Raw genomic sequence first — 57,285 nt, 5'->3', positions numbered from 1 at the left:
CTCGCGGAATGCCCATTCCCACTTGCGCGCCTCGACAGAAACCCCGTCAACCCCGCCGAGCCGGAATGACAAGAGAACCGCGGTCGGCATGCTCATGGCGTCGTTGTCCGACGCCGAGTTCAGCTGGCCCCGCGCTCCGGCGCGAGCGTGGGCAACCGCCGATTCAGGCCGTCGAGCACGGCTCGCACGGTTGCGTCGTCGGGATGTTGCCGCACGAGTGCGGACCCACAGAGGCGAAGCTCGTATGGCGGGTTGACGCAGATGAGTGTGACGACAGCGACGTCGTCGGTGCCGACGCGCACCGTCTCGGCTGCGCCGACGTCGACGCCGCGCAGCGTGCCGAGCTGCGCGAGCGCGTCGATGGTGGCGGCGGCGACGAGGCGGGGACGAGTGGCCACAGCAGCCGAACCCTCGGAATAGCCGGTGGCTTCGTCATCGCCGGTGCGCAGCGACACGTGGACCGTGATCCGCGCACCGGAGATGTGCGAGTCCACAGCCATGATCCGTGGTCGAACGGTCGCGCTCGGCGCGAATCCGACGGCGGCCTCGTCGTCGGGTTGGAGCTGTACTACCGACACGATGCGCCGGTCGATGTCGAGGCCGAATGACGCAAGTGCAACGGATTGGACGTCGCGGACGACCTGTTTGGCGTGCTTGCCAGTGTGCGCGAGGACGTGGACCTCGACCGGGCGGTGCGCGTCGTCGGACACGATTCGCACCGCGACGACATCGGGGAGGCGGCAGAGCTCCGCCTCCACGTCACTCAAGTTCGGCTCAGCCGTCTGCTGTTCGTCGATAATCATCCCCAAGTCCCCCCGAGTCCCCGTGAGGGCTGCACTGAGGATACGGAGAGCGGGTTGCTGTGACAGGGATAGGGCTTCGCGCGGAGAGTGGTTACGCCAGCACATTACCTCTTGCGCCGCAGCCGAGGAGGCACGAAACTTCTGTGACTCATGTGGTTCATGCGGCCCACGGCTGGGCCGACGCGCGCGAGGAGGTGATCACCAGGACGAACGGAGCGGGCAGGGCCTCGGCGAAACGGTTGGGCTGAAGAGCCCTTAGCGAAGCGTCGCCTCATCCGGCACATCAGCGAAGCCGGCGAGAGTTCCCTCAAGAGAGGGGGGATTCACGTGAAGAGGGTGATGACCCGTCTTGCCATCATCGGTTCAAGCATCGCCGCGCTGGTACTTGCCGGCGGTGCCAGCCGCATCTGGCGGTAACCAATGAAGAGAGTTAACCGGGGTCCTGCCCGATCCGTTTGTCCTCTTTTCGCATGCGTAGGTTGCAGCGAAGCGAGAGTCTCGGATTGGCCGCCCTGTGCGCAGGAGTGGCGATTCTTGCATTGTTGGCTTGTGCCTATTTGTCGGTCGAAAGCCCTTCGCCGAACGTAGCCGCGCTCGTCATCCTCGGCGTGTTGTGCGCGTTCGCTGCAAATACAAGCGTCGTCCTTCCAAACGATTCCGCGATGAGCGCGAGCTTCATGCTCGCAGTGTCGTCAATCGTCGTGTTTCATGAGGACGCTCGTTTTCTGGGGCCGCTTCTCGTCGGGATTGCGGGGGGTATGTACTTCCCGCACATTCGCGAACGCCAATGGCGCAAGGTTTTCTTCAATGCAGGAAGCCTTGGACTTGCCGCATTGGCAGCGGCAGGCGTTTATTCAATTTTTCCGGACAATGTTCTGCGATCTATTCCTGGGCAGCTTGCGGTTGCGATTCCCACCGCACTCACTTACTCACTTGTGAACTTCGTTCTCCTTACGCTTGCGCTGGCACTGCACGAGAATCGCCCAATCAACGAAGTTGCAAAAGAGCTGTGGCTCGGCGATCTTCAGATCTATCCGTTCGCCTTAATGGGGGTCTTGCTCGGTCGTCTGTATGTCGACGTCGGTGCATGGATCATTCCCCTGTTTGTTGCACCGATCCTGATCGCCCGACAGGCGTTCGCCTCGTACCTCGCGCTCCGGGAAGCGCAGGAAGCGACACTGTCCACGCTCATTCGAGTGCTCGAAGCCAAGGACAAGTACACGGCGGGCCACGTTGAACGGGTGGCGCGATTCGCACACCTGGTTGGCCTCGAGCTCGGACTCCGCTCCACGACGCTCGAACGTCTCCGCTACAGCTCGCTGATGCACGACATCGGGAAGCTCATCGTGCCGAACCAGATCCTCAACAAGCCCGGTCTCCTCACCGAAGCAGAATTCGCTCGGATGCGCGATCACGAACGGGTCTCGATCGAGCTCCTCCGGCAGATCGACTTCCTCGCTCCCGTCGTTCTGAGCCTCGAGGCCGAAGGCCAGAAGAACGAGGCGCTGAAGCTCGCGCCCATCGAGACGCGGATCGTCGCGGTTGCGGATGCCTTCGACGCGATGACATCAACGCGTGCCTATCGACGGGCCCTTCCCCAGGAAGTTGCGTTCGCAGAGCTTCGAGACAAGGCGGGCTCACAGTTCGAGCCCACGTGTGTGGACGCGCTCATCAGTGTTCTCGAACGTCGCGGCGAGCGGTACGGCGCCGGGCACGAGACCGATGTCGCCTCCTTCGCCATTCCGCCTCCGGTCGTTGGCACGGGCTCGGCAGGGTTGGGAGACCTGGAAGCCGAGGATCGGCGGGTGCGGCCGTGAGTCGACTTCGGCGGGTGGCGCTGGTCGCGGCTGCCGGCGCGATTGCGGCTGGAGCCTTGGAGGCGTTCTCGTGGGGGAGCCCGGATCTTGCGATCTTGGGTGCGGCGCTGGTGGCGGGCGAGCTGTTCGAGCTCCGTCCCATTGGTCGCGCTCCACTCCCGCTCTCGCTCGCGGTCGCGGTCGTGCTCGTTCCTGCCTCCACGCCATCGCAATATGCGATTGTCGTTGGCGTCGGCTATCTCGTTGCGGTCGCGATCCGGATGGAACCGTCAGGGTGGTGGGACCGCACGCTGCTGCTCGCCGAACGGATCGCAGAGGGGTACGTGATCCGGGCTGCGTATCGGCTGGTCGTCGATGCCACGGAGCATGCAGAGCAACGAGCACTCGTGCTCGGAGCGCTCGCAGCTGCCGCAATCGCACCCGTGGTCGTCGCCGATCTCGTGACGGCGGTCCGGGAGCACCGTGTTGCACCGGCCCGCGCCCGCGGCGCTGACCTCGCCCTGGTGACGAGCGCCATGTTGATGGCATTGGGTTATGCAGGGATTGACGGCGAGGGTCGTCTTGGTCTGTGGGGCCCGTTGTTGTTCTGCATTCCGCTCCTCGCAGCCTGGTACTCGTTCGAGCTGCTGGCTACAACGCGACGCGGATTCCGCCAAACCGTGTCTGCACTCGGAACTGCACCGGAGCTGGGAGGCCTGGTCCGCGCTGGCCATGTGGAGCGGGTAGCCGAGCTCGCGGTGGAGCTCGGCCGGGAGCTCGAGCTTCCGCCGACGGATCTCGAGCATCTCGAGACCGCAGCGCTTCTTCATCACCTTGGCGCGGTATGTCTCGATGAGCCGCCGCCCGGTACGCCACACGATCCGATCGAGGTCGCGCGTTCGGGGGCAGCGATGTTGCGCGCCAGCCCCGCACTCGCGCCTGCCGGTGACATCGTGGCCTCAGAACCATCGTTGCATCGCCCGCCCGGCGTCGCCGCCGCGCTGCCCGCGGCGCTCGAGGGTCAGGTACTCAAGGTGGCAAGCGCGTTCGACGAGCTCACCGAAGGCCAGGACGAGCACGCGTCCTGGGCGGTCGAAGCGCTCTACACGGGACCCGGCTACGTCTACGACGGGCGGGTGCTCGGCGCGCTGGAGCGCGTGCTCACGCGCCGCGGGTTGCTGACAGTGGACGACTGACGCCTCCCCGGCGACTGCGTCGACGCCGGCTCGCAAAGTACGCGAGCTCACAGATCCCGACCGTGACGACTAGGTCTCCGAACGACACGACCGCGTCGAACGGCTCGGGGAACAGGATCCTGTCGTCGAGGATCCGCAAGAGATCGTCGGGCTGCTCCGGCCGGTGCTTGACGGAGACGGCGATCGGCTTCTGGATTCGGTTGCCCTCAGCGTCGTTGCCGATGTCGATGGTCGGCATTCCCTGATTGAGACCGATCACCAGCGCGTTCATCGCCACGCCGATCGCAATCACACCGAAACCTGCTGTTCGGAAGTTGGCCAGACAGAAAGCAAGGATGAACGCGAACGAAGCCATGAGCAGGCCGTAGCCAACAGTCTCGAGTTGATCAGCTGGAACGTCGACAACATCCAGGAGGATCTGGATGCCGAGCCCGACAGCCAACATCCAGCCGCCAGTTACAGCGAGACGTGAGAGCTGCGAGATGCTCCCGAGCGTGACCACAACGACGAGCGCGGCGCTCACGATGGTCAGCACCAAAAGCCACACGCCGGTCAACGCTAGCGAGGTCCTTCGTTCCCGAATCGGATTGCCTACGATGCGAGGGTGAGCGAGCTCGAGTACGAGGTTGTCGGAGCGATGGCGCGTGTCACCATCAACCGGCCCGAACTGCGTAATGCGATGTCATTCGCCGTGATGAAGGGACTGCGCGACGCGGTGGAGCGCGCGCGATCCGACGACGCCGTGCGGGTTGTGGTGCTGACGGGTGCAGGAGATCGGGCGTTCTGTGCCGGTGCCGACCTCTCGGGGATGGCCGGCAGCGATGTTGCTTCGACCCACGAAGGACGAGGGGAGCTCGCGGAGCTGTTTCGTGACCTGTGGCGACTCGGGAAGCCAACCATTGCCCGCGTGCGCGGCTACGCACTGGCCGGAGGCTTCGGACTCGCGTTGGCCTGCGACTTCGTCGTGGCGGCCGACGACGCCCAGTTCGGGACGCCGGAGGTCGATGTCGGCCTGTGGCCGTACATGGTCACCGTCCCGATGCTGCGCGTGCTTCCACCGCGAGTTGCGTATGAGCTCATGGCGACCGGACGCCGAGTAGATGCTGCGGAAGCACTTCGTTTGGGCATCGTGAATCGGGTTGTGCCCGTCGGTCAGCTCGATGCCGAAGTCGAATCATTGGCGGCCGAGCTCGCGTCGAAGTCGCCTCTGGTGCTGCGCTGGGGCCGACAATCGTTCTACCGGGCGCTCGAGATGAGATCCGATGATGCGCTCGACTACCTCCAGTCGATGTTGAGTCTCACAGCCGTCACCGAGGACGCCGCCGAGGGCATCGCTGCGTTCATCGAGAAGCGACCAGCCTCATGGAAGGGTCGCTGAAGGCGATTCGCTGCGACAGCAACTGCCGCAAGCGGTGACGTTGTTTTCCTGTCGTTGTTGGCCGCAAGATTCTGTATTGGAGGGGTCGACAGTCACCGCGCCCGTCAGTACGTTCCGAGCGGGCCGAGGACCAAGCCTCGGGGCGGACAGTGGGACGGCGGCATGGCGGGTCGGGGCGACGCAGCTCAGCAACCCGGGGAGATCCACCTCCTCATCGCTCGATACCGAGAGGATGCCTATCGCTTGGCAAGGCATCTCGTGCGGAGCCAGGCCGAAGCCGAAGACCTCGCGCACACGGCGATCCTCAACGTGTTGCGAAGAGCGGAGAACATCTCCGACGCAGAGCACGTTCGCCCCTATTTACTGACTGCGGTACGAAATGCGTGGCGCAACCAGCTGCGTGCACGGGGTGGACGACGGTTCATTGGCGCCGGCTACGCGGAAGGCATGCCGTCTACAGATGTTCCGCCTGACGATCAGGTGGTGATCGGCATCGATCTCACCATTGCTCGAGCCGCGTTCGAAATGCTGTCGCCAACGAGCAAGGAGATCATCCGGCTGCGTTACATCGACGGCATGAGCTTTCCCGACGTGGCCGAGCTGCTGACCATCACGTCGGTCGCGGCTCGCCAGAGAGCCCATCGCGCGCGCGAGGAGCTCGTGGGCGCGTGCATGGACAGTGCCGCACAGGCAGGCTTAGGGGAATGCAAGCCGATCCGCACCAGGCTCGGACGGTTTCACCGCGGACTCCTGAGTCAGAAGACGCGGGCCGACGTTGGTGCGCACCTGGCGGCATGCGCAGCGTGCCAATCGTGCTACGAGCAGCTCATCGAGCTGTACGGGCATCGGATTGGGAGAGGGTCCTCCGAATGACCGATCCAGTCGCAGATCTGCAAGCAGTCCGATCACACGCTCAACCAGCGCACACGCTCGGATACCGAATGTTGGTTGCACTGCTCCTGCTCATGCTCGTTGCTGCAGCCGGGGTCTTGTCGACGTCTGAGAGCATGCCTCCTCTCGGCCTGCTCCTCTTCTTCGTTGTCCTGGTAGTCGCAACGGAGAACCGCGATCGTCTCTTCGGAGACGAAACCTCAATGAGTAGCAGCATCATCGTGGCGATCGGCTCAGTCGTGGCATTCCGCGACTCATCGCCCCTCTTTGGCCCTCTCCTCTGCGCTATGTGCGCTGGGATCTACTGGCCACACCTCAGAGAACGAAGTTACGCCAAGATTGTCGTGAACGCATCGGCAATTGGTCTATCCGCGCTAGCCGCCGCGGGGACATTCACACTTGCCTACGACGGCGAACGCATGTCGATCGCTCAGCTTGCGATCCTGGTAGCACCAGTCGCTGTCATGTATTGGGTTGTAAACACTTGCGCCTTGGCGGCAGCCCTTTCGCTGCTACGCGGTGCGGCCTTCGGCGACAACGTGCGCCTGCTGATCAGATCTGAGGTCCCGATGCTCGGCCTCGCGATCTTGGGTGGTTTGTGTGGGTTCGTGCTTCTGAACCACGGATTCGTGGTGGGCTCGGTTTCGATCGTGTCGTTGCTCGTCCTTGTTGATGTGTTGATGATCGCATCAAGACCTCGGGACACGAGGCTTGCGTCGTTCCAACGAGCTATTTGGCACAGCATCCTCGTGTTCAGCTCCGCAGCTCTTGGCGTCTTGATTGCTGCGCGACTTGGCGTCGTGGGTGCCGTCTGTGCGGTCTTGGCCAGCGTCCTGTTGATCACCTTTGTGGTTGCGTTGGTTCGGGTTCATCGCGCCACGGGAATCTGGGATCGACACCTCGCATTCGGAATGGCGGTCGTCGACGCTCCTCTGCCGGCCGTGTTCGCCCTGGCAGGAGTGCTCGCCGAGGTTGCGGGGATCTGGGTTGGCGCGGCGGGCCTGGGCATTGCGCTGGCACTCACACATGTCGTGTCGAGGCGTCTCCGACGTCACCAGATCCGTGTCAGCGCCGATGATCATCGGATTGCCGCGGCACTCGAGCGGGCCGTCGTCGAGGGCCGCAGCCTGCCGACCTCGTCGCACTGACGCTCACCGCGCAGCCCCTCGCGCGCCGTGCGAGGATTGCGCCATGAGCAACCGCCCGCGCGATGAAGCCGGCACGACCGGTGGTGGCGACGTGCACGATTGGGCGCCGCTCGTGGACGACCTTCGGGATCGCCGGGAGCAGGGCCTCGCGATGGGCGGCGATGACCTCGTAAAGCGGCAACATTCTCTCGGCAAGCTGACCGTGCGGGAACGGCTGGACCTCTTGCTCGATCCTGGAACCTGGGTCGAGTACGGGTTGCTCGCAGACAGCATGGATCTGGCCTACAAGGGCCGCTTCCTCGCGGCCGACGGCGCAGTCACCGGAGTCGGTGAGATCGACGCGAGGCGTGTCGCGATCGCGGCGTATGACTTCACGGTGCTCGCGGGATCGATGGGGCGGATCGGCGAGCAGAAGATCAAGCGGATGCGCGAGCTCGCGCTGCGCCAGCGGATCCCGATGGTGTGGTTGCTCGACTCCGCCGGCGCTCGTATTCAATCAGCGTCTGGGTCGGTGTTTGCAGGCGCAGGTGACCTCTTCCGCGAGCAGGTAGCGATGAGCGGTGTCGTGCCGATGGTCACGGCGATGCTCGGACACTGCGCCGCGGGCACTGCGTACATCCCCGGTCTGGCCGACTTCGTTCCGATGGTGAAGGGAACGTCTTCGATGGCACTCGGTGGACGTCACCTGGTGAAGGCGGCCGTGGGCGAAGACGTCACCGAAGAGGAGATGGGCGGCTCCGCGGTGCACACGAAGGTCTCGGGCTGCGCTGACTTGGAGGTGGCTGACGACGCGGAATGCCTCGCGGTTGTGCGCTCGTATCTCTCCTTCTTTCCTTCGCATAATCGGCAAGCTCCGCCGATCAAGCCGACCAACGACCCGGTCGACCGACGTGTCCCGGAGCTCTACGACATCGTTCCGACCGCACCCCGACGTGCGTACGACGTGCGCAAGGTCGTGCACGCCGTCGTCGACGACGGGGATGTGCTCTGGATCAAGCCCGATTGGGCGAAGAACCTCGTGACGGGTCTCGCGCGAGTGGGGGGTCGACCTGTTGGCATCGTCGGGAACCAGCCGATGGTCCTCGGAGGTGCACTCGACGTGAATGCGGCAGACAAAGCCGCGCGCTTCGTGTGGCTCTGCGACGCCTTCAACATCCCGCTCGTGTTCCTTCACGATGTGCCCGGCTTCATCGTCGGATCAGCCGTCGAGAAGCAGGGCATCATCCGCCATGGCGCCAAGATGCTGTTCGCCGTGTCCGAGGCCACGGTGCCGAAGATCAGCGTGGTGATGCGCAAGAGCTACGGCGCCGGATACTTCGTGATGAACGGGTATGCCTACGAGCCCGACTACCTCGTGGCGTGGCCAACCGCGGAGATCGCCGTCATGGGACCCGACGGCGCGGTGAACATCATCCACCGCAAGACGCTCGAGGCCGTTCCCGAGGAGGAGAGAGCGGAACGCCGCTTGGAGCTCGCGGAGGAGATCAGGGCGAACATCACCCCGTACGTGGCCGCGGGACATGCCCTCGTGGACGACGTGATCGATCCGGCCGAGACCCGGCTCGCGATCTGGCGTGGGCTGGAGCTCTCCGCCGACAAGCAGGTCGAGCGGCCGTGGCGAAAGCACGGTGTCCTTCCTGTCTGACTCGACCGCGAACGGCTCACCGGTGACGCCCGATCCGTCGGTTCTGCCCGAGCGCAGACAACGTCCTGGCCGGCGACCTGGGGTTGGCAGTCGCTACTGGCGTATCTGGTGCGCGACGGCGGCGTCGAACCTCGGTGACGGGCTCACGCTTGTCGCGATGCCGCTGCTCGCCGCGGCGTTCACGCGCGACCCGCTCACGATCGCAGGCATCGGTGTGTTCACCCCGCTCGCCAAGATCGTGGTTTCACTCGCCGGTGGTGTGCTGGTGGACCGTGGTGATCGACGCCGCGTGATGATCGCGGCTGATCTCGTGCGCCTCATCGCAATGGGTGCCTTCGCCGCGCTCGTGGCCTCAGACGACGTGAGCTTTCCGATCGTCTACCTCGTCGTCTTCCTACTCGGTGTCGGAGAGTTCCTCTACGACACGTCGGCGATCGCGTTGGTGCGCGACGTCGTCCCGCCGCGAAGACTGACCACTGCAAACGGCTGGCTGTACGCCGTGGAGGACGGAGCGCAAGACCTCGCAGCCCCGCCGATCGGTGCTGCCTTGTTCGGAGCGGCGGTCTGGTTGCCGTTCGCCGTCGACGCCGGAACCTTCGCGCTCTCGGTTCTGCTGTTGCTCTCCCTCCGGGGGCGCTACCGGGCTGAGCGAGTCGGGACGCGGACCACGGTTCGCAGCGAGTTGCGCGAAGGCTTCCGTTTCGCGTTCGGCGTTCCATTCTTCCGCTCTGCGGCAGTGATGTGGGTAACGCTCGGGTTCACACTGGGAGCGACACTTTCGACATTGGTGCTCTTCGTCGTGGACACCCTGGACGCCGGTGAGCTCGGTTATGCCGCGATCATCACCGCGGGGGCCGTGGGCATCGTGATGGGCAACCTCTTCATCGCGCGTCTGGAACGAAAGCTCAGCACGGGCGGTGTCCTGGTCGGCGCGATCTCGCTCAGCGGCATCGCCTTGATCGCGACCGGCGCAGCTCCTGTGCTGGCGGTCGCAGCGGTCGCCCAAACCGCGTGGGGGATCGGTTTCGCACTCGCGAACACACAGATGGTCAGCGTGCGCCAACGCCTCGTCCCCGATGCGCTGCTGGGGCGGGTGACCGGGGTGTTCGGGTTGTTGAGCGCCGCGGGAATGGTTGCTGGCGTCGTCGTGGGTGGGGTCTTGACGGAGAGCGGCGGCCCGAGAGTTCCCATCTTGTTCGCAGGCGTCGTAACAATCGCCGCGGGACTGCTCTGGTTCGTGCTGTTGCGTTCGTTCGGTGGCGTGGAGCAAGCGGCCGCGGCGCCCAGCCGACCCGTGGGTAGCTGACGCTACGCTCCCGTCCATGCATGAGATCCGCGCCGAGATCACCGCCAATGTCTGGCAAGTGCGGGTCGACGAGGGTCAGATGGTCGCCGAAGGTGACGAGATCGTGGTCCTCGAGTCAATGAAGATGGAGATCCCGGTCATCACTGAGGTCCCCGGCGTCGTGCGGGAGCTCCATGTGGAACCCGACGGCGTCGTCCAAGAAGGCGACCTCATCGCGCTCATCGACGAGTCGTAACGCTGATCAGTAGTTCGACGGCAAGACGCGCTCCAACAACGCGTAGAGCGCGAAGAGCGCGATGCCGAACGGAACAACACCGATCAGCCAGTTCGACAGACTCGGGTGGCGGTGGAAGATGAGCCACCACAGCCCGCCGATCACTGCCGCGATCAGACCGGCGATCAGAGTGGGAAGCTTCGAGCTGGACTCGCCCGAGAGCCCCGCCTTGGTCGGCTTCGCCTGCGACTGTGTGGCTGCGGGGAGCGGTTCCTCCTGCAGCGCCGCTTTGACCACCAGACGTTGTGCCGCCGAGTACTTCGGGGTGCAGGTGGTCAGCGTGAGGATCGCAGGACGGACGCGATCGGGTTCGAGCACCTGGACATCGGTTGGCTTCACCACGAGGTTCGCTTGGAAGATCTCGTACGTGAAGTCGCCTTGCGCGGTGCGGATGAAGATTCGATCACCTTTCTCGAGCTGCTCCAGGCTCCCGAAGGGTGCTCCGTACGTGGTGCGATGTCCGGCGATCGCAGCGTTGCCTTCCTGTCCGGGCAACGGGGAATCGGGGTAATGCCCGGGACCCTTGCGCAAGTTGTCGCGGCTCACGCCTTGCACGACGATCGAGTCGATCGCGATGCGCGGGATGCGGATCTGAGCGATCGGTTCCCCATCGTGCGCGAGCGGCGTCAACCGCGCTGGCGGCGACGTCGTCGTCGTAACGGCCGGCGCCGTGACTCCCGTGGTGGACGTGCTCGGAGTTGGCTCATTGCTGCGTCGGTCGAGCGAGCTCGTGAACTCATCGCGGAGTCGGTCCTGTTCGCGCGAGGCGTAGAGGCCGGTGCCCCACAGCTGGTAGGTCACGAACAGCAGGATGAGCACGCCGACGGTCACGAACGACCGTCCGATGGCTCCGATCACACGCCGCACCCTGCGATCCTACGGGTGACGGGCCTCGGTTTCGTTACATGGTGATCTCTCACGGCGGTTCGCCCGAAGGCGGTAAGGCTTCGTACACTTGGCGACCCTCCCTCGGAGGCGCTGTGCAGCCCGTTGTCCGTCTCCGCTCCGCCGTATGCCTCCTCGGCCGGTTTCCGGCGCTGGCAGGCGTGGATCTCGACGTCGCTCCCGGCGACGTCGTTCTCTTCTCCGGTGGCAATGGCGCGGGCAAGACAACGTTGCTCAGGCTCATCGCCGGCCTGGTGCGCTTGCACGAGGGGCAGGCAGAAGTGCTCGGGCACGATCTCTCCCGCGATCGAGGGTCACATCGCCGAGAGCTCGCCTTCGTCGGCCATGAGACCTTCTGTTACGACGATCTCACCGTGCGCGAGAACCTGCTGTTTGCGGCCCGCGCTTCCGGTTCGGCGACATCGGCCGCAGATGCGGCGCTCGAGCGCGTCGGCCTCGAGCGCTCCGCCGGAGTAACGCATTCCAGGCTCTCGGCCGGGCAGCGGCGGCGCCTCGCGCTGGCCGTCGCACTCTCGCGAGAACCGCGACTCCTCCTGCTCGACGAGCCCCATGCCGGGCTCGACGCCGAGGGCCGCGCGGTCCTCGATGCCCTGTTGACGGCAGCAGCGGCAGAGAATCGGACGGTGTTGGTGGCGTCACACGAGCTCGATCGAACCCGCGCACTCGCCAGTCGCGAAGTGGTGCTGACCGCCGGACAGGCCAACGGGACGTTCGCGGCGGCGACCGAACGAAGCAAGGGAGCTCGCAGGAGCGACGAGCGGCCCGAAGGGCGACGGCCGGGTACCCCGGCCGGCGAGCGAGTGCGACCAGAGAGGTGAACCTGGTGCAAGAGGCGTCGCTGATCGCAGGCAAGGACCTGCGGATCGAACGTCGTTCGCGCGTCACCGCCGAGCAGATCTTGCCGTTCGGGTTGGTGGTGCTGTTGCTCTTCGCGTTCGCGCTCGATCCTGACCGCGGCGTGCTCCGCGACGTCGCGCCGGGCCTCTTCTGGGTGACCGTGCTGCTTGCCGCCCTCCTGGCTGTGTCGCGCTCGTTTGCACTCGAAGCTGAGAATGGCGCCCGCGATGGCTTGCGTCTCTCGGGTCTCGATCCGGCCGCGATCTTCCTGGGCAAGGCCGCCGCGGTCGCCGTGGAGCTCTTGGCGCTGGAAGCAGTGCTCAGCGTGGGGGTGATCGTGCTCTTCGATGTCGCGCTCGGGTCGGTCGCCCCGATCGTGCTCACCGCCTTGCTCGCGACCGTGGGCGTGGCATCCACCGGTACCCTCTACGGCGTGCTCGCGGCGTCATCGGGCGCGCGCGAGACGTTGGTGCCGGTGCTGCTGTTCCCGGTGGTGTCACCGGTGTTGCTCGCGGCGACGCGAGCGTGGGAAGCGGCGATCGACGGCGTCCCGTCCGAAGCGTGGCCTTGGATCGGACTCCTCGCGGTCTTCGCGGTGCTGTACACGTCAATCGGGACGTTGGCCTTCGGGTCGCTCCTGGAGGAAGCATGACCCTGCTGAAGCCGGTGGTCGCACGGGCCCTGGGTTGGGTCACGCTCGCCTCGTTGGTCGTGCTCGCGCTCTTCGGCCTCTGGGGTGCGCCAGCCGATGAGGTGCAGAGCGATGCGCAGCGGCTGATGTACCTCCATGTTCCGGCGGCGTGGATCGCCTACCTCGCGTTCGGCGTCACCGCGCTCGCGTCGGGATTGTGGTTGTGGCCACGCACCCGCTCGATTGTGTGGGACCGCATCGCGGGAGCGTCGGCTGAGCTCGGTGTGCTGTTCACCGGGATCACCCTCTTGATGGGGTCGTTGTGGGGACGGCCCGTGTGGGGCGTGTGGTGGGCGTGGGACGCGCGGCTCGTGACTACCGCGGTCCTCTTCTTCTTGTATCTCGGGTATCTCGCGTTGCGTCGCGTTCCTGGCAACCCCGAAGCTCGAGCGCGGCGTTGCGCCATTGCTGCGCTGATCGCGTTCGTCGACGTGCCGATCGTGCACTTCTCGGTCACGTGGTGGCGAACGCTCCATCAGGAGGCGACGGTCTTCGACCCGGAGCTCAAGGCCCACATCCACGGCGTGATGGCGTTCACTCTCTGGTTCGGCGTCCTGGCATTCACCTTGCTGTACGTGTACCTGCTCGACCGGCGCTACCGGCTCGAATGCCTGCAAGAAGGCTTGGATGACCGTGAGCTGCAACAGGCGATCGAGGAACGCGTGCGTGGCGCGCGACCCACCGATCCGGCTGAGGTAGGGGCCGGTCGATGAGGTTCGCGGAGTACGTGATCACGGGCTGGGTGATTACCGCGGCGACCTTGCTCATCTACTGGCTGCGCCTCGGCCGCAGGATCCGGCGCGCCGAGAAGCTCGACGCCGACACATGACCGAAGTCCGCAGTACTACGGCGGAGACCCGCCGGCGTCGTGCCCTTGTCGCGATCGCGTGTTGCGCCGCAGCCTTGGTCGCGATTGTTGTGCTCGGCGTGGTCCTCTCGGAGAACGTCGTCTACTTCCGCACGGTTTCCGAGGCCGTGCGCGATCGATCTGAACAAGGGACGGACCGCTTCCGGCTTGCCGGCGAAGTCGTGCCAGGTTCGGTCTCGGAGACCGCGAATGGCGTTCGGTTCGAGATCACGGACGGAAAGGGCACCGCCGTCGTGGTGCACCGCGGTGATCCTCCCGACTTGTTCAAGAACGGCGTGCCGGTCGTCTGTGAAGGCAACTGGAGCCGCGGTGAGGCCTTCGACTCCGATCGCATCCTGATCCGCCATGGGAACGAGTACACGCCGCCGAAGGTGAAGACGGGCGGAGCGGACGACACCAAATGAAGGCGTATCTCGGAGTCTTCGCAATCGCGCTCGGCGCGGCAGGGTCCGGGCTCGGCGTCGCCACACTCGCACGCGGCCTCGCGCAGCGTGACCCCAATCTGCTTCGACTCGGTCGCCGTTTCGCGTTTGCAGTGCTGGCGGCCGCCGTGATTGCGGTTGTCGCGATGGAATGGGCGTTGCTCACGCACGACTTCTCGCTCCGCTACGTGTTCGAGAACAACGCGCGCTCGACGCCGTTGCTCTACACGATCGCAGGAATGTGGGCGAACCTCGAAGGATCCATCCTCCTGTGGGCTCTCGTGCTCGGTGGATACCTCGCGTTCGCCGCGCACCGCTTCCGTGATCGCTCGACCGACCCGCTTGTCGCGTGGGCGTTGCTCGTCGGACTGTGCGTCGCCTTGTTCTTCTTCGCGTTGATGCTCGGACCGGCCAACCCGTTCCAACGGCTCCCGAACACGCCGGCTGACGGACTCGGACCGAATCCACTCCTTCAGAACCACCCGTTGATGGCAATTCACCCGCCGATGCTGTACCTCGGCTACGTCGGGTTCACGCTGCCGTTCGCGTTCGCGATCGCCGCGCTGGCGACCGGGCGCTTCGGCGAGGGATGGCTGGCCGACATCCGGCGCGCCACCCTCATCGCGTGGGGCTTCCTCACCGTCGGCATCATCCTCGGCGGTTGGTGGAGCTACGAGGTGCTCGGCTGGGGTGGCTACTGGGCGTGGGACCCGGTCGAGAACGCATCGCTGCTCCCGTGGCTCACGGGCACCGCGTTCATCCATTCGGTGATCGTGCAGGAGCGTCGCGGGATGCTGCGGGTCTGGAACCTGTCGCTGGTAATCGCGACGTTCTGCCTCACCATCCTGGGCACGTTCTTGACACGATCAGGCGTCCTCAACTCGGTGCACTCGTTCACGGAGTCGCCGATCGGGCCGTGGCTCCTCGGCTTTCTCGCGCTGGTCGCCGCGGCTGGCATTGGTCTGATCGCTTGGCGAGGCGACCGACTTCGGGCGCCTGGTCGGATCGACTCGCCCGTGTCACGCGAGTCGGCGTTCCTCGGCAACAACCTGCTGTTTGCGGGATTGGCGTTCGTCGTGCTGCTCGGCACCGTGTACCCGCTGCTCGCCGAGGCGCTCCAGGGACGGCGCCTGTCTGTGGGCGAGCCGTACTTCAACCGCATGACCACGCCGCTCGGCTTGGCGCTCCTGTTCTTGATGGCTGTGGCGCCCGCGCTGCCATGGCGGGCGGCGGGTGGCGACGTCCTCCAGCGGCGCTTGTTGGTTCCTGCATGGATCGGCGCGGTGACGATGGTGCTCGCCATCGCGATCGGCACGAACGGCATCACCGACACCGTGACGTTCGGGCTCGCTGCATTCGCACTGGCGGGAATCGTCCGCCAATTCACGGTTGGTGCTCGCGCTCGCCGTCAAGCCAATGGCGAAGCGTGGCCGACGGCGACCATCCGTGCGATCCGCTCCAACCCGCGGTTGTACGGCGGGCTGATCGTGCACACGGGGATCGTTCTCATCGCGGTTGCCCTTGTCGCTTCGAGCAGCTACTCCACGCGCCGAGAGGTCCGACTCACGCGCGGGGAGTCGGCGACGGTGGCCGGTTACACCGTCACCTACCTCGGGTCGCGCCAGACTGCGTCGGACCAGAAGACGACCGTAGAAGCACGGGTTCGCATCGAGCGCGGTGATGACGACTTCGGCGCGTACACGCCGGCGATCTCGAGCTTCCCTGGTCGCACGTCGGGGATCGGTACACCGGACGTAAAGGAGGGTCTGATTCGCGACGTGTACCTCACGTTGGTGTCGTCACCGAGCGAGCGGGGACGGGTGACGATCGGCGTCGCGGTGAATCCGATGATCGTGTGGCTGTGGTTCGGCGGCGGCGTCGTGGCGTTCGGCACGCTCGTGGCCCTTGTTCCGTCGCTTCTCCGTCGGCCGCGCGGCGACATGCCAACTCCGCCTCCCGCCGAGAGTCCCCATGAGGCGCGTTCGCTCGAGGAAGTGCCGGTGTGAGGCACCCCACACGCTGGGTTGCTCTGAGCATCGCCGCGATCGTGCTGGCGTTTGCCGTGGTCCTCGCCACGCAGATCGGTGCGGACCCACAGGCTGAATCGAAGAAGAGCGCGCTCGTGGGCGATGCCGTGCCGGCGTTCTCGGTTCGCACGCTGGAGGGTGACGTGATGACGGAGGCGGACCTGACAGGGCGCGCCGTGATCGTGAACTTCTGGAACAGCTGGTGCATCCCGTGCCATCAGGAGCTGCCCGCGCTGAAGGCGTTCTACGTTGCCCACGCCGACGACGCCGACTTCGTCATGCTCGGAATCGTCCGTGACGACACGGAGGATGCAATACGCGAGTACGTGGACGCGGAGAACCTCGGCTGGACGATCGGACTCGATCCTGGATCAGAAACGACATTGGCGTTCGGCACGCGCGGCCAGCCCGAGACATTCGCGATCAGTCCGGACGGACGGGTCGTCGGGTTCCAATACGGACCTTCGACCAAGGGAACCCTCGAAAAGCTCCTTGCCGAGGCCCGGCGGTGACCCTTCGGCGAGGGGCCTGGGTCCTGCTCGGTGTGCTCGTTGCCGGTGCGGTCGTGTTCGCGGCGTCGCAGGGCGGCAAAGTCACGCCGCAGGCTCGTGCGCGGGACTTGGCCGCGGAGATCCAATGCCCCGAATGTGACGGCGTGTCGGTGGCGCAGTCACTAGCCCCCACGTCGCGCGCGATCCGAGCCGATCTGCGACGGCGCATCGCGGCCGGCGAGTCCGACGACGAGATCCGGCAGGCGTATGCCGAGCGCTACGGGGAGTCGATCCTGCTCAGACCGGAGAGCAGCGGGCTTGGCGTACTGCTGTGGGGTCTGCCGATCGTGTTGGTCATCGCGGGCGCGGCGACCTTGGTGCTCGCGTCCCGGCGCTGGCGGCGAGAGCCATTGCTTCACGCGACCGATGCCGACGAAGCCCTCGTCGACAAGGCTCGCCGAACGTGAGTGTCAATGGCCCTGATGTCGAATCTCGCGCGCACCTGGAGGACGAGCGCGACTTCTTGCTCCGCTCGCTCGACGATCTCGAGGCAGAGCGTGCGGCAGGCGGGATCGACGAGGAGTCGTACGCCGCGTTGCACGATGACTACACCGCGCGCGCGGCGGCTGTCATCCGCGCGTTGCGAGACGGCATCGACGCCCGTCCGAACGCGCCGTCGATCCCTTGGGGGCGCCGCGCCGCTGTGATCGGAGCGATCGCGGTGTTCGCGATCGGGTCGGCGGTAGCGCTCGCCACCGCGCTGGGAGGAAGGGGCGCGGGTGAGACCTCGTCAGGAAATACCGGCACGTCGTCGACACGACCCGAGCGCGGGAACCCCCGCCAAGAGCTCGAGGCCGCGCTGGAGCGTGACCCGACCAACGTCAACAACCGTCTGCTGCTCGCGAGCTACCTGGAGGAGGACGACGACCTCGCAGGCGCCCTCGAGCAGTACGACGAGGTGATCCGTCTCGATCCCGCCAACGCCGAGGCGTTCGCACAGTCGGGCCGTGTCCTCTATCTCGCGGCCGCCGCTGCACCTGAGCAGGCCGCCGGACTGGTGGACGAGGCCATGACTCGCCTCGATGCGGCAGTGGAGATCGATCCCGAATTTCCCGACGCGCGGTTCTTCCGTGCGATCATCTTGGCGAACGAGTTCCAGGACTTCGCCGCGGCCCAGGGCGATCTCCAGCGCTACCTGATCCTCGCGCCCGAAGGTCGCTTCGTCGACCAGGCCCGTCAGCTCCTCGCCGATGTGACCGCCGCTCTCGAACCCCGCACGACGACCGCCCTCTGATCCCTCCAGCGAAAGGCCGACCGATGCCGAGCAAACCCGATCCTCAGACCGACGCGTCGAAGCTGTACCGCACCACGGTCACCACTGATCGCGGCACGATCGTCATGGACCTCGATCCGCAGCTCGCGTCCGAGAGCGTCAACAACTTCGTCGGGCTCGCCCGATCGGGTTTCTACGACGGCCTCACCTTCCACCGCGTCGTCCCCGACTTCGTGATCCAGGGCGGTTGCCCCGAGGGCACGGGCACCGGCGGTCCTGGCTACAAGTGGGAGGACGAGCCCGTGAAGGGCGAGTACACGCTCGGTGCCGTCGCGATGGCGAACGCGGGGCCCAACACGAACGGCTCGCAGTTCTTCATCTGCATCGACGACTGCACGCGCAAGCTCTCCAAGGACTACAACCTCTTCGGCCACGTGGTGCAGGGCGTCGATGTGGCTCAGGCCACCCAAGTCGGAGACGTCATGCGCTCGGTGGTGGTCGAGGAGGTGCCTCGCTCCTAGCGCGGTGCCAGCGCGACCGCTTGGCGGCGGTAGCCTCGGGTGACCGCCGCGCACCTCCGGAGCATGCACATGGCCGAGTCCCAGGTCGGGCCCACCGCGCCCGTGGAGCTCGTGGAGGCGCTGTACGCGCGCTATCCGGAGTGCGTCGAGACCGCTCGGCGACGCCTCGGTCGACCACTGACCTTCGCCGAAAAGGTGCTCTTCGCGCACGCGGCCGATCCCGAGACCGTGGGCATCGAGCGCGGCGTCGACTATGCCGACTACCGCCCCGATCGGGTGGCGATGCAGGACGCAACTGCGCAGATGGCGCTGCTGCAGTTCATGACCGCTGGTCTCCCCACTGTCGCGGTGCCGACCACGGTGCACTGCGACCACTTGATCCAAGCGCATGTCGGCGCCGACCGCGACCTCAAGCGCGCACTCGACACCAACTCCGAGGTGTACGAGTTCCTGCGGACCGTGTCGTCGCGGTACGGCATCGGCTTCTGGAAGCCGGGATCCGGGATCATCCACCAGGTCGTGCTCGAGCAGTACGCGTTCCCCGGCGGGATGATGATTGGCACCGACAGCCATACCCCGAACGCCGGCGGCCTCGGTGTGGTCGCGATTGGTGTCGGCGGCGCGGACGCGGTGGATGTCATGGCCGGATGGCCGTTCAACACGCGCGTCCCGAACCTGATCGGCGTGCGCCTGACGGGCCGGCTCTCCGGATGGGCTGCCGCGAAAGACGTGATCCTCAAGGTGGCCGGCATCCTCACTGTGAAGGGTGGTACCGGCTCGATCGTCGAGTACTTCGGTCCCGGCGCGGCGTCGATCTCGGCCACGGGCAAGGCAACGATCTGCAACATGGGCGCAGAGATCGGCGCCACGTGTTCGCTCTTCCCGTACGACGAGCGCGCCGCGGCGTACCTCGGAGCCACCAAGCGGTCCGATATCGCCGAGCTCGCGAATGGGTGCGCCGAGCACCTGCGGTGCGATCCCGAGATCGACGATGACCCGGAGCGGTTCTTCGACCGTGTGATCGAGATCAACCTCGACGAGCTCGAGGCGCACCTCGTCGGGCCGCACACCCCCGACCTCGACCGCCCCATCTCCGAGGTGAAGGCGGCGGCCAAGAAGGAGGGATACCCGGTCGAGATCTCGTACGCGCTCGTCGGTTCGTGCACCAACTCGTCCTACGAGGACATCGGACGCGCGGCTCACGTCGCGCGTCAGGCAAAGGCCGCGGGGCTCAAGGTCCGTACCCCCCTCCTGATCACCCCTGGATCGGAGCAGGTCCGGGCCACGATCAAGCGCGACGGCTACCTCAAGGATCTCGAAGCGATCGGCGCGACCGTGCTGGCGAACGCGTGCGGCCCCTGCATCGGTCAGTGGCGGCGCGACGACATGCAGCTAGGCATGCAGAACACGATCGTCTCGTCGTTCAACCGAAACTTCCCCCGCCGCAACGACGGGAACCCGGCCACGCTGTCGTTCATCGGATCGCCGGAGACCGTCGTCGCGATGGCGCTGACCGGTCGGCTCGATCACGACTTCCTCCGCGAGCCGATCGAGGCCGACGACGGCCACACGGTGATGCTCACCGCGCCGACCGCCGAGGAGCTTCCCGCGAAGGGCTTCGATCCCGGCAAGTCGGGATTCGTCCCGCCGGCGGCCGATGGCTCGAAGGTGAAGGTCGTGGTCAAGCCCGACTCCGACCGACTCGAGCTGCTCGAGCCGTTCCCGGCGTGGGATGGACAAGACCTCACCGGGCTGCGCGTGCTCATGAAGGCGGTCGGCAAGTGCACGACCGACCACATCTCGCCCGCGGGCCCGTGGCTCACCTACCGCGGCCACCTCACGAACATCTCCCAGAACCTGTTCATGGGCGTGAACAACGCGTTCGCGCCCGAAGGCGCCGGGACGGGGATCGACGTTCGCGATGGCTCCGTGAAGCCGCTGCCGGAGATCGCGAAGGCGTACAAGGAGGCCGGCATCGCCTGGATCGCGATCGGCGACGAGAACTACGGCGAGGGCTCCTCGCGCGAGCACGCCGCGATGGAGCCGCGGTTCATGAACGGTCGGGCTGTGATTGTGCGGTCGTTCGCCCGGATCCACGAGACCAACTTGAAGAAGCAGGGGGTGCTCGCGCTCACCTTTGCGAACCCCGCTGACTACGACCTCTTTCGGTTTGATGACACGGTCGACATCGTCGATCTTGCGTCACTCGCGCCAGATCGACCGGTCCGGGTCGTCATTCAGCATGCCGACGGCACGAGCGACGAGATCGAGACCACACATACGATGTCGCCCGAACACGTCGAATGGTTCCGGGCCGGCTCCGCGCTCAACGTGCTGCGAGCCGAAGAGGCGGGAGGGGCAAGCACATGAATCGTGAGCGGTGGCTCCTCGGCGGTGTCGCGGCGCTCGTGTTCGTCCTTGTCGCGGCGGGCGTGGTGCTGGCATTCAGCGGCGACGACAACAACAGCGTCGCCATCGACGCGACCACGACGACCAGCAGCTCGACGACGACGACGCTCGTGACGGTGACCACGACCGGCGGGGAAACACCGGTGACCGTAGGAATCATCTGTACGACCGCGGAAGAAGCGGCGAAGACGTTCGTCGAGTCCTGGATCGCCGGAGATCAGGCCGCGGCGGGGCGTTGCGCGACGGAAGCTGCCGCAACCAAGATCTTCGAGAACAGCGGTGCAGGTGCGCAGTACACGTGGCAAGGCTGCTTTGACGACCCTGGGATGCCGACGTGCTCGTACACGTACGAGGGTGGCGCCGTGAACCTTGCTCTCGCCGGTACCGAGGCGGCCGGCTGGAAGGTCCAGTCCGTCAGTTACATCGCTGACTGACGCAGCCCGCCGAGCTGATGGGCGGTGGGTTCCGCGCAGCAGAACCACGATTCGGTGAGCCGCGGTCGTCCCTGGCTCACCCCCGCGGGGAGAGATGCCGGCCCGAGACCGCACTCGGCCCGAAGCCCCTGGTAGATGCGCGCGATGTCATCACCGGCGCCGACGCGCGCCTCGACGTGCGCCGCGAGGCGCTGCTGGAGGTCGTCCATTGCGGGGTCGATCGATCGCCACGTGTAGCTCGAGCGTTCGGCGTCATATGGCCCGAGGTGCGGTGTGAGGTCGGGGTGGCCGAGCAGCAGGGAGCCCTCGGGCAGAAGCAACCGAATCGTGTACTGCACCGGATCGACATTGGCGACGAGATCGTGCTCGGCGACGAACTCGAGCAAGGCGTGGATCTGATCGAGGCTCGTCCACGGCGTGAAGGGCATCCACGACGGGCGGACCTCGATGCCGTGCGCGCGCAGCAGGGTGACCGCACGCGCCGCGTCGCCGGCCGTGTGGCCCTTGTCGAGCCGATCCAGTGTGGCGTCGTCCACCGACTCGAAGGCTGAGACCACGAAGAGGCAACCGGCCGCCGCGAGCTCCGACCAGATGTCCTCGTGGCGCAGCACGTGCTCGACCTTCACGGTGCAGTCGAACGTGAGGTCGGGGAACCGGTCGTGGAGCGCGCGCACAACCCGCAGCGAGTGGTGCGCCCCATTCAGGAAATCGGGATCACCGAAGGTGATGTGCTGCGCGCCCGCAGCCACCTGTTGCGTCACGTCGGCGATCACTGCGTCGACGTTGACGACCCGGAGGCGGCCGTCATAGATCACGGGCACCGGGCAGTGCCGGCACCGGTGGGCGCAACCGTGACTCGCCTCGACGTAGCCGACCAACCGCTCCTCGCCGTCCACAGCCAGGTGCGCATAGCGATCGAGTGTCGGGAGCAGATCCCGGGCGGGGAGGGGCGCGCCGGCGCGAGCCGCACCTCGACCGAGGTGGATGACACCCTCGCCTCCACCGTGTTCGATCCAGTCCATCAATGCTGGATCCGTCTCACCCCCGAGAGCGCGGTCGGCCACGTCCGCCATGAACGGGGCGTACAAGCCGAAGCATGCGATCGGAAGCTCCGGTTGCTGCTCTCGCACGCGTTCGATCGCCCGACGGGCGATCCGCATGGCGGTGTGCATCGGCACCGAGAACGCGACTCGTTCGGCCCAGGCAACGGCCTCGGGATCCCACGGCTCGATCGACAGGTCGAGGCACCGGACCTGGTGGCCGCGCTCGCGCAGCAGGCCGGCTGGTGCCGCCACGTACAACGGCTGATGGCCGAGTTCATACGAAGCGACGAGCAGCACGCGCATCACCAACGACCGTAGTGCGTCGATCGTCGCCGTCCGTCAGCCCGCGATCTCGATCTCCAAGGCGGCGTGGGCGGTACGAAGCGCGGCCTCGACCTCGTCGGGCGTTGCCGCCCGCGCAAACAAGAAGCCGAGGTAGCGGTCGCCCTCCGGAAGGGGTCGGATGTCGCGGCCGACGGGGATCGTGATCTCCAAGCCGACGATTCCGGGCACTGCGCGCGCCGCTTCTCGTCCGTTGACTGCGACCAGGCGTCCCGCGCCGGAGATCGGCAACATCATCACGCCGGACGCCATCGACTCGCGCGTCAACCCGTCGAGGTCGCGCCTGAGCGCATGACGCAGGATCACTTCCTCGAGGCTGATCCCCGCACCGAAGCGAAGGGTCCGAGCGCAGAGCCCACCGATCGAGCGGGCGGCTACTTCGAGCACCCAGACTCGATCGCCGTCGACGCGAACCTCCGCGTGGATCGGGCCCTCGCGCAGCCCGAGCGCGGCCGCGGCGTCGGCGACGACACGCTCGATGCGGATCGACGTGTCTGCACTGATGCGAGCCGGCGTCACGTAGATGGTCTCCTCGAAGAACGGGCCTTCCAGGGGGTCGGGCTTGTCGAACAGCGCCAGCACTTCGAGCTGGCCGACGCGGAGCAGTCCTTCGAGGGCGAGCTCGGCGCCGGGCACGTACTCCTCGACGAGCAACGTGCCACCGCCGACGATGTCGTGGGCTCGGCGCGCGGCTGTGCGCGCGGCATCGGAGTCGTCGGCGCGGATCACGCCTCTGCTCGCGGACAGGCCCGCGGGCTTCACGACGCACGGGAAGCCCAGGTCGGGGACGACATCGGGATCATCGAAGACGGCGAAGCGCGGTTGAGGGACTTCTGCCGCTTGGAGGGCCGCCCTCATCGCGGCCTTGTCGCGCGTGCGCGCCACCGCGTCCGGCGGGTTGTGGGGGAAGCCGAGGCGCTCGCCGGCGTGCGCGGCGACGAGTACTCCCTGGTCATCGACGGCGACGACCGCATCGATCCCCCGTCGTGCGTCGAGCGCTTCGATGGCCGATGCCCCGGCCTCGGGTTCGTCGAGCGGGACCACCACTGCCCGGTCGCCCATCGTGTCGGCGAGGACCGGCTTCTCCTCTGACGCCACGACCACCTCGACGCCCAATGAGCGGGCCGCCGCGATGAAGTCGGGGGCTCGATAGGTCGCCGTGGGCAGAAGGAGGAGAATCCGGGCCACGGGCCTATCATGGCCACATGAGCGACGTGGTGGATCCGTTGGTGACGCTGACCGACGAAGCGCGCACGAAGATCCTCGAGGTGCGGTCGGCTGAGCCCGACGCCGAATCGCTCGCGTTGTGGATCGAGGTCAGCGGCGAAGCCAACGGCGCCTACACCTACACGATGGAGCTGCGACCGCTCGAAGAGGCGGCGTCGAGCGGGATCGTGCAGCGACACGACGATCTCTCGGTGGTGCTCGACCGAGACAGCGCCGAGAAGCTCTCGGGCGCAACGCTGGACTTCACCGGCGCCGGGATGATCATGCAGAACCCGAACGTCCCCGCGCCCGCGGCGCCGTGGGGAGATCGACCCGCTCCCGACCTCTCGGGTGAGCTGCCCCAGAAGGTCCTCGCCATCCTCGACACTGAGATCAACCCGGCGATTGCGGCGCACGGCGGCTTTGCCGAGCTCGTGGCGGTGGAGGACGGTGTGGCGTACGTGCGCATGGGTGGTGGGTGTCAGGGGTGTGGCATGGCCGCGGTCACGCTGACTCAGGGCATCGAGGTCGCGATCCTCGAGGGTGTGCCCGAGATCGAGAAGGTGATCGACGTCACCGACCACGCGTCCGGCACGAACCCCTACTTCGAGTCCGCCAAGAAGTAGTTCGCAAGACCGCGCGGCACCGGAGCGCAGCGGAGGTGCTCGCCAGGGAGCGAGCGCCCGCGGCGCAGGTACCCTGCGCCGCAGCGAACGAGCGAGGCTATTGGAAGCGCTTGGCGTCTTCGGCCGCGTAGCGCGCGACCGCCGTGTCGGCGGTGGCGTTGTGCTGGATGGTTCCGAGCACGTCAGCCAGCTTGCTTGCGGGAATCGCGCAGGTCATCTCGTTGGCCGACATCCCCGTGCGGACGCGGCTCAAGGCGCAGCCAACACTCGCCGCAATCTCGCCGTGCTCCTTGGCCACCGCGACGATGTGGCATTGGGGTTTGCCCTCGATGCGGAGCTCGGGCAGTGCATCGGAGAGCACCATCAGCTGCTTGGCGTTGACGCGGAGGAGCACGACGTCGGGGTCGGCCGGTGAGTCGGCGAGCGGTCCGTACGTGACCGCGCCCGGGCGCTCGGTGATCACCGGGATCTGCGGCACGACGTCCATCGTCACCCAGCCCGAATCGAGCAACGCGGCGACGTCGGAGTTGCCGGCAACCTCGTCGAGTGTCTTGAAGCCGTGCGTCATGCTGCCGACCGAGCAGTTCCCGTGGTCCTCGGCGACGGTGGAGAACGTCGCGTCGGTCGCGCGCATCCAGAACACGCAGCCCGCGGGCACCCGTCCGGTGCGGCCGTCGGGCATCGGCTCGGGCATCGGTGCATCGAACGCGTCGACTCCGTCGGGCGGCGCGTCGGAGAACGTGATCGCGATGGGTGGCGCGTTGAGCGCAAGTGTGTCGGTGAGACCCGCCGCGAGCTCGGACCAGCTCTGGGTTGTCGGCATGCGGCCAGACTAGCGAGCCGCTCTTGGCGTTCCGTCAGCCGTGGCGCGCGATCTCCGCATCGAGGTTGAGTGGAGCAATCGACGCATCGTTCTCATGCTCGCCCCATTGGTCCCGCGGGACCAGCCACATCACCTCGAACTCGTTGCCATCGGGATCGCGGCCGTAGAGCGACTTCGTGGCGCCGTGGTCGCTCTCGCCGACCAGTGCGCCGAGTCGGGTGAGCGTGTCGCGACCGTTCGCGAGATCACGGATCGACGGCACCTCCCATGCGAGGTGGTACAGGCCGACGGCTCCGCGCGCGGGGCCGGGGGCATCGTCACCGACCGAGAAGAGACCGAGGTCGTGATGATTGTCGGAGCCCGCCGCCCGTAGGAACGCCGCTCCTGGCATCTCCGCGACGACCTGGAAGCCGAATGCCTCCCGGTAGAAGGCCGCGGCCCGTGCCGCGTCGCGAACGTACAGAACTGCGTGGTTGAGCCGCTTCACCGGGATCATGTGACCTCCAACAACGACGAGACGACGATCTCTTCCCGAGCCATGTGGCGGTCAGTCCGACCGCAGGGCTCGCAGCTTGGCGACGACCTCAGGGAACGCGGCCGTGAACGCAATGACATCAGCATCCGTGGAGCTCCAGCCCACGCTCACCCGCAGGGACTTGTCCGCATCGACTCCCATCGCTTCGAGCACCGGCGACGGCTCGAGCGCCTCGCTCGAGCACGACGATCCCGAGTGCACCGCCACGCCGCGCTGGTCGAGTCCGAGCAGCACGGGTTCGGCCTCGACGCCGCCCACCCCGAGGCACACGAGGTTCGGCAAGCGGGCATCGGGGTCACCCAGCTGGGTGACATCGGGGACACCGAGCGCACCCACCAACAGCCGGTCGGTCCGCTTTCGGGCGGTCTTGGCCTCCAGTGCGAGCCGGTCGCCCTCGGCGAGCTCAGCCGCCGCGGCGCCAAAGCCGACGATCGCCGGCACGTCTTCGATGCCACCGCGCCGTGCCCGTTCTTGAGCGCCGCCGACGATCAGGGGCGGCACCCGCAGGCCTCGTCGCACGAGCATCGCGGCCGCGCCTTTGGGGCCGCCGAGCTTGTGTGCCGTGACCGAGCAGAGGTCGGCGGCCAGGTCGGAGAAGTCCAGGGTGATGTGACCGGCGGCCGCACACGCGTCGACGTGGACGAGCACGCCCCGCTCGCGCGCCGAGGCGACGATCTCTGGCACCGCGGTTTGAAGCGTCCCGACTTCGTGGTTGGCGAGCTGCACGGACACGAGGACGGTGTCCTCACGGAGGGCGGCCAACACCTCGTCGGCCGAGAACCGACCCAGATGGTCGACACCGACGTACGTGACGTCGACCGGGCTCCGGCGGCACGCATCGAGGACGGCAGAGTGTTCGACCGCGCTGGTGACGACGTGGGCACGCGTTGTGCTGTGCTCTTCGAGACCGCGGGTGATTGCACCCCACACGGCGGTGTTGACCGACTCGGTGCCGGTGGCAGTGAACACGACCTCTCGCGGGCGGGCGCCACACAGGGCGGCTACACGCTCGCGTGCGTCTTCCACCGCGACTCGGGTGATCTTCCCGTCGGAGTGCACGCGGCCAGGGTCGGCGTGATGCTCCCGCAGGTACGGGAGCATCGCGTCGAGTGCCGCGGGACGAAGCGGTGAGGACGAAGCGTGGTCGAGGTAGGTGCGGGGCAAGATCGATGTCTAGACGCGGGCGACGCAATGGGCGTCGCCATCGGGTCGGCTCGCCGCGAAGTGCGGTGACGTCTCGCCGTACAGGCCGGCGAGCATCCCGCGGATCATCCCTCGGTCGAGCGCGCACACGACGTGCGGGTAGCGCTGCGCGGTCTCGCCGAATGGGCAGCACTCGGACACGATCGACAGCTGGTCACCGCTCGCCTCGGCATGAGCGGCGAACCCGTGCGCGGTGAGCGCGTCGGCCACCGCGGCGACCGCGGTCCGAGCCGACCGGTGACCGTCACCCGGCTCCATGCGGTCCGCGAGGACGCGGCCGTACTCGTAGCCGACCTCGTTGGCGAGCGTCTCGGCCTGTTCGGGCCCGAGCGCATCGAGCGCTCGGGCAAGCAACCCGGCGAGAACGTCGTCGTGCTTCAGGGGGAGCGAGAGCGCGTTGTCGAGGTCGGTGGCGCAGTAACGCTTCGAGGGCCGCCCTGCCGGTCGCGTTCCCTCGGCACGTGCGGCTGCGACCGTGACGTAGCCGCCGCTCGTGAGCTTCTCGAGGTGGTGGCGGGCCACGTTGGGGTGCAGCGCGAAGTGCTCCGCGACCTCGTTCGCGGTGACCCCGTCAGCGGCAGCCCACACGAAGAGGAAGATCTCGCGTCGTGTGGGATCGCCGAAGGCGTTGGTGACGGCGGCGACAGCCGCGGTGAACTCTTCCGGGGACAGCTCACGCTCGGGCGTCTCTTGAAGGGCGGGCTCAGGAGCCACGGGCGGTATTCTACCTACGCCCGTAGTGGAAAATCCCGCCCTCCCGGAAGGCTGCCCAATGCCCAGGCACGAGCCCGTGGCGGAGGCCGCAGTCCGTGCTGCGATCGCCGACCTCGACGAGCCCAGGTTGCATCACCCGATCGGCGAGCTGGGCATCGTGCAAGGCGTCGCCGTCGACGGCTCCACCGCCGTGGTCGCTCTCGCCGAGCCGTTGCCGAGCTCCCCGGTATGGAATGAGCTCGTCCGGCGGGTCGAGGTCGCCGTGGGGGCCCTTCCCGGCATCGAGCGCGTCGACGTGGACGTGCGCGAGATGACCGACGACGAGAAGGTGGCAGCGGCTCGGGTCCTCAAGGGCGAGGCGCCGCCCGACCCGCTGGCGGTCGTCGACGCCGCGGCTGCGCAGAAGCCCGGCAGTCGAGCACGGGTGAACCCCTTCACCGATGCGCGCACACGTGTGCTCGCGATCGCGTCTGGCAAGGGTGGAGTCGGGAAGTCTTCGGTGACCACCAACCTGTCGATCGCGTTGGCCGAACGCGGACGGGATGTGGCGGTGGTCGACGCCGACGTGTGGGGTTTCTCCCTCCCACGCATGCTCGGTGTCGCCGAGCCGCCCGCGATCATCGACGACGTCCTGGTTCCTCCCGAAGCCCACGGTGTCCGTGTGATCTCGATGGGCTTCTTCACCGCTGAGGATCAGGCCGTCATCTGGCGCGGACCGATGCTCCACAAGGCACTCGAGCAGTTCCTCACCGATGTGCACTGGGGTCGGCCCGACTACCTGGTCGTGGACCTCCCGCCCGGCACCGGTGACATCTCACTGTCGATCGCACAGTTCTTGCCTCGCGCCGAAGTAATCGTCGTGACGACACCGCAACCCGCCGCGCAGAAGGTTGCACAGCGTGCGGCCGCGATGGCCGAGAAGGTAGAGCTCGACGTGATCGGCGTGATCGAGAACATGTCATGGTTCCGTGCCGACGACAGCAAGACGTACGAGATCTTCGGCGCCGGTGGCGGTGGCGACCTTGCTGCGCAGATCGGGGTTCCGCTGCTCGGGCAGATCCCGCTCGTGCCCGCGCTGCGAGAGGGTGGAGACGAGGGTCGGCCGATCGTGGTCGCGCACCCCGACGACGAGGCCGCCGTAGTGTTCCGTGCGATCGCCGAGATCGTCGACACGGAGATCAAGCCGCGTCGACGCGCACACCCCGAGCTGAAGATCGGCTCCTAACCCCCGCTCTCGGCGCCTTCGGCGCCGGGCCGCTCGGGCCCTGGCTCCTTCGTGAACGAGCGCACGTAGCCGAGGCGCGGCGAGACGTCGACCGTGAGGGTGTCACCCTGCGTGTGGCCCGTCCACAACCGCGACTGGCGGAGGCGGAACGCCACGATGCGGTCGCTCGTGCCATCGTCGATTGCCAAGAAGCGCCGGTACTTCGGACTGTCGTTCGACGACGACCACTTCTCGAATACGCGGTCGCGTACGACATCACCCGTGATCTTGCGAGTGCTCGGGAGATCGGCCCCAGCGCGCACGAAGACCACGAGGGCCCACGCCAGGATGAGCACGAACGGGATCATGGCCAGCAACGCGCCGCGCTCCACCCAGCGCCAGTCGTCTGACGAGACATCGATCGGCCGGTCCGCGTCGGCGAGCGCCACAAGTCCCCGGATCGCGAGCCCGGCGAGGCCACCCCAGAAGATCGCGACGAACAGCGCGAAGGCAGGGTGCATACCCCACACGGGCGGCCACACCCGCGGGTAGCGCACTCGCACGCGCCGCCACCGACCGCCGAACCGGCTCCACGCGCGGTGGTCGTCCTCGGTTCCCATCGGGAGGAGCTCGACCGCCAGCGGGGCTGCGCCGAACGCGGCCGCGTACGCGAAGTGGCGCCCGCGAATCTTGACGGCCGCGGGGGCCAGATCGGCGAGGAGCTCGTCCTCGCGGAGATGACGCTCGAGGCCTTCGGCACGGGCAGCCGCGGCCCGACCGGCTTCCGTCGGGAGCTGCGCGAGCGACGAACCCATGCGGCCGACGATGAGCACCGCGATGGCGATGAACGCGATGGCGGCTGCGATCACACCGAGGACGAGGACCGGCACCTCGTCTGGGGCCGATCTCGTGTCCTCCTTGAGCGACAGCGCCAGGAGCAGCACGGCGACCGCGAGAAGCGCGCCGAGCGCGATGACCGCAGCGCGCGGCCATCGGTCGTGCGTCAGTCCGGAGGCCTTGGTCTCACCCACGACCTCCTTGGCGAGCTCACGATGCCAAGACTTCGACTTCGCTTCGGGCCCGGTCGTGAGCGCGTCGGCCGGTACGACACCGTCGACCGCCTTTTCGCGCAGACTTTCGAGCACGCGTTGCTCGTATTTGGCCAGCGGTTCGTCAGACGAACGGCGCAGGCGGCAGATCGTCCGCCCCGGCTGCACCTCGTCGAGCTCGACGACGCGGCGCGCCGCGAGGTCCAGGAGGATCGCGGGTGCGGTCTCTGCAGGCAGGACGAAGTCGTTGACGAGAAGGCCGGCGACCGGGGTTGATTCGGGGGGCAGCTCCATCGAAGCCGCAGAAGCGCGGATGCGCGGCGGCTGCCGCGCCAGCGCGATGACGGTTGCGGCTGCAACCCAGCCTGCCGCGACCGCCGTCCCGGCGACGAGGAGGGGAATCGAGAAACCGTCGGACAACGATGTGGTGGCGGCCCAGAGCACGGATGGGACCTTCGCGCCGCGCCCGCAGTCCGTCAACGCAGACTGCCGCGGATAGTGTCGGGGCGATGGAAGTTCGCATCGGAGTCCTGCATTCGCCGAAAGAGCTGACGCTCGAGATCGTGGGGAAGCCCGACGACGTCTCGAAGGCGTTCGACGACGCGTTGAAGACGGAAGACTCGGTGCTCTGGCTCACCGACGCGAAGGGACGCCGCGTTGGTGTGCCCGCGGATCGCGTGGCCTACGTCGAGATCGAGACCGAGAGCGGGGCGAAGCGCGTCGGGTTCGGCGGCTGAGTCGAACGCCCGCGGAGCAGTGCAACCGGCACCCATCAGCCATGGGGCCGAGCGTCTCGATCTGCTCGACCGGCGACTCCTGTTCTTCACGGGGAAGGGCGGCGTCGGCAAGAGCACGGTCGCGGCCGCAACCGCGCTTCTTGCAGCCGAGCGCGGCAAGCGCGTGCTCCTGGTGGAGGTCGATGCCAAGGGCAACCTGAGCGCGCTGTTCGATCACGCGCCGGTTGGTTTCAAACCGATCGAAGTACATCCAGGTCTGCACCTGCTCCAGATGCGCACCGATGCGTCGCTGCGCGAATACCTCCACCTTCATGTCCGGGTCCCTGTTCTCGGCGGTATCGGTCCGCTCGCGAACGTGCTCGAGTTCGTCGCCAACGCCGCGCCCGGCGTGAAGGAGATCCTCACGGTCGGCAAGGTGTGCTGGGAGGTCCACGAATCTCTCGAAGGTCGTGCCGACTGGGACATCGTCATCGTCGACGCGGCCGCGAGCGGGCACGTGATCGCGCAGCTCGACTCGCCGCGGGCGATCCGGGAGCTCGTGCAGGTAGGACGCGTGCGAGCCCAAACGGAGTGGATGACCGAGCTCCTCGCATCGCCGGAGATCACAGCCCTGAACGTGGTCACGACTCCCGAGGAGATGCCGGTCTCCGAGACGATCCAGCTCGTCGAGCGCGTGCGGCTCGAGCTGGAGGTACCGCTGGGCGCGGTCGTCATCAATCGCGTCCTGCCCGAGCCGCTCACGCGTGGAGACGAGTCGGTGCTCGCGGCGCTGCGCGAGCCCGCCGCGATGAGCGTGCTCGAGGTCGAGGCCGGCCCGGGTTCGAGCGTCGTGCTCGACGCAGTCGGCCTCGCGCTGTCCCTGAGACGGTCACGAACACCGCATCTGGCCCGGCTGAGGGAGTCGATCGACCTGCCGCTCGTCAACCTGCCGTACTTGTTCGCGTCGGAGCACGCCTCTCATGCGGTGAGCGTGTTGGCTGACGCGCTGGCCGCGGAGCTGAGCGAATGAGCGGCGAGCGGACCGCGGGCGTGAGCCTGGAGCCATTGCTGAGGTCACGCGAGATCGTGGTCTTCTGCGGTTCCGGCGGCGTCGGCAAGACCACCACCGCGGCAGCCACCGCGCTCGAAGCGACAGTGCGCGTCGGCGGGCGTGTTCTCGTGCTCACGATCGACCCCGCGCGGCGACTCGCTGATGCCCTCGGGTTGGAGGGGATCGGCAACATCGCGCGGCGGGTGCCCGACGAGGCGCTCCGTGCCGCGGGCATGGAACCGCGCGGCGAGCTCTACGCCGCGATGCTCGACACCAAGGCGTCATGGGACGACCTCGTCCTGCGCCATGCGCCGAACGAGGAGACCGCCTATCGAATCCTCGACAACCGCATGTACGCAACGGTCACGGGCCGGTTCGTTCAGAGCCATGACTACATCGCGATGGAGCGGCTCTACGACCTTCACTCGAGTGGTCGGTACGACCTCATCGTCGTGGATACGCCACCTACCCGCAATGCGATCGACTTCCTCGAGGCGCCGGCACGGATGGCGGAGTTCTTCGGCGGGCGTTTGCTCCGATGGCTCACGATGCCCTATCGGGTCGGGGGTCGGCGCGGCGCTCGACTCATCAACTTCGCGAGTCGGCCCTTCTACCAGCTTGCCGATCGTATCCTCGGACGGCAGTTCCTCCAGGACATTGCCGAGTTCTTTCTCAACTTCCAGACCATGTACGACGGCTTCGTTGTGCGCGCACAGGCGGTGGAAGAGCTCCTCCACGAGCGCCGAACGGGCTTCGTCGTGGTCTCGACGCTGGAAGAGGCCCCACTGCGCGAAGCGCGGTTCTTCTGCACGGCCCTCGGAGAGCGTCGCTTCAACCTGGACGCTCTCGTGCTGAACCGGGTGTTGCCGGAGTACTTCCAACAGGAGGCGGGCCGCGCCGCGGCGTCGCACCTGCTCGAGCACGCTGAGACACTTGCCGCGAAGCTCGCCATGGTCGGTGTCGCGGACCTTGGCGATTCGGCTCGGACCGCTCGCGTGCTGCGGGCAGCAGCCGGGATCTACGGCGACTACTCCGTCGTCGCGGGCCGCGAAGGCGAGCTGCGAGAGAAGTTCTCGCCAGTCCCTCACATCGTGGCGACGGTGCCGGCACTCGAGGACGACGTCCACGATCTCACGGGATTACGCCGAATCGGCACGCAGCTCCTGCCTAGCCTTTAGGCGTGGCGCTCCCACTGCTCGAGCTCGCACGCACCAACACCTCCCTCGCCGGCGACGCGCTGCGTCACGCGCAGCGGCTCGTGGCGACGTGGCAGCCCCTTGCCGACCTCTGCTTCTCGGACCTGTTGTTCCTCGCGCCGATCCAGGGGGAGGAGGGCCACCGCTTCGTCGTGCTCGCGCACGTCCGACCCACCACGGCGCAAACGCTCTACCCGTCTGATCTCGTCGGGACGATTGTCGAGGAGCAGCAACGGCCGATCGTTGCCCGAGCGTGGCGAAAGGGTGAGATCGTCGGTGGCGACGCGAAAGTGCTGGAAGGAGACGACCGGGCGCGGGTGCAGTGCATCCCCGTTCGTCACCAAGACGAGCTCGTAGGTGTGCTGGCCCGCGAGACCGCGATGACCTCAGGTCGCCGCTCGGGTGAGATGGAACGCCAGTACGCCGATGTGTTTGACGCGTTCGCGCGCATGATCTCGGACGGCACGTTCCCGTTCGCTCGCGATGAGGTGGAAATCGACGAGGCGCCACGGGTCGCGGACGGGGTGATCGTGCTCGACGCCTCGCTCCACGTTCGATTCGCGAGCCCGAACGCGATGAGCTCATTGCACCGCATGGGCATTTATGCCAACGCGCAGGGCGCTCCGCTCGCGGAGATCGGTTTCGATCACCACGCGGCCGAGAGCGCGCGGCGAACGCAGAGTCCGGTCATCGAGGAGGTCGAGCGGGCCGAGACCGCGGTGCTCGTCCAGGCAACGCCGCTCATCGAGGACGAGCGCGTGAGCGGGGTGCTGCTCCTCGTGCGTGACGTCACCGACTTGCGGCACCGCGACCGCATTCTGATGTCGAAGGACGCCACGATCCGTGAGATCCACCACCGGGTGAAGAACAACCTGCAGACGATTGCCGCGCTGCTCCGCCTCCAGGGTCGGCGGCTGGAGTCGAAGGAGGCACAGGACGCGATCGAGGAGTCCGAGCGCCGCGTTCGATCGATGGCCATCGTGCACGAGACGCTGTCTCGGGACATGGGCGACGTGGTCCTGTTCGCCGATGTCGTACGCCCCCTCGTCCGCGTGGTCGAGGAGACCGTGTCCACTCCCGAGCTCCGACTCACCTTCGAGGTCGACGGCGACGCCGGGGACCTCCCAGGGGAGGTTGCGACGCCGCTGGCCTTGGTGCTCAACGAGCTCATGCAGAACGCGGTCGATCACGCGTTCCCGCGTTCAGCCGGAGGGCCGGCTGAAGGGCGGGTGCAGATCCACCTCGCCCGCGAGGGCGACGAGCTCCTGGTCGACGTGGCTGACAACGGCGTCGGCTTGCCGTCGGGCTTCGTGCTCGACGAACGAAAGGGTCTCGGACTCTCGATCGTCCACGCGCTCGTCACGGGTGAGCTCAACGGCTCGATCGAGCTCCGCGATGACCAGGGGACGCGCGTGCACCTTCGCATCCCGCTACGTCACGCGGGACGCGCCGAGCTCTAGTCAGCCGGCGGCGCGTTGCTGGGAGAGCCATCCCTTGCGGAGCTTGCGGCGCTCCTCTTCGGTGGTGCCGCCCCAGATCCCGGCTTCCTGGTTCGTGGCCAGGGCGAACTCGAGGCACTCGTCGGCGACAAGGCACGCGGTGCAGATGCGGCGGGCGGTCTCGATCTGCTCGAGCGCCGTCCCAGTGGTTCCAATGGGAAAGAACACATCGGGGTCGGAGTCGAGGCACGCCGAGCGGCCGCGCCAGTCATCGACATCCCAGTCGTGCGTGCGGATCCACGTCAGCGCCACGGCCCCTCCTGCTTCGGCGGCGCCCTTGCGGGGCGCTTCGTTCGTGTCCTCGGGTCCGCCCTCGAGGCGCACGGCAGCCTATGGGGCATGTGACGGGGCGCACAAGGCCTCTGACCTGCATGTATGCAGAAACCTGACGCGCGCGTCGGAGTCCCTGGCTCTCCTTTGGAGCAGCCGAGCGGCCCGGAGGGCGGCGCCGGGTATCCCGGCGCCGAGCGAGCGCGACCGGCCTTTAGGCTCCGTCGCCGTGTCGGCCCCCCTCGTGCTCGCTCACCGAGGCGCCCGGCGGGAAGCTCCCGAGAACACCCTCGAGGCCTTCGCGCTCGCGCTCGCCCAGGGAGCCGACGGCGTGGAGCTCGACATCCACCGGACCGTCGACGGCGGCCTGGTCGTCCACCACGACGCCGATGCGGCCGGGCTGGGTGTGCTGGCCACCAGGACCTTGGTGGACATCCGGGCCGCCCGGCCCGAAATCCCCACGCTCGACGAGGCGCTCGACGCCTGCGCGGGTGCGCTCGTCAACATCGAGATCAAGAATCTGCCCGGCGATGGAGACTACGACCCCGAGGACACTGCCGCCGCCCTCGTTGTTGCCTGCCTCGACGACCGCGACGGGCACGACGACGTCCTGGTCTCGTCGTTCAATCTCGCCACCATCGACCGGGTCCGAGCGCTGAACCCATCGGTGCCCACCGGTTTCCTCACGATGCCCGGCTTCGACCCCGTCGACGCGCTCGACGTGTGCGCGGCGCACGGCCACCGCGCACTGCATCCGTTCGTGGGGATGCTGGCCGGACCGATGGCGCAGGCCACCGTGGCCCGCGCCCGCGAGAAGGGCGTGCAAGTGAATGTGTGGACGGTGAACGACGACGATGAGATCCGGCGCCTCGCCGCCGCCGGCGTCGATCTGATCATGACCGACGTGCCCGACGCCGCACTGCGTGCCCTAGGCCGAGGCTGAAACCGCGCGGTCTCAAGCCTTCGGCATCACCAGGGTCAGTGCATCGGGGACGTACCGCACCTCGAGGCGCTCGACCTCCCCGAGGTAGTCGCCGTCGACCTGCCACGGGAAGGGGCCGTGCTGCGCGATCAGCGTGAGACGATCGACATCAGCGAGCTGGACGATGTCCCGTTGATGCTCGATCCTCCGACCGCGGACCATGGCTGAGATCGCCGCGGGCAGCAGCACTCCCATCTCGAGCCGGCGAAACATCGTGAGCGCCAGCTTGTGGTCGAGACCCGCGGACCGTGTGACGCGCAGGGGGCGTGGGCCGAAGAACGCGTAGGGCGCCGAGTTCGAGATGATCGCGAAGAAGCCTTCGCCGATCGACTGTCCGTCGTCGATCTCCACGCGGTACTGCGGCCGGTCCCGGTCGTAGCCGCGGAAGAAGGTGGTGAACGCAGCAACGGCGAACATCGGGTGGGCGAAACGGCGCTTGAGCCGGCTGTGCCGTTCGACCTGCTCGATGACCTCCGCGTCGAAGCCTGCTCCCAGGTGGAAGAGGAAGTGGCGTCCGTTGCCGTTTCCCAAGCCGATGCGCCGGAAGGTCTGCGCCTGGATGGCCGCAACGACCTGGTCCAGCGCCGGGTCGATGCGGTTCTTCATCCCGATGCTGCGGGCGAACACGTTGGTCGACCCGGCCGGGAGCGGGGCGAGCGCGGTCTGCGTGCCCGCCAGGCCGTCGGCGGTCTCGTTGAGCGTGCCGTCACCGCCGGCCACCACGACCACGTCGACGCCCTCGCGTGCGGCCGAACGGGCGAGGCGGGTTGCATGGCCGCGCCTGGTCGTCTCGGCCACTTCGAGGCGGTGGTGATTGCCGAGCTCGCGCTGGATCCGCACGCGCCGCCTCGGAGTCATCGACGACGCCGCTGGGTTGACAATCAAGAGCAGGCGCATGATGACCTGAGGCTACCGACCGCGCCGCAGGTACCCTGCGGCGCAGGTAGCCGTTCGCCGAGGTGGAGAGGAGCGGCCCGGTGCGCAGCACCGAGAGCGGGAAGTTGGCAGGCTAATTGCCGACCCATGCGCCGTACGATGCCGCCGTGACGACTTCGAACCGTGCGCTCGGCGCGCTCACGGACGAGATCACGCGTTGTCGTTTGTGTCCGCGTTTGGTGGCGTGGCGCGAGCAGGTCGCGCACGACAAGCGCGCCGCGTTTGCGGACGAGGAATATTGGGGCCGACCTGTCCCGGGCTTCGGTGATCCTGGTGCTCGCGTGTTGCTCGTCGGGCTCGCGCCCGCTGCGCACGGTGGCAACCGCACCGGTCGCGTCTTCACCGGTGACCGCTCGGGTGACTGGCTGTTCTCGGCCCTGCACCGTGCCACGCTCGCGAACCAGCCGACGTCAGTTCGAGCCGACGACGGGTTGCAGCTCATCGACTCGTACGTCGCGGCGGCAGTCCGTTGCGCGCCTCCCGCGAACAAGCCGACGCCGGCTGAGCGCGACCAATGCCTTCCGTACCTGGTTCGCGAGCTCGCGCTGCTCGAACAGGTGAAGGTGATCGTCGTGCTCGGCGCCTTCGCGTACGACGCTGTATGGCGAACGCTCGGATCGGCCGGTGTGGAGCTTCCGCGTCCGCGACCGGCGTTCGGGCACGGGCTCGAGGTGTCGAATGCTCGAGCGACGATCCTCGGCTGCTACCACCCGAGTCAGCAGAACACCTTCACCGGTCGCCTCACGGAGCCGATGCTCGACGTAGTCCTCACCCGAGCTCGGGAGCTCGCCAGCGGCTAGACGATGGCGACGAGCTCGCTGATTCCGTAGATGATTGCGATCACGCCGAGGACGGAGCCGACGAGCACCCGCAAGCGCTGTTCGGCGATGCCGATCGTGATGTGCGCGCCGATCCGGGCGCCGGGCACGATCCCGAGCGCCAAGGGGAGCGCGTAACCCCAGTCGATGTTGCCGAGGGCCGCGTGGCTGATCGTCCCCGGGATCGCCAGGATGCCCACACAGGCAAGCGACGTCGCGAGTGCCGGTTTCAACGGCATGCGGAGCCAGCCCGTGAAGATCGGGACCATGAGCACGCCACCGCCCACCCCGAGCAGACCGCTCAGACCGCCGGCGAGGACTCCAGTCAACGCGAGCTTCCAGCGCGCGGCGTGCGCTCCCGCGGCCTGGTCGACGCGTGCGTCGGCAGCCGTTTCGACATCGGTCTCGGCGACGACCGGGGCCGCGGCACGTGGCGCGCGTCCAACCCGTACCGCGGTGAACGCCAAGAGCGCGGCGATGGCGAGTGTCAACGCGCGCCCCTCCGGAATGGCGTCAGCTGCGAACGCTCCACCTACCGATGACGCGACTCCGAACGGCGCGGTCCACCGAACGACTCGCTCGAGGATGAGCCCCTCGCGCCGGTACCGGAGGGCGCCGCTGATCGCGCCCGGAATGATGGCCGGGAGAGTGGAGCCAACCGCGATACGCGGTCCGGCACCGAGTGCGCGCAACGCCGGGTTGGACACCATTGCGCCGCCGATCCCGAACATGCCCGAAAGCACTCCGGTGACCACGCCGGCCGCGATCGTGAGCACCACCTGCCACCATTCCGGCACGGCCGGAGGCTACCGACCGCGCCGCAGGTACCCCTGCGGCGCAGCTAGCCGTGGCCCAAGCGGCCCGGCGCGAAGCGCCATTGAGCGGACAAGTTGGAGCTAGTGGGGGCTAACGTTCGATTCGTGGCCGACCCCCTCTTGCGCGGCGTCTACGTCCCGCTCATCACTCCGTTCGCTGCCGACGGCTCGGTCGCGCTGGGCGCGCTCGAACGACTGAGTCACGAGTGTCTCGATGCGGGTGTCGCTGGTCTGGTCCCACTCGGTACGACCGGCGAGTCGCCGTTTCTCGACGCTGACGAGAAGCAAGGGGTCATCGATGTCGTCGCTGCGGTCTGCCGCGAACGCACCGCGCAGCTCGTCATCGGGGCTGGGACGAACAGTACGCGCACGACGGTCGCGGCGGTCGAGGCACTCGCCGATGTCGACGGCACGACGGCGACGCTCGTGGTGGTGCCGTACTACGTGCGCCCGAGCCAAGCGGGAATCGTCGCTCACTTCAAGGAAGTGGCGAAGCGCAGTCCGGTGCCTGTGGTCGTGTACAACATCCCTGCGCGCACCGGCCGCCTCCTGGAGCCCGATGGCCTCCTCGAGCTCGCGAGCACAAAGAACATCATCGGTGTCAAGCAAGCCGCGGGGACCCTCGATGAACCCACGTTGCGCGTGCTTGCGGAGTGTCCCGACGACTTCGCCGTGCTGAGCGGAGACGACTACCTGCTGTTTCCGGTCACGTCGCTTGGCGGTTCCGGTGGGATCTGTGCATCGGCACACGTGTGCATCGAACGCTGGGTTGCGATGACCGAGTGTGGAATCGCCGGCAAGGTCGAAGAGGGGCGGACCCACCACGAGGCGTTGCTACCGGTGGTTGCCACGTGTTTCGCGGAGCCCAACCCTGCGGTGTTCAAGGCGGTGCTGCACTCGCAGGGCCGTATTCCGACGCCCGACGTGCGCCTCCCGCTCGTCAATGCGTCAGCCACCGCGCTCGAGCACGCCCTCGCCGCTGTCGATGCCGCGTCCGCTTGACGGGGCTTGCGCACCTCAGCCTGAAGGCGCGGGTTCAGGCGAAGGCCGAGGAGCGGCGCTGGCTGATCCTCGCGTTCCTCTGTCTCAGCCTGCTCGTCGTCGTCCTCGACAACTCGATCCTGAACGTCGCGATCCCAACCATCCAGGAGGAGCTGCACGCGTCCACGAGCGAGCTCCAGTGGATGGTCGACTCCTACACCCTGGTCTTCGCCGGACTGCTCCTGACCGCCGGCAGCCTCGGTGACCGCTTCGGGCGACGGCCGACGCTTCAGTTCGGCTTCGTCGTGTTTGGTCTCGGCTCGTTGCTCGCGGCGATCTCCTCGAGCGCCGAACAGCTGATCGGGTTTCGCGCGTTCATGGGCATCGGCGGTGCATTCATCATGCCTGCCACCCTCTCGATCATCACAAACGTGTTCCCGTCGCACGAGCGCGGGCGTGCATTCGCGGTGTGGGCCTCGACCGCGGGGGTCGCTGTCGCGCTCGGGCCCTTGACCGGTGGCCTCTTGCTCGAGCATTTCGATTGGGGTTCGGTGTTCCTCGTGAACCTCCCCATCGTCGTGATCGGCCTGCTCGCGGGCGTGTTCCTCATCCCAGACTCCAGGGACCCGAGCGCGCGCCGGCTCGACCCTGTCGGTGCCGTGCTGTCGATCGTGGGTCTCTCGACCTTGCTCTACGCGGTGATCGAAGCGCCGACGAAGGGTTGGACCGATGGCTCGACCCTGCTCGTCTTCGGCTTGGGAGGAGCTCTCATCGTCGCGTTCTTCGTGTGGGAGGTTCGCAGCCCTTTTCCGATGCTGGACCTGTCGTTCTTTCGCAACCCGCGGTTCTCGATGGCGAGCGGGGCGATCATGGTCACGTTCTTCGCCATGTTCGGCTCGTTGTTCGTACTGACCCAATACATGCAGCTCGTGATCGGCTACTCGCCAATCGAAGCTGGCGTCCGGTTGCTCGCGTTCGCGATCCCGATGTTGGTCGTGGCACTGCTCACAGCGCGCCTTGTCGAGACGTTCGGTTCGAAGCTGGTCATCGTGAGTGGACTGGTGCTCTTCAGCGCCGGGCTCCTGTTCTCGCTGGGTCTGGACGAAACCTCGGACTATGGGCAGATCATCTGGCGGATGGTGACGATGGCGATCGGCATGGCACTGATCATGGCGCCCGGCACCGACTCCATCATGGGCTCGCTCCCGCTCGCGCGAGCTGGTGTGGGGTCCGCGGTCAACGACACAACGCGTCAGGTCGGAGGCGCCGTGGGGGTGGCTGTGGTCGGCAGCGTGTTCGCGTCGGTCTACGGGTCCCGGGTGGCCGACGTGTTGAGGGCGGAAGGCGCACCCCGGGAAGTGATACGTGGGGCGAGGCGTTCCATCAGTGCCGCACTCGAGATCGCGGCCCATGCCCCTGACGCGGCGCGTGGCAGGTTCCTCACGACCGCGGCCAAGTCGGCGTTCGTCGACGGGTTCCACGCCGGACTCTACGTGGGAGCGGGCGCCCTCGCCGTCGGAATCCTCGCCGTCGCCGTGTGGTTGCCCGCTCGCGCACGCGCGGAGGACATCGAGCGCCAGCGCGCGGAATGGGAGGCCGCAAGGGAGCCGGCGAGCATCTCTTAGTGTTGGTGCCTACTTCGGCAGGCTGCCGAGCGCGGCGTCGAGAAGCTCGAGCTGCTCCCGGTCGTGAACCTTGGTGCTCCCGCTCGCGGGGCTCGCGCTCGCGTGGCGCGCGATGTGGCGCAGGTCTGCTCGATCACGCACGATGCGATGCAGCTTGCCGTGCGCGTAGTTCCAAGCGCCCATGTTCGCCGGCTCTTCCTGCACCCACCACAGCTGTGTGGCCGCGGGGTAGTGGTCGCGCACGGCCAGGATCTCGGGCTCGGGCCACGGGTAGAGCTGCTCGATGCGAACGACGGCGACGGGCACGTTCATCTCGTCGCGTCGGTCCATCAGCTCGTGACCGATCTTTCCCGTGCAGAGCAGCACGCGCTTGACCGCCGCCGCATCCAGCGACGTGGAGCGGTCTTCGAGCACAGGATGGAACCAATCTTCGACGAGCGCGCCGACGGGGGAGCGCGTGTGCTTCATCCGCAGGTACTTCTTCGGGGTGAAGCAGATCAAGGGCACCTGCCGTGGACTCGAGACCTGGCGACGGAGTGCGTGGAAGTACTGCGCGGCGGTCGAGGGGTAGACGACGCGCAGGTTGCCTTCGGCGCAGAGTGCGAGGAATCGTTCCAAACGCGCGCTCGAGTGCTCGGGCCCCTGCCCCTCGAAGCCGTGCGGGAGGAGCAGGCTGAGGCTCGAGCGCTGCCCCCACTTGTCGTCGGCCGCGACGATGAACTGGTCGACGATGATCTGGCCACCGTTCACGAAGTCACCGAACTGCGCCTCCCACGCCACAAAGGCGCCTGCGTCGGCGACGGAATATCCGTACTCGAAGCCGAGCGCCGCGTACTCCGAGAGCACCGAGTCGTACATGCGGAACGGGGCTTGGTCGGGGCCGAGGTTGGCGAGCGGGATGTACTCCTTCTCGGTGACGGTGTCGACGAGCACGCCGTGGCGTTGGCTGAACGTGCCGCGGCGGGTGTCCTGGCCCGAGAGGCGGACCGGGGTGCCCTCGAGCACGAGTGATCCGAGCGCGCACGCCTCGGCGAGGGCCCAGTCCACCTCGCCGCCGTCGAACGTCGCCTTGGTGGCCTGGAGGATTCGCTCGAGCTTGGGGTTGAGATGGAAGCCCGGCGGCGTCGCGGTGATGCCGGCGGCGACGCGCTCGAGCACCGCGCGATCGACCCCGGTCGCCACCGGCAGGTCCTCGGCCTGGGGCTCGGGCCCGTCCAGCGCAGATTCGCTGGCGCTGAGGCCGTCGTCGTGCGCGGCGTGCGTCTCCTCGAACGCTTGGTCGAGGCGGGCCTGGAAGTCGGCGAGGGTCGCTTGCACCTCCTCGTCGGTGAGGTCGCCACGATGGATGAGGGCGTTGGTGTAGATGGTGCGCACCGACGGTCGGGCCTCGATGAGCTCGTACATCCGCGGCTGCGTGAATGCGGGCTCGTCGAGCTCGTTGTGCCCGTATCGCCGGTAGCAGACGAGGTCGACGACCACATCCTTCTTGAAGGTCTCACGGAACGCGAACGCGAGGCGTATCACGCGAACGACAGCTTCGGGGTCGTCACCGTTCACATGGAAGATGGGAGCTTGCACCATCTTGGCGACGTCGGTCGCGTACACGCTCGAGCGGCCCGACTCGGGTGATGTCGTGAAGCCGAGCTGGTTGTCGACGACGACGTGCACCGTGCCGCCGACGTCGTAGCCGGCCACCTCGGAGAGGTTGAACGTCTCGGCCACCACCCCTTGGCCTGCGAACGCGGCGTCCCCGTGCACGAGCACGGGGAGCACTGCCTCACCCTCGGCTTTGCCGAGCCGGTCGGCGCGGGCGCGCGCCATGCCCTCGACGATCGGGTCGACGGCTTCGAGGTGTGACGGGTTGGCGGCCAGTGTGAGCAACACGTCGTTGCCGGCGGCGGACACGTGCTTGCCGGTCGCGCCGACGTGGTACTTCACGTCGCCCGAGCCCTGCGTGCTCGTGGGGTCGAGCTCGCCTTCGAACTCGCGGAAGATCTGCTCGTACGACTTGCCGATGACGTTGGCGAGCACGTTGAGCCGTCCGCGATGCGCCATGCCCATGACGACCTCGGCGATGCCGGCGTCGGCCGCCAAGCTGCACACGATGTCGAGCATCGGGATGAGGGTCTCGGCGCCTTCGAGGCTGAATCGCTTCTGGCCGAGGTACTTGGTGTGTATGAAGCGCTCGAAGGCTTCGGCCGCGTTCAGTCGATCGAGGACCCGGTGCTTCTCGTCGTGGGTGAGCTCGGGCGCGTGCCCCTCGACCTGCTGTTGGATCCAGGCCTTCTGGTCGTGCTCCTGGATGTGCATGTACTCGACGCCGATCGTGCGGGCGTAGGCGTCGCGCAGGTAGCCGAGGATCTCGCGCAGCGGCATCGTCGAGCGCCCGAGCAGTCCGGCGCCCAGGCTTCCGATCGGGAACTCGCGCTCGAGGTCCCAGATGCTGAGGCCGTGGTGGCTGATGTCCAGCTCGGGATGCGTGTGCGGCTCGCGGCGTCCGAGCGGGTCGAGGTTGGCGATGAGATGCCCGCGCACGCGGTACATGTTGATGAGTTGGTGAACGTGCACGATCTTCTCGTTCTGCGCGACGGGATCGGCGAACGACGAGCGGTCGGGGTTCCACCGCGCCGGTTCGTACGGAACTTTGAGACTGTGGAAGACCTCGTCGTAGTAGCCGTCTGAGCCCAGCAGGAGGTCATGGATCCGGCGGAGGAACTCACCACTCTCGGCGCCTCCGATGATGCGATGGTCGTACGTGTTCGTGAGCGTCGTCGTTGTACTGATACCGAGCTGTGCCAATGCGTGCGGATCGGCGCCCTCGTACTCCGCGGGGTATCCGATCGCGCCGACACCGACGATGAACCCTTGCCCAGGCATCAGGCGAGGGACGGAGTGCACGGTGCCGATCATCCCCGGGTTGGTGATGGTGCCCGTTGTGCCGGCGAAGTCGTCGGGGCTCAGCTCGTTGGCGCGCACTTTGCGGATCAGCTCTTCGTATGCACCCCAGAACTTGGAGAAGTCGAGGGTCTCGGCCGCTTTGATGTTGGGTACGAGCAACGAGCGCGTGCCGTCTGTTCGCTCCACATCGACGGCGAGTCCGAGGTTGATCTGGGCGTGGTGCGTGACCGTGGGACCGCCGTGCTCGTCGTCGTAGCTCGAGTTGATCGTGGGGTGGTCGCGCAGCGCTCGGATCACCGCGTACGCGATGAGATGCGTGAAGCTGACCTTGCCGATGCCGCTCCGCGCGAGGTGGTTGTTGAGGATCTGGCGGTTGACCTCGAGGAGCTTCGCTGGCACCGTCCGCACCGACGTCGCCGTCGGTACCCCGAGGCTGGCTTCCATGTTCTCGGCGATGCGCGCCGCGACCCCACGCAGCGGCTGCGCCGACTCCGGTGCAGCCGCAGAGGGAGTGGATTCCGAGGTCGTCGCCGTGGCTGCTGTTGCCAACGCCGGGGGTGGCGCGCCTTCACCGTTCTCGTCAGGAGGATGCTCTGCGAAGTACTTGCGCCAACGTTCCGGGATCGACTCCGGATCCTGGCGGTAGCGCTCGTAGAGGTCCTCGATGAGGCCGGAGTTCGGCCCGAGATCCTCGAAGCTCACGCCCCCATCGTCGCACGCCCCCACCCCGCATGATGGCGACGCCACCGTGACGTCGATCCAGCAAGAATCGGGCGTGGCGTTCTTGATCGTGGTGAGCGGACTTCCCGGAGCCGGGAAGAGCACGATGGCGGACGCACTCGCCAGTCGGCTTGGCGCGCCCGTGTTCAACAAGGACCGCATCGAAGCTTCGCTCTGGAGGAGCGGCATCACCGCCGAGTCCAACTCCTGGCAGGTTGCCGAGGACCTGCTCGGGACCCTCGCGGGTGAGCAGCTCCGCCGAGGTCAGTCGGCGATCCTCGACACCGTGGCGCGCACCAAGACGTCACGTCACGCATGGATGGCCCTCGCCGACGAGCTCGAAGCGCAGTTTCGACCCATCGAATGCGTGTGCAGTGACGAAGGTGTTCACCGCGAGCGGATCGAAGGACGCACGCGCGACATCCCCGGCTGGTACGAGCTCACATGGGAAGACGTCACAGACGTTCGGTCGCGTTTCGAGCCGTGGGAGACCGATCGCTTGATCCTCGACGCGGTTCGGCCGTTCGAAGAGAACCTCGACCGAGCGCTCGACTACCTCAGCGCCTGAGCAGCTCGGCGATCTCGAAGGCGAGGTCGAGCGACTGGCGCGCGTTGAGGCGCGGGTCGCACATGGTCTCGTAACGCTGCTGGAGATGGCTGTCGAGCACTTCGGCGGTACCGCCGAGGCACTCGGTGACGTCGTCGCCGGTGAGCTCGATGTGCACACCACCGGGCCGGATGTCGTTCGCCTGGCACACATCGAAGAATGCGTGCAGCTCGCGCATGATGTCGGTGAACCGCCGAGTCTTGTAGCCGTTCTCGAGCTGGAACGTGTTCCCGTGCATGGGATCGCACGCCCACGCCACCGGGTGGTTGGCGAGCTCGACCGCGCGCACGAGCGGCGGGAGCGACTCATCGATCCGGTCGGCGCCCATCCGACTGAAGAGGACGAGTCGGCCAGGTTGGCGGCCGGGGTTCAGGCGCGCGCAGAGCGCGACCACCTCTTCTGGTGTCGCGTCTGGGCCCAGCTTCACGCCGATCGGGTTGTGGATGCCCGAGAGGAACTCCACGTGCGCGCCATCGAGCGCGCGAGTGCGATCGCCGCACCAGAGCAAATGGGCCGAGCAGTCGTACCAGTCACCGGTGATGCTGTCGCGCCGGGTGAGCGCTTCCTCGTAGCCGAGCAGCAATGCCTCGTGCGCGGTGTACACGTCCACCTGGTGGAGTTGGAGCTCCGCCTCGAGATCGATGCCGCACGCCGACATGAACCGCAGGGCTCGATCGATTTCGCCGGCCAGCGCGTCGTAGCGTCGGCCCTCGGGGCTGCTCGCGACGAACTCCTGGTTCCATGCATGCACGCGCGAGAGGTCGGCGAAGCCTCCCTTCGCGAACGCGCGGACGAGGTTCAGCGTCGAGGCTGACTGGTGGTACCCACGGAGGAGGCGTTGCGGATCGGCTTGGCGAGCGACCGCCTCGAACGCGAAGTCGTTCACGTTGTCGCCGCGGAACGACGGCAGCGTGACGCCGTTGCGCGTCTCTGTCGATGACGAGCGCGGCTTGGAGAACTGGCCGGCCAGGCGCCCGACTTTGATCGTTGGCACGCCGCTGCCGTACGTGAGCACAACCGACATCTGAAGGATCACGCGGAGCTTGTCGCGGATCGCATCGGCCGAGAACTCGTGGAACGACTCGGCGCAGTCACCGGCGACGAGGAGGAACGCTTCACCATCGTTCGCGGCGGCGAGCGAGGACGTGAGCGTGCGCGCCTCGCCGGCGAACACCAGCGGTGGCATCGCGCGGATCTCGCCGAGCGCAACGTCGAGCTGGTCTTCGTCTGGCCACTCAGGTTGCTGCGCCGCGGTGCGGGTCCGCCACGACTGCGGGGACCAGCTGCGCTCGAAGAGCTCGTCGGGCATGACCGACATTTCTAGAGGTAGCCGCTTGGCGGCTCGCCGCTCCCCGGCGCGCCGCCTTCACCCGGCACGGCTTGCAGGGCGCGCCGGCGGCGCACCTCTTCGAGCTGACCTTGGGCCATGGCCTGCTGGGTGAAGAGCGTGGCCTGGATGCCGTGGAAGAGGCCTTCGAGCCAACCGACGAGCTGAGCCTGCGCGAGCCGGAGCTCCGACTCGGTGGGCGCATCCGAGGAGAAGGGGAGGACGACCTCTTCGAGCTCCTTCTGCAGCTCGGGTGAGAGCACGCTCTCGAGCTCGGCCACCGACTTCTCGTGGATCTCGCGCAGCCGGATGCGGCCGGCGTCGTCGAGTGGGGCACGCCGAACCTCATCGAGCATGCTCCGCACCATCGAGGCGATGCGGATCAGCTTCGTGGGGCGCGTGACCTGCTCACCGTCGGCCTCGGGGTCGCCGCCCGGAGGCATTGGCATGCCTTGGGGCGCGGAGGCGTCGAGCAATTCGGGTTTCACGGGCTCGCTCGGTGTAGATGGGTCGCGGTCGTTCACCGGGCCTCCGGGATGGGGACGTGACCCTCTAAGGATAGGGAGCGCGGGTGGCTCACCCCTCACTGTTCCTCGGCGTACCGGGTGACGCTGCGTGACCGAGGACTTCAGGCGGTCGGCGACCTTCTGCCCCGGGGGTGCGCGGCCCCGGGACGTCACGGAAGCCATACGCGATCGGCTCGCGCCCCGGCTGGCAGACCCAGCAGCGACCGGTCTCGCCGCAGGTGATCGCGTGCACCACCGCGTCGGCGATCTGCGCGGGCGGGATGAGGGGGAACCCGAGGTCGGCGACGATCCCCTTGATCTCGTCGTTGATGATGTTTGTATCGGTGAAGCCGGGGTTCACGCAGTTGGCGGTGATGCCCAGGGGCGCGACGGTGGGTGCGATCGACCGGATGAGCCCGACGACCGCGTGCTTCGTGAGCACGTACACCGGATCGGGTGGGAACGGGATGAGTCCGGCCAGCGAAGCCGTCGCGACGATCGCGCCGCCTCCCTGTGCCGACATCTCTCGCACCGCGGCGCGGGCACCGAAGAACACACCGTCGACGTTGACGCGCATGATCGTCCGGTACAGGTCGTCATCGATCTCCGCGAGGTCGGCATGCCCGATCGCGATGCCGGCGTTGAGGAACGCGACGTCAACGGAGCCGAAGGCTTCGACGCAATGCGCGAACGCGGCATCGGTCTGCGCAGCATCGCCGACGTCGGCGCGCACGAAGGTGCCGTCGACGCTCGCAGCGACGGCACCGCCAGCCTCATCGGAGAGGTCGACGACGCAGACGCGCATCCCCTCTCCAGCGAGCCGCTCGGCCGTTGCCTTCCCGATGCCGGACGCCCCGCCCGTGACCAACGCCGCCTTGCCCCGGAGATCCATGCTCAGCCCTGCACGATGATCAGGCGGGGCTCGGTCATCTCCTCGACCGCGTAGCGCGGCCCCTCACGGGTGTTCCCGCTGTCGCGCAGGCCGCCGTACGGCATCTGGTCGGCGCGGAACGTGGGGACCTCGTTCACGAGCACACCGCCGAAGTCGAGACCGCGCGCGGCGCGAAGGGCGGTTGGAAGATCGTTCGTGAAGATCGCCGCGTGGAGGCCGTAGCGGGTGTCATTGGCGAGGCGTATGGCTTCGTCGACGTCACGGTAGGTCTGCACGCCGATCACCGGACCGAACACCTCCAGTGCGCACACCTTCATGTCGGGCTGCACGTTGGTGAGGACGGTGGGAAGCATCACGCCATCGTGCACGTCGCCCCCGATGGCGACCTCTGCTCCCGTCGCGATCGCCTCGTCGACCCATGCCTTCACCCGGTCGCGCTCGGCGCCTGAGATCAGCGCCGAGACATCGGTCGCGTCGTCGAGCGGATCACCGACCTTCAGGGCCTCCACGAGCGGGAGCAACTCGGCGACGAATTTGTCGGCGATCGACTGGTGCACGAGCACGCGCTGGGTGGAGATGCACGACTGACCCGCATGGCTGAACCCCGCGACGGAGATCTTCTTGGCCGCGATCTCGTAGTCGGCGTCGCCCTCGAGGATCACCGGTGCGTTGTTGCCGAGCTCGAGGCCGACCTTCTTGCGAGGTGCCTGCGCCTTGATGCCCCAGCCCACCTCGGGCGAACCGGTGAACGTGATCATCGCGATGTCGTCATGGTCGACGATCGCGTTGCCGACCGTGCCACCCCCACCCGTCACCACGTTCAGGTGCCCGGCGGGGAGCCCGCATTCATCGAGGAGCAGCTCGGAGAGAGCGATCGCGGAGAAGGGCGTCTGCGACGCTGGCTTGAGCACGACCGGGCAACCCGCGGCGATCGCCGGCGCGACCTTGTGGGCCACAAGGTTGAGTGGGAAGTTGAACGGACTGATGGCGCCAACCACACCGATCGGCACGCGGAGTGTGAAGGCGAGCTTGCCTTCGCCGACGTCGGCGCTGTCCATCGGGATCATCTCTCCCGCGAGGTCACGCGCGGCTGCCGCGGCGAACGTAAACGTCGACACCGCGCGCTTGGCTTCGACCCGCGCCGTCTTGATCGGCTTGGCCGCTTCTTCGGCGATCGTGCGGGCGAACTCCTCGGTGCGCTCGCCGAGCAGCCGCGCCGCGGTGTCGAGGATCTCGGCTCGTCGCCACTGGGGGAGCGGTGACTCGGTTCGGGCCGCCGTGGCGGCCGCGACGGCCCGATCGACCTCGGCCCGACCACATTTCGGCACCCGCCCGATCTCGTGCCCGTCGAACGGCGACGCCACCACGATCTCGTCGCCGGTCGTCACCCGTTCGGACCCGATGGGCAGCATCTGGACGTCGGCCATCCGTCCAGCCTCGCGCACGCTCGTAGCCCCGGCGTCGGTGGGTGCTGCGACGAGCACGCCGGGAGCTCTCCTCGGAGCGGGACGCGAAGCGGAGATCCTCGAGTGGTGCGCTGCGGCTGTTGCGCGATGCGAGCGCTCGGGGCCGGCTCGAGCAGGAGCTGATCGCTCTCGCCGCGGCGCGGCGAGGGACGCGCGACGTCGGCAGTCGATCTCAGTATGGTGACGGCAGCTGCTCCCGCGAGCGGATCGATTGCCTCAGGGGGGACGTGAAGGAGATCGGAAAAACGAGGACGACGAGAGGACGTGTGCCAATGGGGTTCGTCTTTCTGGCCGGCACGATCGCGTTCACCGTCTACGGCCAGTTGATCATCCGTCAGCAGGTGGGACAGATCGACGAGGTGCCGAGCGGGTCCGCTCTCTTTCGCTTCCTCATCGAGTTCATCTTCACGCGGCCCTTGGTGCTGTCGGGGTTCGCCGCCGCCTTCATGGCGTCGCTCTGTTGGCTCGCGACCCTGACAAAGTTCGAGCTGAGCTTCGCCTATCCGTTCATGGCCCTGAACTTCGTGTTGGTCGTCGCTCTCGCGTTCGTGGCGTTCGGGGAGACGATCAACGCCTACAAGATCGTCGGACTGTTGATCGTGTGCGGCGGGCTGGTGGTCGTGGCGCAGGGAAATTGAGGCGTCAACGGCGTGCACCCGTCTCGATCAGTCGGTCGACGACGTTGCGGGTGATCCGCTGAACCCGGGCGTCGGTGCCGGCGAGCGTCGTGAACTGGTTGGGACGCACATAGCCGGGCGGCTCCGCCAAGCCGTCTGCCCACCAGATTGTCGCAGCGTTGAACACGGTGGTGCCGCTCGGACCTTCGTAGACGGTCGCGGTGTAGCGACCCGCCCCGCGTGGGTGAGTGGTCGGACCCTCCGACACCACCTCGAGGCCCTCGATCTCGGCGGGATCGCCGTGGTACTCCCACCCGACCAAGCCGGGTACCGCGTCACCTCGTTGCATCCCGGTGCCTTCGTACACCCAGTGATCGGGTGCCGTACAGATCCAGTCGCCCCGGCCGGTGGCGGGATCGGAGGTACGGGCACCGATCAGCAGGCTCTCTGACGGCATCGCACCCGGCAGATCGCGAAGCTCTGGAAACAGCTCGTCATCGATCGGCCGCGGAGGGCCGAACCGATCCAGGCGCCGCATGGCCCTGTTGGGTCGGTTCGACGCCGCGTCGAGGCCGACGAGGGCCGAGCACGTGTTCGCACCGAAGAATCCGATGCTCGTTCCCGTGACGACTGCGTCCGACAGCTGCTCGAACATCGACTTCGTGTAGTACTCGTCGTGGCCGACCGAGAGAAACGCCGGCGCTCGGCCAAGCGCGGCGCTGCCGTCGTGAACGTCGATGTTCGACACATAGGTGACGTCGTAGCCCTCCTCCTCGAGCCAGTAGGCCATCGGGTACTCCCACAGGAGCCACTCGCCCGAGCCGCACGAGAGCGGGGCATCCACGATCTGCCAGTACTTCCCGTAGGGCCGATCGAATGCCACGCACACGTCCCGTCCGAAGGACCACCGCCGGTGGCCGTCGTCATAGAGCGAGGAATGCCCGGGCCACCCGTTGTAGGCCTGCCACGTCAGGTCGGAGCACTGGACGATCAGATCGGCAGATCGCCGATCGGTGACGATGAAGATGGCATAGCTGTCGATCCCGGTGTCCAGCGCAGTGAGCCGGATGAGATGCACACCACTGCGCCAGTCGGCGGGGATCGTGAACTCGACGGTCGGTTCCCACGCACAGACCCGGAGCCGTTCAGGACCAACCGGTGGGAATGGCTGTGTCGTCGCGTGGAGAGGACCGAACTCCGCCACCTGCCGGCCTCCGGCCCCACCTTCGTAGCCGGACCGGAAGACCTCGACCAGTACCTGCGACGGCGGGTCAGCGCTGACGTGCAGCGTCACCGTTTCGCCCGCGGTCGCGCTCGTTGTCGAGCACCATCCCTCAACCCACGGGCAGCGGTTGGTCTCCGTATCGACCGCGGGTCGGCGGAGCAACCACGGTGCGGCGCTCATCGTCGGGTCGACAGCGGGCCGAACACGTCGCTCGGCGGAAACTCGCGACCCTTCATTCCCGCCTGGCCCCAGGACACCATCAATCCGCCTCCCCTGGCGTCCATCAAGCTGTCGTTCACGCCCGCGAGGGCAACCACGACACCCTAGGATGCCTGTCCACCATCGGAAGGAGCAGTGTGATGGCTGAGGTCGCCCTGGATCTCGACGTGGAGCGCCATTGCGCCGACTTCGAGCGGCAGGGCTACTCCCTTGTACCCGGGGTCGTGGCCGAACCGGAGATCACCGAGCTCCGCGACGCGGTGACGACCGCACTGGACGCCGACTGGGACCGCTATCGCCACCTGCCAGGCAAGGAGCGGTTCATCGCCCTCGACCTGGCCCACTACGGCGGGCCGTTCTTCCGGCTGCTCGAGAACGACGTCATCGACCGGCTCTTCGGGGCAATCCTCGGTGAGTTCTGGACTCTCTACTCGTTCACGTCGACGGTGGCCATCGCGCACCTCGACCAGTACACGGCGAAGATCCACACCGACACCCACCGCCTCTCCCCCGGCTATCCCCTTGGCGCAGTGATCACCATCGCGCTGGACGAGTTCACCAACGAGAACGGTGCCACCTACTACCTGCCTCGTTCTCATGTGACCAGCCCCGAACGACCGAACGAAGACGAGTTCTATGCCGGTGCCGTGCGGGTCTGCCGGCAAGCGGGTGACGCGGTGTTCTTCAGCCCCCGCGTCTGGCACGCGGGAGGCGTGAACTCGACTGACCGCGACCGTTCGGGCCTGACGGTCTATGGCTGCCGCTCATTCATGAAGCCGCGGTACGACTTCCCACGTCTGATCGACCCCGCGCTGCTCGATGGAGCGAGCGACCGGTTGCGTCGGGTGCTCGGCTTCGATGTCCGGGTTCCGTCGGCGATGGACGAGTTCTACCGTCCCCCCGAGCAGCGCCTGTACAAAGCCGGACAGGGTTGACGGGTCCCGAACCGCTGCGTGGGCGCTGGGAGGCTTTTGACCGCATCGCCCTCGCCGACGGCTCGATCCCCTGGATGCACGGGTTCACCGGCGCCGCCTGTGCGATCCCCGCTGATGCCACGTCCCCTCGAGTCGAGGTGCTCGTCACCGGACGCGATGCCGACAACCGATCGCTCATCGGACGCGGCGTCCTCGACCTCGACCACCCGACGCGGCGGCTCGAGGTCGAGGAGCAGCCCGTCCTCGGTCTCGGTGACCTCGGTGCCTTCGACGAGAACGGTGTGTCCTATCCGTGTGTGGTGACTGCGAGCGGGGAGACCCGCCTCTACTACACCGGCTGGATGCCGACGGTGCTGACGCCCTTCCAGAACCACATCGGGCTCGCCCGGCTCGGTGAGGCGGGACGGTTCGAGCGAGTCTCGCGGGCGCCGATCCTCGAGCGGACCGACGCGGACTACCTCTCGATGGGTTCGTGCTTCGTTCGAGCAGAAGCCGACCGCTGGCTGATGTGGTACACGACGTTCCGAGGTTGGGGCCACAGCGCAGACGAACCGAAGCACCGCTATGTGATCAAGCTGGCAACCTCGGACGACGGCCTGCGGTGGGTTCGCGATGACATCGTGTGCATCGATGCGCAGGAGTTGGGGGAACACAGCATCTCTCGACCATCGGTCATCGTGCGAAGCGGCGCGTACCACATGTGGTACTGCACGCGGGGCGACCGCTACCGGATCGGGTACGCCGTGTCGTTTGACGGTGCGGCCTGGACGCGATGCGATGACCTCTTCTGTCTGGGACCGCGACAAGAGTGGGATGCGGCGGAGCAGTGCTACCCGCACGTGTTCGAGCGGGGTGAGGACCTGTGGATGCTCTACTGCGGCAACAGCTACGGCCGCGATGGGCTCGGTCTGGCCCGCTTCGTCCCCTCGGGCTGAACGGCGGCCGGTTGGCGCAGCGGCTTGCGAGCACGCAGGAGAAGTGAAGGCAGAACGGCTGTAGGAGCCGCCGGCGCTCCAGCCAACTCCGACCGTTCCTGGCGACTACTCATCAGCCCGTCGCTCATACACACCGAGCACGCTGAGCCCGAACGGAAGTGGCACGAGAGAGGCAATCCACCGCTCGGTCGCTAGGACGGCTCGCGCAAACCGGTCGACACCGGGCGACGGAGCGAGCTGATTGGGGACCAAAGACAGCATCTCAGTCGTCGATCGTCGTCGGCCGAGGCGGTACGGCAGTGCGCGCAACACCGCAGCAACCGGAACGAGCGCTGCGAAGATGTATCTCGTGTCTCTACGTACGAAACCGCGCGCGCCAACGTCGGCATCGAGGTTCCCTCGCCGGTACCGACGATGATGTCCGCCCACAGTGTCCTCGTCACTCCACAGCCAGTTGAAGGCTGGAACAGTCACGACCAGCACTCCCCCCGGAGCAAGGACACGGTGGACCTCGTCGAGCAGCGGGCGCGAGTCTGCGACGTGCTCGATGACGTCGAAGAGCCCGACTGCCCCAAGTGAGCCGTCGGGCAACGTGAGCTGCTCGAGCGTGCCGCCGAACACCTCGATGCCTTGCGCCGCGATGGCCTTTGCACCAAGTGGCAGTGGTTCCACGGCGACCACCTCGATGCCTCGGGCGGCAAGTCTGCGACACATCGAACCAGCACCCGCCCCGACGTCCCAGATCGCCCCGACCCGTCGGCGTCTCAGCACCTCAGCCACCTGGTCGGCTCGGTGGTCGAACCAGAGGCCTTGGCCACCGTCAAGGCCAAGTGCGGCGAGACCCTCGCTCGGGTACGAGACAGCGCACTCTCCCACCCGTCGGACTCCCGTTGAGTCGCCGGCAGGCACGGTCCACCCTGCCGCCCGCAATCTGGCTAACTCGGACACGAGGTGGCACCTACCCTCAGAGGATGTACGAGTACGTGGATCGATGCCGCTGACCTCCACGCGACGAGCAAGTCGTCAGGGGCAACCACGAGCGACCCTCGCGGCTGATGGTCAGTCGTCGAGCACGGCCAAGCCGAACCCCGTGGCGCCATACCCGTTGCCATTGTAGAGCAGCCAGAGTCGGCCCTCATAGGGAAAGACATAGGGGTAGCAGACCATCTCGGAATCCCAACCGTCGGTGCTCGGCGGTAGGTCGACTTCGCGGTCCTGGCGAATCCACTTCTCGCCGTCGGTCGACTCTGCGTAGCCGATGCGGTACGTGTCGCCGAACGGTCCGGCTCGGTACGAGTACCACATGGAATACGCGCCATCGCGCTCGAGGACCCTCGGCACGCTGATGGCGTACTCGCCGTCGTGCTCGAAGTCGATCGCGGTCCGGCCCGTGGGCGACCACGCGATCCCGTCAGGGGAATCTGCAACGGCGATGTTGTAGTGGTGTTGGTACGTCCCGTCTGGTCTGCGAACCCAGCGCTTGCACGAGAGGTACCACATGCGAAAGCCGTTCTCCCATGGCCGCACGCAGTTGCTCGCCACGAAGCACGGGTCGTTGATGCTGCGGTCCAGCAGGGGTCCGTCGGAGTACTTGGCGTAAGAGCCGCCGCCGTCGGAGATCGCCAGGCCGACCGCGTTGCGGAACGCGACGACGTGAGCCCGGTTCCATCCGATGTAGTACAGGTAGCGGCGCTCACCGACCCTGATCAGTTCGGTGCCCATGGCCCCGTCGGCGTCGAAGAACCCGGGGTCGCCGGGGCTCATCACGGGGTCGAGGTCGATCTCGACGGGTCGTCGGGGCTCGCGCATGTCGAGCACGAGTCGGCCCGTGTAGGAGCGGTTGTCGCCGGCCCGGCTCGAGAAGAAGACGTAGCAGCGGTGCCTGTCGATCCAGTCGATGAACGGGACTGCGGCGTAGCCCGCGAGCCAGTCGCGTTCGCCCGCCGGGCAAAACACCAAGCCGCACTTGCGCCAGCGTTGGGTCACCTCAGCCAGAGATCTTGAGCTCGTAGCTGGCCTTGTCGAGCTTCGTGGTCCGGGGTGGCATGTAGACGCCTGCGGGTTCGGTGTCGGACATGATCACCGCACCCGCGCCGACGAGCGTCGCCTCGGCGATCGTGATGTCGTCGCGCAGCGTGGCGTTGACGCCGAGGAAGCAGTACGACTCGATGTGGACGAAGCCGGACACGACCACGTGGCTGGTCAGGAAGACGTGGTCGTCGATCGTGACGTCGTGGCCCACGTGGTTGCCACTCCACAGCGTCACGTTGTTGCCGATGCGGACGTAGGGCTGGACGGTGTTGTCCTCGAGGATGAGGCAGTTGTCGCCAGGCTCGTACTGGCTGAGGTAGGTACAGCGGGAGCTGACGTAGCTCGGGAGCCGGTAGCCCTTCTCCCTTGCCGCCTCGTACTTAGACGCTCGTAGGCGGTTCATGTCCGTGTAGCCCAGCGCGACGAACATGTCGTAGTCGTCGGGTGGGTAGCGATCGATGACCTCTTCGAAGGCGACGACAGGCAGGCCGTTGAACTCCGGTTCGTCGAGGTAGGCCCCATCGACGGTGAAGGCGACGGGCTCGCGGTGACTGTCGGTCGCGAAGAAGTGGGCGGCCAGCCGGGCTTGGCTCGTCGCTCCGAAGATGACGATCGGTCGTGTCGCCTCAGTGCTCAAGATTCCTCCCGAGGATGAAGTTGGGCGCGTCGTTGCCACAATTGAGTAGCACGTCGACGACGCTGACCGCTGGCTCGAACTGCCCGTGGAGCTGGGGGTACGGCGGGTAGTGCGAGTAGTCCATCCACTCGACGGTGATCCCGGCGTGTTCGAACTCGTCGACCTCGAGGTACGACTTCGCAGCCGGGCCGGTGAGGTAGCTCGTCGCCCCGAGCTCACGACAGAGGTTGACGAGCCTTTGGGTCGGTGCACCCGCCGCGGCGAACTCCGTCGACCAGTGGAAGGCGGTGTCGATGCCGAGCCACCGACTGACCTCGGTGAGCATGAGGTGGTTGATCTTCGAGAGCATCGTCAACTTCGAGGCCTGCTCGTAGAGGGCGAGCAGGCGGTCGCGATACGTGGAGAAGTGCGGAGCCTCGGCGTAGGCGCCGGTGATCGAGCCCCAGTGGCTCTTCGCCCACGCGGGGTCGGAGATCTCGACCTCGTTGATCTTCTGCTCGTAGCGACCCTTGACGCTCACCGGAACGGTGACCCACTTCAGTCCCTGGGCAGTCTTGATCTTGTTGCGGTTCCGCCAGTCACGCCGGGTGTACTGCACGTCGTCGTACAGGACGACGACGTCTGCGCGGTCGAAGACGTCGAAACTCCCCTTCCAGGGGATGTAGTTGGACTGGGTGATCACCGCCCGCACCGCTTGCTCTTTTTGCTCAGGCGGACTTCGTCACGGGCGTCGTAACGGCCTCGCGCGCGCGGTCGACATCAGCGTCGTCGAACTGGGGGAGAGCGGCAGTCGCACCAATCGACCCGCGATGTTCTCGGTGACTGGCAGCATGATGCGCTGGTCTGGGCCTGCGCATTTCGGCTTGAGCATGGGACCTTCGCCTCGAGCACGAGTACAACGGTCGGTGCCCTACACTACGACGCTCGTCTCAAGACCGAGCAGGAGAGCCGACGACGCCCGCTGGTGACGGGCCTTTGGCTCGACCGCTGTTGTTGGTCTTCCTCGCGCTTGACGGGCCATTGACGACGGTTTCTTGTCACGCAGCGTGGTTACGGCGGCTCATCAACTTGCGCTGAGTGAGATTGCTGTGTCAGCATCGGGACACATGCACAAGGCAGGGAGGCCGGCGTGGGCACGGGTACCGTTTCCACAAGCTCGATCGAGCTCTCGATCGTCAGCCCGGTGTACCAGGGCGAGACGCTCGTCCACGCGCTCGTCGAGCAGATCGCACTCTATGCGGCGGGGGTGACCGAAGACTTCGAGATCATCCTCGTCGACGACGGGAGCCCGGATGGTTCCTGGCGCGAGATCGAGAAGCA

Annotated in this window: 58 protein-coding genes (2 of these 58 cut by a window edge); 34 read left to right on the top strand and 24 right to left on the bottom strand. The window is 67.0% G+C overall.

Annotated elements, in window-relative coordinates:
• Window positions 1-96 carry the start of a glycosyltransferase family 4 protein gene (locus tag WEE69_15245; GenBank protein MEX1146657.1) on the bottom strand. It extends 990 nt beyond the left edge of the window, so 96 of the gene's 1,086 nt are visible here — the first part of the coding sequence; the start codon lies at window positions 94-96; its stop codon lies off the left edge, out of view.
• Window positions 97-119: 23 nt separating this feature from the next.
• Entirely contained in the window at window positions 120-803 is a 684-nt protein-coding gene (locus tag WEE69_15240) for a hypothetical protein (GenBank protein ID MEX1146656.1), read from the bottom strand.
• A gap of 503 nt (window positions 804-1,306) precedes the next feature.
• Between WEE69_15240 and WEE69_15235 the strand changes: the two genes are divergently transcribed.
• Together WEE69_15235 and WEE69_15230 are read left to right on the top strand one after the other, a co-directional pair.
• Window positions 1,307-2,620, top strand: a complete 1,314-nt coding sequence (locus WEE69_15235; protein MEX1146655.1) for an HD domain-containing phosphohydrolase — start codon at window positions 1,307-1,309, stop codon at window positions 2,618-2,620.
• The gene (locus tag WEE69_15230) at window positions 2,617-3,795 is read left to right on the top strand and encodes an HD domain-containing protein (protein MEX1146654.1); all 1,179 of its coding nucleotides are present in this window, start codon (window positions 2,617-2,619) and stop codon (window positions 3,793-3,795) included. Before WEE69_15235 ends, WEE69_15230 begins: the two co-directional genes overlap by 4 nt.
• Here WEE69_15230 and WEE69_15225 read toward each other — a convergent pair.
• A complete protein-coding gene (locus WEE69_15225) occupies window positions 3,761-4,342 on the bottom strand; it encodes a DUF5317 family protein (GenBank protein MEX1146653.1) in 582 nt (193 codons plus the stop codon). The two genes, WEE69_15230 and WEE69_15225, sit on opposite strands and share 35 nt — an antisense overlap.
• Before the next feature lie 57 nt (window positions 4,343-4,399).
• Here WEE69_15225 and WEE69_15220 point away from each other — a divergent pair, with 57 nt between their 5' ends.
• The 6 genes from WEE69_15220 (at window position 4,400) to WEE69_15195 (ending at window position 10,398) form a co-directional block, all read left to right on the top strand.
• Window positions 4,400-5,173: an enoyl-CoA hydratase-related protein gene (locus WEE69_15220; GenBank protein ID MEX1146652.1), complete on the top strand. Its 774-nt coding sequence runs from the start codon at window positions 4,400-4,402 to the stop codon at window positions 5,171-5,173.
• Between the two features lie 162 nt (window positions 5,174-5,335).
• Window positions 5,336-6,046, top strand: coding sequence for a sigma-70 family RNA polymerase sigma factor (locus tag WEE69_15215; GenBank protein MEX1146651.1), 711 nt, complete (start codon window positions 5,336-5,338; stop codon window positions 6,044-6,046).
• Window positions 6,047-6,555: 509 nt separating this feature from the next.
• On the top strand, window positions 6,556-7,212 hold the full coding sequence (locus WEE69_15210) for a hypothetical protein (GenBank protein MEX1146650.1): 657 nt from the start codon (window positions 6,556-6,558) through the stop codon (window positions 7,210-7,212).
• 43 nt (window positions 7,213-7,255) lie between these two features.
• A complete protein-coding gene (locus WEE69_15205) occupies window positions 7,256-8,857 on the top strand; it encodes an acyl-CoA carboxylase subunit beta (GenBank protein MEX1146649.1) in 1,602 nt (533 codons plus the stop codon).
• On the top strand, window positions 8,787-10,163 hold the full coding sequence (locus tag WEE69_15200; protein MEX1146648.1) for an MFS transporter: 1,377 nt from the start codon (window positions 8,787-8,789) through the stop codon (window positions 10,161-10,163). Before WEE69_15205 ends, WEE69_15200 begins: the two co-directional genes overlap by 71 nt.
• 16 nt (window positions 10,164-10,179) lie before the next feature.
• On the top strand, window positions 10,180-10,398 hold the full coding sequence (locus tag WEE69_15195) for a biotin/lipoyl-binding carrier protein (GenBank protein ID MEX1146647.1): 219 nt from the start codon (window positions 10,180-10,182) through the stop codon (window positions 10,396-10,398).
• Between the two features lie 6 nt (window positions 10,399-10,404).
• Here WEE69_15195 and WEE69_15190 read toward each other — a convergent pair whose 3' ends face one another.
• On the bottom strand, window positions 10,405-11,304 hold the full coding sequence (locus tag WEE69_15190) for a class E sortase (protein ID MEX1146646.1): 900 nt from the start codon (window positions 11,302-11,304) through the stop codon (window positions 10,405-10,407).
• Window positions 11,305-11,417: 113 nt separating this feature from the next.
• Here WEE69_15190 and ccmA point away from each other — a divergent pair, with 113 nt between their 5' ends.
• From ccmA to WEE69_15135, 11 genes are all read left to right on the top strand, one after another.
• Complete coding sequence (gene ccmA, locus WEE69_15185) at window positions 11,418-12,161, top strand: heme ABC exporter ATP-binding protein CcmA (GenBank protein MEX1146645.1); 744 nt, start codon at window positions 11,418-11,420, stop codon at window positions 12,159-12,161.
• Between the two features lie 5 nt (window positions 12,162-12,166).
• On the top strand, window positions 12,167-12,832 hold the full coding sequence (locus tag WEE69_15180) for a heme exporter protein CcmB (protein ID MEX1146644.1): 666 nt from the start codon (window positions 12,167-12,169) through the stop codon (window positions 12,830-12,832).
• A complete protein-coding gene (ccsA, locus tag WEE69_15175; GenBank protein ID MEX1146643.1) occupies window positions 12,829-13,584 on the top strand; it encodes a cytochrome c biogenesis protein CcsA in 756 nt (251 codons plus the stop codon). Before WEE69_15180 ends, ccsA begins: the two co-directional genes overlap by 4 nt.
• A 112-nt stretch (window positions 13,585-13,696) precedes the next feature.
• Window positions 13,697-14,143: a cytochrome c maturation protein CcmE gene (locus WEE69_15170; protein ID MEX1146642.1), complete on the top strand. Its 447-nt coding sequence runs from the start codon at window positions 13,697-13,699 to the stop codon at window positions 14,141-14,143.
• Window positions 14,140-16,167: a heme lyase CcmF/NrfE family subunit gene (locus tag WEE69_15165; GenBank protein MEX1146641.1), complete on the top strand. Its 2,028-nt coding sequence runs from the start codon at window positions 14,140-14,142 to the stop codon at window positions 16,165-16,167. The genes WEE69_15170 and WEE69_15165 overlap by 4 nt, the downstream gene beginning before the upstream one ends.
• A complete protein-coding gene (locus tag WEE69_15160) occupies window positions 16,164-16,700 on the top strand; it encodes a TlpA disulfide reductase family protein (GenBank protein MEX1146640.1) in 537 nt (178 codons plus the stop codon). The genes WEE69_15165 and WEE69_15160 overlap by 4 nt, the downstream gene beginning before the upstream one ends.
• Window positions 16,697-17,146: a cytochrome c-type biogenesis protein gene (locus WEE69_15155; GenBank protein MEX1146639.1), complete on the top strand. Its 450-nt coding sequence runs from the start codon at window positions 16,697-16,699 to the stop codon at window positions 17,144-17,146. The genes WEE69_15160 and WEE69_15155 overlap by 4 nt, the downstream gene beginning before the upstream one ends.
• On the top strand, window positions 17,143-17,973 hold the full coding sequence (locus WEE69_15150; GenBank protein MEX1146638.1) for a hypothetical protein: 831 nt from the start codon (window positions 17,143-17,145) through the stop codon (window positions 17,971-17,973). The genes WEE69_15155 and WEE69_15150 overlap by 4 nt, the downstream gene beginning before the upstream one ends.
• Window positions 17,974-17,996: 23 nt before the next feature.
• Window positions 17,997-18,473 carry a peptidylprolyl isomerase gene (locus WEE69_15145; GenBank protein MEX1146637.1) on the top strand — a complete coding sequence of 159 codons (477 nt, stop codon included), beginning with the start codon at window positions 17,997-17,999 and terminating at the stop codon, window positions 18,471-18,473.
• Window positions 18,474-18,542: 69 nt separating this feature from the next.
• A complete protein-coding gene (locus WEE69_15140) occupies window positions 18,543-20,843 on the top strand; it encodes an aconitate hydratase (GenBank protein MEX1146636.1) in 2,301 nt (766 codons plus the stop codon).
• The gene (locus WEE69_15135; protein ID MEX1146635.1) at window positions 20,840-21,316 is read left to right on the top strand and encodes a hypothetical protein; all 477 of its coding nucleotides are present in this window, start codon (window positions 20,840-20,842) and stop codon (window positions 21,314-21,316) included. Before WEE69_15140 ends, WEE69_15135 begins: the two co-directional genes overlap by 4 nt.
• On the opposite strand, the gene WEE69_15130 is transcribed toward WEE69_15135, so the two are convergent.
• Complete coding sequence (locus WEE69_15130) at window positions 21,301-22,662, bottom strand: CUAEP/CCAEP-tail radical SAM protein (protein MEX1146634.1); 1,362 nt, start codon at window positions 22,660-22,662, stop codon at window positions 21,301-21,303. The genes WEE69_15135 and WEE69_15130 overlap by 16 nt on opposite strands.
• 36 nt (window positions 22,663-22,698) lie before the next feature.
• Window positions 22,699-23,889 (bottom strand): ATP-grasp domain-containing protein, encoded by a 1,191-nt coding sequence (locus WEE69_15125; GenBank protein ID MEX1146633.1) that lies wholly within the window; start codon window positions 23,887-23,889, stop codon window positions 22,699-22,701.
• Between the two features lie 17 nt (window positions 23,890-23,906).
• On the opposite strand from WEE69_15125, the gene WEE69_15120 reads away from it, so the two are divergent.
• Entirely contained in the window at window positions 23,907-24,533 is a 627-nt protein-coding gene (locus WEE69_15120; GenBank protein ID MEX1146632.1) for a NifU family protein, read from the top strand.
• Between the two features lie 97 nt (window positions 24,534-24,630).
• On the opposite strand, the gene WEE69_15115 is transcribed toward WEE69_15120, so the two are convergent.
• From WEE69_15115 to WEE69_15100, 4 genes are read right to left on the bottom strand one after another with little or no spacing between them, the layout of a single operon-like run.
• Window positions 24,631-25,356, bottom strand: coding sequence for a DUF169 domain-containing protein (locus WEE69_15115; GenBank protein MEX1146631.1), 726 nt, complete (start codon window positions 25,354-25,356; stop codon window positions 24,631-24,633).
• Between the two features lie 34 nt (window positions 25,357-25,390).
• Window positions 25,391-25,852, bottom strand: coding sequence for a VOC family protein (locus WEE69_15110; GenBank protein MEX1146630.1), 462 nt, complete (start codon window positions 25,850-25,852; stop codon window positions 25,391-25,393).
• A 51-nt stretch (window positions 25,853-25,903) separates the two neighbouring features.
• Window positions 25,904-27,055 carry a cysteine desulfurase family protein gene (locus tag WEE69_15105; protein ID MEX1146629.1) on the bottom strand — a complete coding sequence of 384 codons (1,152 nt, stop codon included), beginning with the start codon at window positions 27,053-27,055 and terminating at the stop codon, window positions 25,904-25,906.
• A gap of 9 nt (window positions 27,056-27,064) precedes the next feature.
• Window positions 27,065-27,808, bottom strand: a complete 744-nt coding sequence (locus WEE69_15100; GenBank protein MEX1146628.1) for a helix-turn-helix domain-containing protein — start codon at window positions 27,806-27,808, stop codon at window positions 27,065-27,067.
• A 58-nt stretch (window positions 27,809-27,866) separates the two neighbouring features.
• Between WEE69_15100 and WEE69_15095 the strand changes: the two genes are divergently transcribed.
• The gene (locus tag WEE69_15095; protein ID MEX1146627.1) at window positions 27,867-29,033 is read left to right on the top strand and encodes an Mrp/NBP35 family ATP-binding protein; all 1,167 of its coding nucleotides are present in this window, start codon (window positions 27,867-27,869) and stop codon (window positions 29,031-29,033) included.
• Here WEE69_15095 and WEE69_15090 read toward each other — a convergent pair.
• Complete coding sequence (locus tag WEE69_15090; GenBank protein ID MEX1146626.1) at window positions 29,030-30,505, bottom strand: hypothetical protein; 1,476 nt, start codon at window positions 30,503-30,505, stop codon at window positions 29,030-29,032. The two genes, WEE69_15095 and WEE69_15090, sit on opposite strands and share 4 nt — an antisense overlap.
• 65 nt (window positions 30,506-30,570) lie before the next feature.
• Here WEE69_15090 and WEE69_15085 point away from each other — a divergent pair, with 65 nt between their 5' ends.
• Genes WEE69_15085 through WEE69_15070 form a run of 4 tightly spaced genes read left to right on the top strand, consistent with a single transcriptional unit; the run spans window position 30,571 to window position 34,484 of the window.
• Window positions 30,571-30,798, top strand: a complete 228-nt coding sequence (locus WEE69_15085) for a DUF3107 domain-containing protein (protein ID MEX1146625.1) — start codon at window positions 30,571-30,573, stop codon at window positions 30,796-30,798.
• Window positions 30,799-30,817: 19 nt separating this feature from the next.
• Window positions 30,818-31,807, top strand: coding sequence for an ArsA family ATPase (locus WEE69_15080; GenBank protein ID MEX1146624.1), 990 nt, complete (start codon window positions 30,818-30,820; stop codon window positions 31,805-31,807).
• Window positions 31,804-33,006: an ArsA-related P-loop ATPase gene (locus tag WEE69_15075; protein MEX1146623.1), complete on the top strand. Its 1,203-nt coding sequence runs from the start codon at window positions 31,804-31,806 to the stop codon at window positions 33,004-33,006. The genes WEE69_15080 and WEE69_15075 overlap by 4 nt, the downstream gene beginning before the upstream one ends.
• A gap of 2 nt (window positions 33,007-33,008) precedes the next feature.
• The gene (locus tag WEE69_15070; GenBank protein ID MEX1146622.1) at window positions 33,009-34,484 is read left to right on the top strand and encodes a sensor histidine kinase; all 1,476 of its coding nucleotides are present in this window, start codon (window positions 33,009-33,011) and stop codon (window positions 34,482-34,484) included.
• Here WEE69_15070 and WEE69_15065 read toward each other — a convergent pair whose 3' ends face one another.
• A complete protein-coding gene (locus WEE69_15065; protein MEX1146621.1) occupies window positions 34,485-34,760 on the bottom strand; it encodes a WhiB family transcriptional regulator in 276 nt (91 codons plus the stop codon).
• Between the two features lie 262 nt (window positions 34,761-35,022).
• Between WEE69_15065 and WEE69_15060 the strand changes: the two genes are divergently transcribed.
• A complete protein-coding gene (locus WEE69_15060; GenBank protein ID MEX1146620.1) occupies window positions 35,023-35,736 on the top strand; it encodes a glycerophosphodiester phosphodiesterase in 714 nt (237 codons plus the stop codon).
• 12 nt (window positions 35,737-35,748) lie between these two features.
• Here WEE69_15060 and WEE69_15055 read toward each other — a convergent pair whose 3' ends face one another.
• On the bottom strand, window positions 35,749-36,672 hold the full coding sequence (locus WEE69_15055) for a diacylglycerol kinase family protein (protein ID MEX1146619.1): 924 nt from the start codon (window positions 36,670-36,672) through the stop codon (window positions 35,749-35,751).
• A 146-nt stretch (window positions 36,673-36,818) separates the two neighbouring features.
• On the opposite strand from WEE69_15055, the gene WEE69_15050 reads away from it, so the two are divergent.
• Entirely contained in the window at window positions 36,819-37,511 is a 693-nt protein-coding gene (locus WEE69_15050; GenBank protein MEX1146618.1) for a uracil-DNA glycosylase, read from the top strand.
• Here WEE69_15050 and WEE69_15045 read toward each other — a convergent pair.
• The gene (locus WEE69_15045) at window positions 37,508-38,326 is read right to left on the bottom strand and encodes a sulfite exporter TauE/SafE family protein (protein MEX1146617.1); all 819 of its coding nucleotides are present in this window, start codon (window positions 38,324-38,326) and stop codon (window positions 37,508-37,510) included. The genes WEE69_15050 and WEE69_15045 overlap by 4 nt on opposite strands.
• A 123-nt stretch (window positions 38,327-38,449) precedes the next feature.
• Between WEE69_15045 and dapA the strand changes: the two genes are divergently transcribed.
• Window positions 38,450-39,346, top strand: a complete 897-nt coding sequence (dapA, locus tag WEE69_15040) for a 4-hydroxy-tetrahydrodipicolinate synthase (GenBank protein ID MEX1146616.1) — start codon at window positions 38,450-38,452, stop codon at window positions 39,344-39,346.
• Window positions 39,343-40,950 (top strand): MFS transporter, encoded by a 1,608-nt coding sequence (locus WEE69_15035; protein ID MEX1146615.1) that lies wholly within the window; start codon window positions 39,343-39,345, stop codon window positions 40,948-40,950. The genes dapA and WEE69_15035 overlap by 4 nt, the downstream gene beginning before the upstream one ends.
• 9 nt (window positions 40,951-40,959) lie before the next feature.
• On the opposite strand, the gene WEE69_15030 is transcribed toward WEE69_15035, so the two are convergent.
• Window positions 40,960-44,550 (bottom strand): multifunctional oxoglutarate decarboxylase/oxoglutarate dehydrogenase thiamine pyrophosphate-binding subunit/dihydrolipoyllysine-residue succinyltransferase subunit, encoded by a 3,591-nt coding sequence (locus tag WEE69_15030; protein ID MEX1146614.1) that lies wholly within the window; start codon window positions 44,548-44,550, stop codon window positions 40,960-40,962.
• Between the two features lie 73 nt (window positions 44,551-44,623).
• Between WEE69_15030 and WEE69_15025 the strand changes: the two genes are divergently transcribed.
• Window positions 44,624-45,136: an ATP-binding protein gene (locus tag WEE69_15025; GenBank protein MEX1146613.1), complete on the top strand. Its 513-nt coding sequence runs from the start codon at window positions 44,624-44,626 to the stop codon at window positions 45,134-45,136.
• On the opposite strand, the gene WEE69_15020 is transcribed toward WEE69_15025, so the two are convergent.
• From WEE69_15020 to WEE69_15005, 4 genes are all read right to left on the bottom strand, one after another.
• Window positions 45,126-46,484, bottom strand: a complete 1,359-nt coding sequence (locus WEE69_15020) for a 3-deoxy-7-phosphoheptulonate synthase class II (protein MEX1146612.1) — start codon at window positions 46,482-46,484, stop codon at window positions 45,126-45,128. The genes WEE69_15025 and WEE69_15020 overlap by 11 nt on opposite strands.
• A gap of 11 nt (window positions 46,485-46,495) precedes the next feature.
• Window positions 46,496-46,951: a proteasome activator gene (locus tag WEE69_15015; GenBank protein ID MEX1146611.1), complete on the bottom strand. Its 456-nt coding sequence runs from the start codon at window positions 46,949-46,951 to the stop codon at window positions 46,496-46,498.
• Window positions 46,952-47,078: 127 nt separating this feature from the next.
• A complete protein-coding gene (locus tag WEE69_15010) occupies window positions 47,079-47,900 on the bottom strand; it encodes an SDR family oxidoreductase (GenBank protein MEX1146610.1) in 822 nt (273 codons plus the stop codon).
• A 2-nt stretch (window positions 47,901-47,902) separates the two neighbouring features.
• Window positions 47,903-49,327 carry an aldehyde dehydrogenase family protein gene (locus WEE69_15005; protein ID MEX1146609.1) on the bottom strand — a complete coding sequence of 475 codons (1,425 nt, stop codon included), beginning with the start codon at window positions 49,325-49,327 and terminating at the stop codon, window positions 47,903-47,905.
• 311 nt (window positions 49,328-49,638) lie between these two features.
• Here WEE69_15005 and WEE69_15000 point away from each other — a divergent pair, with 311 nt between their 5' ends.
• On the top strand, window positions 49,639-50,004 hold the full coding sequence (locus tag WEE69_15000) for a hypothetical protein (protein MEX1146608.1): 366 nt from the start codon (window positions 49,639-49,641) through the stop codon (window positions 50,002-50,004).
• Window positions 50,005-50,008: 4 nt separating this feature from the next.
• Here the strand turns inward: WEE69_15000 and WEE69_14995 are convergent, their stop codons facing one another.
• Complete coding sequence (locus tag WEE69_14995; protein MEX1146607.1) at window positions 50,009-51,277, bottom strand: N,N-dimethylformamidase beta subunit family domain-containing protein; 1,269 nt, start codon at window positions 51,275-51,277, stop codon at window positions 50,009-50,011.
• Between the two features lie 290 nt (window positions 51,278-51,567).
• Between WEE69_14995 and WEE69_14990 the strand changes: the two genes are divergently transcribed.
• Together WEE69_14990 and WEE69_14985 are read left to right on the top strand one after the other, a co-directional pair.
• Window positions 51,568-52,362, top strand: a complete 795-nt coding sequence (locus WEE69_14990) for a phytanoyl-CoA dioxygenase family protein (protein ID MEX1146606.1) — start codon at window positions 51,568-51,570, stop codon at window positions 52,360-52,362.
• Complete coding sequence (locus tag WEE69_14985; protein ID MEX1146605.1) at window positions 52,359-53,297, top strand: hypothetical protein; 939 nt, start codon at window positions 52,359-52,361, stop codon at window positions 53,295-53,297. Before WEE69_14990 ends, WEE69_14985 begins: the two co-directional genes overlap by 4 nt.
• A 105-nt stretch (window positions 53,298-53,402) precedes the next feature.
• Here the strand turns inward: WEE69_14985 and WEE69_14980 are convergent, their stop codons facing one another.
• From WEE69_14980 to WEE69_14965, 4 genes are all read right to left on the bottom strand, one after another.
• Window positions 53,403-54,068 (bottom strand): class I SAM-dependent methyltransferase, encoded by a 666-nt coding sequence (locus WEE69_14980; GenBank protein ID MEX1146604.1) that lies wholly within the window; start codon window positions 54,066-54,068, stop codon window positions 53,403-53,405.
• 288 nt (window positions 54,069-54,356) lie between these two features.
• Entirely contained in the window at window positions 54,357-55,283 is a 927-nt protein-coding gene (locus WEE69_14975; protein ID MEX1146603.1) for a hypothetical protein, read from the bottom strand.
• A gap of 1 nt (window position 55,284) precedes the next feature.
• Window positions 55,285-55,965, bottom strand: a complete 681-nt coding sequence (locus tag WEE69_14970) for an acetyltransferase (GenBank protein ID MEX1146602.1) — start codon at window positions 55,963-55,965, stop codon at window positions 55,285-55,287.
• Window positions 55,955-56,656 carry a WbqC family protein gene (locus WEE69_14965; GenBank protein ID MEX1146601.1) on the bottom strand — a complete coding sequence of 234 codons (702 nt, stop codon included), beginning with the start codon at window positions 56,654-56,656 and terminating at the stop codon, window positions 55,955-55,957. The genes WEE69_14970 and WEE69_14965 overlap by 11 nt, the downstream gene beginning before the upstream one ends.
• 438 nt (window positions 56,657-57,094) lie before the next feature.
• Here WEE69_14965 and WEE69_14960 point away from each other — a divergent pair, with 438 nt between their 5' ends.
• Window positions 57,095-57,285, top strand: the beginning of a protein-coding gene (locus WEE69_14960; GenBank protein ID MEX1146600.1) for a glycosyltransferase family 2 protein. Its footprint extends 811 nt past the window's final position; only the first 191 of its 1,002 coding nucleotides appear in the window; the start codon lies at window positions 57,095-57,097; the stop codon falls past the right edge of the window.

This window comes from Acidimicrobiia bacterium, assembly GCA_040881685.1.
Lineage (GTDB): Bacteria > Actinomycetota > Acidimicrobiia > IMCC26256 > PALSA-555 > SHVJ01.
The sequence above is the reverse complement of the archived record's forward strand: the minus strand, read 5'-3'. Positions and strand labels throughout refer to the sequence as shown.

Excerpts from the sequence above, each read along its gene's own strand:
- WEE69_15240 (MEX1146656.1), bottom strand. The coding sequence starts at position 803 with ATGATTATCGACGAACAGCAGACGGCTGAGCCGAACTTGAGTGACGTG.
- WEE69_15215 (MEX1146651.1), top strand. The coding sequence starts at position 5,336 with ATGGCGGGTCGGGGCGACGCAGCTCAGCAACCCGGGGAGATCCACCTC.
- WEE69_15205 (MEX1146649.1), top strand. The coding sequence starts at position 7,256 with ATGAGCAACCGCCCGCGCGATGAAGCCGGCACGACCGGTGGTGGCGAC.
- WEE69_15195 (MEX1146647.1), top strand. The coding sequence starts at position 10,180 with ATGCATGAGATCCGCGCCGAGATCACCGCCAATGTCTGGCAAGTGCGG.
- ccsA (MEX1146643.1), top strand. The coding sequence starts at position 12,829 with ATGACCCTGCTGAAGCCGGTGGTCGCACGGGCCCTGGGTTGGGTCACG.
- WEE69_15170 (MEX1146642.1), top strand. The coding sequence starts at position 13,697 with ATGACCGAAGTCCGCAGTACTACGGCGGAGACCCGCCGGCGTCGTGCC.
- WEE69_15165 (MEX1146641.1), top strand. The coding sequence starts at position 14,140 with ATGAAGGCGTATCTCGGAGTCTTCGCAATCGCGCTCGGCGCGGCAGGG.
- WEE69_15145 (MEX1146637.1), top strand. The coding sequence starts at position 17,997 with ATGCCGAGCAAACCCGATCCTCAGACCGACGCGTCGAAGCTGTACCGC.
- WEE69_15140 (MEX1146636.1), top strand. The coding sequence starts at position 18,543 with ATGGCCGAGTCCCAGGTCGGGCCCACCGCGCCCGTGGAGCTCGTGGAG.
- WEE69_15135 (MEX1146635.1), top strand. The coding sequence starts at position 20,840 with ATGAATCGTGAGCGGTGGCTCCTCGGCGGTGTCGCGGCGCTCGTGTTC.
- WEE69_15130 (MEX1146634.1), bottom strand. The coding sequence starts at position 22,662 with ATGCGCGTGCTGCTCGTCGCTTCGTATGAACTCGGCCATCAGCCGTTG.
- WEE69_15120 (MEX1146632.1), top strand. The coding sequence starts at position 23,907 with ATGAGCGACGTGGTGGATCCGTTGGTGACGCTGACCGACGAAGCGCGC.
- WEE69_15115 (MEX1146631.1), bottom strand. The coding sequence starts at position 25,356 with ATGCCGACAACCCAGAGCTGGTCCGAGCTCGCGGCGGGTCTCACCGAC.
- WEE69_15110 (MEX1146630.1), bottom strand. The coding sequence starts at position 25,852 with ATGATCCCGGTGAAGCGGCTCAACCACGCAGTTCTGTACGTTCGCGAC.
- WEE69_15095 (MEX1146627.1), top strand. The coding sequence starts at position 27,867 with ATGCCCAGGCACGAGCCCGTGGCGGAGGCCGCAGTCCGTGCTGCGATC.
- WEE69_15085 (MEX1146625.1), top strand. The coding sequence starts at position 30,571 with ATGGAAGTTCGCATCGGAGTCCTGCATTCGCCGAAAGAGCTGACGCTC.
- WEE69_15075 (MEX1146623.1), top strand. The coding sequence starts at position 31,804 with ATGAGCGGCGAGCGGACCGCGGGCGTGAGCCTGGAGCCATTGCTGAGG.
- WEE69_15055 (MEX1146619.1), bottom strand. The coding sequence starts at position 36,672 with ATGCGCCTGCTCTTGATTGTCAACCCAGCGGCGTCGTCGATGACTCCG.
- WEE69_15020 (MEX1146612.1), bottom strand. The coding sequence starts at position 46,484 with ATGCCCGACGAGCTCTTCGAGCGCAGCTGGTCCCCGCAGTCGTGGCGG.
- WEE69_15015 (MEX1146611.1), bottom strand. The coding sequence starts at position 46,951 with ATGCCAATGCCTCCGGGCGGCGACCCCGAGGCCGACGGTGAGCAGGTC.
- WEE69_15010 (MEX1146610.1), bottom strand. The coding sequence starts at position 47,900 with ATGGATCTCCGGGGCAAGGCGGCGTTGGTCACGGGCGGGGCGTCCGGC.
- WEE69_15005 (MEX1146609.1), bottom strand. The coding sequence starts at position 49,327 with ATGGCCGACGTCCAGATGCTGCCCATCGGGTCCGAACGGGTGACGACC.
- WEE69_15000 (MEX1146608.1), top strand. The coding sequence starts at position 49,639 with ATGGGGTTCGTCTTTCTGGCCGGCACGATCGCGTTCACCGTCTACGGC.
- WEE69_14990 (MEX1146606.1), top strand. The coding sequence starts at position 51,568 with ATGGCTGAGGTCGCCCTGGATCTCGACGTGGAGCGCCATTGCGCCGAC.